General features: G+C 70.8%; 47 protein-coding genes and 7 pseudogenes. 28 read left to right on the plus strand and 26 right to left on the minus strand.

What is annotated here, in order from left to right; genetic code table 11:
* Positions 1 to 168: 168 nt before the first annotated feature.
* Positions 169 to 1,827: an FAD-binding dehydrogenase gene (locus AB0915_RS18190; protein WP_366692040.1), complete on the minus strand. Its 1,659-nt coding sequence runs from the start codon at positions 1,825 to 1,827 to the stop codon at positions 169 to 171.
* Positions 1,828 to 2,008: 181 nt separating this feature from the next.
* Between AB0915_RS18190 and AB0915_RS18195 the strand changes: the two genes are divergently transcribed.
* Genes AB0915_RS18195 through AB0915_RS18215 form a run of 5 tightly spaced genes read left to right on the plus strand, consistent with a single transcriptional unit; the run spans position 2,009 to position 4,572 of the window.
* Positions 2,009 to 2,902 (plus strand): DMT family transporter, encoded by an 894-nt coding sequence (locus AB0915_RS18195; RefSeq protein ID WP_366692041.1) that lies wholly within the window; start codon positions 2,009 to 2,011, stop codon positions 2,900 to 2,902.
* A gap of 36 nt (positions 2,903 to 2,938) precedes the next feature.
* Positions 2,939 to 3,268 carry an SDR family oxidoreductase gene (locus AB0915_RS18200; protein ID WP_366692042.1) on the plus strand — a complete coding sequence of 110 codons (330 nt, stop codon included), beginning with the start codon at positions 2,939 to 2,941 and terminating at the stop codon, positions 3,266 to 3,268.
* 45 nt (positions 3,269 to 3,313) lie between these two features.
* The gene (locus AB0915_RS18205; RefSeq protein ID WP_366692043.1) at positions 3,314 to 3,859 is read left to right on the plus strand and encodes an NUDIX domain-containing protein; all 546 of its coding nucleotides are present in this window, start codon (positions 3,314 to 3,316) and stop codon (positions 3,857 to 3,859) included.
* Between the two features lie 9 nt (positions 3,860 to 3,868).
* A complete protein-coding gene (locus AB0915_RS18210; RefSeq protein ID WP_366692044.1) occupies positions 3,869 to 4,264 on the plus strand; it encodes a DUF202 domain-containing protein in 396 nt (131 codons plus the stop codon).
* Positions 4,261 to 4,572, plus strand: a complete 312-nt coding sequence (locus tag AB0915_RS18215) for a DUF202 domain-containing protein (protein ID WP_366692045.1) — start codon at positions 4,261 to 4,263, stop codon at positions 4,570 to 4,572. Before AB0915_RS18210 ends, AB0915_RS18215 begins: the two co-directional genes overlap by 4 nt.
* 12 nt (positions 4,573 to 4,584) lie before the next feature.
* On the opposite strand, the gene AB0915_RS18220 is transcribed toward AB0915_RS18215, so the two are convergent.
* Positions 4,585 to 4,836, minus strand: coding sequence for a zinc-binding dehydrogenase (locus AB0915_RS18220; protein WP_366692046.1), 252 nt, complete (start codon positions 4,834 to 4,836; stop codon positions 4,585 to 4,587).
* Between the two features lie 200 nt (positions 4,837 to 5,036).
* Between AB0915_RS18220 and AB0915_RS18225 the strand changes: the two genes are divergently transcribed.
* A complete protein-coding gene (locus tag AB0915_RS18225; protein WP_366692047.1) occupies positions 5,037 to 6,059 on the plus strand; it encodes a phosphotransferase family protein in 1,023 nt (340 codons plus the stop codon).
* 8 nt (positions 6,060 to 6,067) lie between these two features.
* Entirely contained in the window at positions 6,068 to 7,294 is a 1,227-nt protein-coding gene (locus AB0915_RS18230; RefSeq protein WP_366692048.1) for an acyl-CoA dehydrogenase family protein, read from the plus strand.
* Positions 7,295 to 7,620: 326 nt separating this feature from the next.
* Here AB0915_RS18230 and AB0915_RS18235 read toward each other — a convergent pair whose 3' ends face one another.
* The 3 genes and pseudogenes from AB0915_RS18235 to AB0915_RS18245 all read right to left on the minus strand — a co-directional run bounded on the left by AB0915_RS18235 (position 7,621) and on the right by AB0915_RS18245 (position 9,300).
* Positions 7,621 to 8,214, minus strand: coding sequence for a TetR/AcrR family transcriptional regulator (locus tag AB0915_RS18235; protein WP_366692083.1), 594 nt, complete (start codon positions 8,212 to 8,214; stop codon positions 7,621 to 7,623).
* Between the two features lie 42 nt (positions 8,215 to 8,256).
* Positions 8,257 to 8,507 (minus strand): annotated as a pseudogene (locus AB0915_RS18240) (long-chain fatty acid--CoA ligase); the annotation flags it as partial.
* 28 nt (positions 8,508 to 8,535) lie between these two features.
* Positions 8,536 to 9,300 (minus strand): SDR family oxidoreductase, encoded by a 765-nt coding sequence (locus AB0915_RS18245; RefSeq protein WP_366692049.1) that lies wholly within the window; start codon positions 9,298 to 9,300, stop codon positions 8,536 to 8,538.
* Between the two features lie 187 nt (positions 9,301 to 9,487).
* On the opposite strand from AB0915_RS18245, the gene AB0915_RS18250 reads away from it, so the two are divergent.
* Positions 9,488 to 10,765: a DUF1343 domain-containing protein gene (locus tag AB0915_RS18250; RefSeq protein ID WP_366692050.1), complete on the plus strand. Its 1,278-nt coding sequence runs from the start codon at positions 9,488 to 9,490 to the stop codon at positions 10,763 to 10,765.
* Positions 10,766 to 10,998: 233 nt separating this feature from the next.
* Here the strand turns inward: AB0915_RS18250 and AB0915_RS18255 are convergent.
* Positions 10,999 to 11,400, minus strand: a pseudogene (locus AB0915_RS18255) (penicillin acylase family protein); the annotation flags it as partial.
* Positions 11,401 to 11,588: 188 nt separating this feature from the next.
* On the opposite strand from AB0915_RS18255, the gene AB0915_RS18260 reads away from it, so the two are divergent.
* Complete coding sequence (locus AB0915_RS18260) at positions 11,589 to 12,200, plus strand: hypothetical protein (RefSeq protein WP_366692051.1); 612 nt, start codon at positions 11,589 to 11,591, stop codon at positions 12,198 to 12,200.
* Positions 12,201 to 12,252: 52 nt separating this feature from the next.
* Here AB0915_RS18260 and soxR read toward each other — a convergent pair whose 3' ends face one another.
* Complete coding sequence (gene soxR, locus AB0915_RS18265; protein WP_366692052.1) at positions 12,253 to 12,726, minus strand: redox-sensitive transcriptional activator SoxR; 474 nt, start codon at positions 12,724 to 12,726, stop codon at positions 12,253 to 12,255.
* A gap of 137 nt (positions 12,727 to 12,863) precedes the next feature.
* Here soxR and AB0915_RS18270 point away from each other — a divergent pair, with 137 nt between their 5' ends.
* Positions 12,864 to 13,325, plus strand: coding sequence for a MaoC family dehydratase (locus tag AB0915_RS18270; RefSeq protein ID WP_366692053.1), 462 nt, complete (start codon positions 12,864 to 12,866; stop codon positions 13,323 to 13,325).
* Positions 13,326 to 13,487: 162 nt separating this feature from the next.
* Here the strand turns inward: AB0915_RS18270 and AB0915_RS18275 are convergent, their stop codons facing one another.
* Both AB0915_RS18275 and AB0915_RS18280 read right to left on the minus strand, forming a co-directional pair.
* Entirely contained in the window at positions 13,488 to 14,129 is a 642-nt protein-coding gene (locus AB0915_RS18275; protein ID WP_366692054.1) for a TetR/AcrR family transcriptional regulator, read from the minus strand.
* 82 nt (positions 14,130 to 14,211) lie between these two features.
* Positions 14,212 to 14,502 (minus strand): YiaA/YiaB family inner membrane protein, encoded by a 291-nt coding sequence (locus AB0915_RS18280; RefSeq protein WP_358858104.1) that lies wholly within the window; start codon positions 14,500 to 14,502, stop codon positions 14,212 to 14,214.
* 207 nt (positions 14,503 to 14,709) lie between these two features.
* Between AB0915_RS18280 and AB0915_RS18285 the strand changes: the two genes are divergently transcribed.
* The 4 genes and pseudogenes from AB0915_RS18285 to AB0915_RS18300 all read left to right on the plus strand — a co-directional run.
* Positions 14,710 to 15,384: a TetR/AcrR family transcriptional regulator C-terminal domain-containing protein gene (locus AB0915_RS18285; RefSeq protein WP_366692055.1), complete on the plus strand. Its 675-nt coding sequence runs from the start codon at positions 14,710 to 14,712 to the stop codon at positions 15,382 to 15,384.
* A gap of 14 nt (positions 15,385 to 15,398) precedes the next feature.
* Entirely contained in the window at positions 15,399 to 16,109 is a 711-nt protein-coding gene (locus AB0915_RS18290; protein ID WP_366692056.1) for a winged helix-turn-helix domain-containing protein, read from the plus strand.
* Between the two features lie 32 nt (positions 16,110 to 16,141).
* The gene (locus AB0915_RS18295) at positions 16,142 to 17,161 is read left to right on the plus strand and encodes a DMT family transporter (protein WP_366692057.1); all 1,020 of its coding nucleotides are present in this window, start codon (positions 16,142 to 16,144) and stop codon (positions 17,159 to 17,161) included.
* 36 nt (positions 17,162 to 17,197) lie between these two features.
* Positions 17,198 to 17,395, plus strand: a pseudogene (locus AB0915_RS18300) (polyphosphate kinase 2); the annotation flags it as partial.
* Between the two features lie 269 nt (positions 17,396 to 17,664).
* On the opposite strand, the gene AB0915_RS18305 reads toward AB0915_RS18300, so the two are convergent.
* Positions 17,665 to 19,059, minus strand: coding sequence for an aldehyde dehydrogenase family protein (locus tag AB0915_RS18305; protein ID WP_366692058.1), 1,395 nt, complete (start codon positions 19,057 to 19,059; stop codon positions 17,665 to 17,667).
* A gap of 479 nt (positions 19,060 to 19,538) precedes the next feature.
* Here AB0915_RS18305 and AB0915_RS18310 point away from each other — a divergent pair, with 479 nt between their 5' ends.
* A complete protein-coding gene (locus AB0915_RS18310) occupies positions 19,539 to 20,714 on the plus strand; it encodes a tetratricopeptide repeat protein (protein WP_366692059.1) in 1,176 nt (391 codons plus the stop codon).
* A 26-nt stretch (positions 20,715 to 20,740) separates the two neighbouring features.
* On the opposite strand, the gene AB0915_RS18315 is transcribed toward AB0915_RS18310, so the two are convergent.
* The 6 genes and pseudogenes from AB0915_RS18315 to AB0915_RS18340 all read right to left on the minus strand — a co-directional run bounded on the left by AB0915_RS18315 (position 20,741) and on the right by AB0915_RS18340 (position 28,113).
* Positions 20,741 to 22,627, minus strand: coding sequence for an ABC transporter ATP-binding protein (locus AB0915_RS18315; RefSeq protein ID WP_366692060.1), 1,887 nt, complete (start codon positions 22,625 to 22,627; stop codon positions 20,741 to 20,743).
* 180 nt (positions 22,628 to 22,807) lie between these two features.
* Positions 22,808 to 23,005 (minus strand): annotated as a pseudogene (locus AB0915_RS18320) (SLC13 family permease); the annotation flags it as partial.
* Between the two features lie 78 nt (positions 23,006 to 23,083).
* Positions 23,084 to 23,704 (minus strand): TetR/AcrR family transcriptional regulator, encoded by a 621-nt coding sequence (locus AB0915_RS18325; protein WP_366692061.1) that lies wholly within the window; start codon positions 23,702 to 23,704, stop codon positions 23,084 to 23,086.
* A gap of 46 nt (positions 23,705 to 23,750) precedes the next feature.
* Complete coding sequence (locus AB0915_RS18330) at positions 23,751 to 25,034, minus strand: hypothetical protein (protein ID WP_366692062.1); 1,284 nt, start codon at positions 25,032 to 25,034, stop codon at positions 23,751 to 23,753.
* Complete coding sequence (locus AB0915_RS18335; protein WP_366692063.1) at positions 25,031 to 25,888, minus strand: hypothetical protein; 858 nt, start codon at positions 25,886 to 25,888, stop codon at positions 25,031 to 25,033. Before AB0915_RS18335 ends, AB0915_RS18330 begins: the two co-directional genes overlap by 4 nt.
* A gap of 2 nt (positions 25,889 to 25,890) precedes the next feature.
* The gene (locus AB0915_RS18340) at positions 25,891 to 28,113 is read right to left on the minus strand and encodes a right-handed parallel beta-helix repeat-containing protein (protein ID WP_366692064.1); all 2,223 of its coding nucleotides are present in this window, start codon (positions 28,111 to 28,113) and stop codon (positions 25,891 to 25,893) included.
* A 177-nt stretch (positions 28,114 to 28,290) separates the two neighbouring features.
* Between AB0915_RS18340 and hmgA the strand changes: the two genes are divergently transcribed.
* The 3 genes from hmgA to AB0915_RS18355 all read left to right on the plus strand — a co-directional run bounded on the left by hmgA (position 28,291) and on the right by AB0915_RS18355 (position 31,756).
* Complete coding sequence (gene hmgA / locus AB0915_RS18345; RefSeq protein WP_366692065.1) at positions 28,291 to 29,628, plus strand: homogentisate 1,2-dioxygenase; 1,338 nt, start codon at positions 28,291 to 28,293, stop codon at positions 29,626 to 29,628.
* A 64-nt stretch (positions 29,629 to 29,692) separates the two neighbouring features.
* On the plus strand, positions 29,693 to 30,478 hold the full coding sequence (locus AB0915_RS18350) for a GntR family transcriptional regulator (protein ID WP_366692066.1): 786 nt from the start codon (positions 29,693 to 29,695) through the stop codon (positions 30,476 to 30,478).
* Between the two features lie 63 nt (positions 30,479 to 30,541).
* Positions 30,542 to 31,756, plus strand: coding sequence for a type ISP restriction/modification enzyme (locus AB0915_RS18355; RefSeq protein WP_366692067.1), 1,215 nt, complete (start codon positions 30,542 to 30,544; stop codon positions 31,754 to 31,756).
* Positions 31,757 to 31,843: 87 nt separating this feature from the next.
* Here the strand turns inward: AB0915_RS18355 and AB0915_RS18360 are convergent, their stop codons facing one another.
* The gene (locus AB0915_RS18360) at positions 31,844 to 32,551 is read right to left on the minus strand and encodes a TetR/AcrR family transcriptional regulator (protein ID WP_366692068.1); all 708 of its coding nucleotides are present in this window, start codon (positions 32,549 to 32,551) and stop codon (positions 31,844 to 31,846) included.
* Positions 32,552 to 32,614: 63 nt separating this feature from the next.
* Between AB0915_RS18360 and AB0915_RS18365 the strand changes: the two are divergent.
* Positions 32,615 to 33,025 (plus strand): annotated as a pseudogene (locus AB0915_RS18365) (ATP-binding cassette domain-containing protein); the annotation flags it as partial.
* Positions 33,026 to 33,051: 26 nt separating this feature from the next.
* Positions 33,052 to 33,879 (plus strand): ABC transporter permease, encoded by an 828-nt coding sequence (locus AB0915_RS18370; RefSeq protein WP_366692069.1) that lies wholly within the window; start codon positions 33,052 to 33,054, stop codon positions 33,877 to 33,879.
* Positions 33,880 to 34,045: 166 nt separating this feature from the next.
* On the opposite strand, the pseudogene AB0915_RS18375 reads toward AB0915_RS18370, so the two are convergent.
* Positions 34,046 to 34,621 (minus strand): annotated as a pseudogene (locus AB0915_RS18375) (amidohydrolase); the annotation flags it as partial.
* Positions 34,622 to 34,743: 122 nt separating this feature from the next.
* Between AB0915_RS18375 and AB0915_RS18380 the strand changes: the two are divergent.
* On the plus strand, positions 34,744 to 35,940 hold the full coding sequence (locus AB0915_RS18380) for a CaiB/BaiF CoA-transferase family protein (RefSeq protein WP_366692070.1): 1,197 nt from the start codon (positions 34,744 to 34,746) through the stop codon (positions 35,938 to 35,940).
* Between the two features lie 80 nt (positions 35,941 to 36,020).
* Here AB0915_RS18380 and AB0915_RS18385 read toward each other — a convergent pair whose 3' ends face one another.
* Positions 36,021 to 36,284: a hypothetical protein gene (locus AB0915_RS18385; RefSeq protein WP_078840391.1), complete on the minus strand. Its 264-nt coding sequence runs from the start codon at positions 36,282 to 36,284 to the stop codon at positions 36,021 to 36,023.
* A 480-nt stretch (positions 36,285 to 36,764) separates the two neighbouring features.
* On the opposite strand from AB0915_RS18385, the gene AB0915_RS18390 reads away from it, so the two are divergent.
* Positions 36,765 to 38,402 (plus strand): serine/threonine-protein kinase, encoded by a 1,638-nt coding sequence (locus tag AB0915_RS18390; RefSeq protein WP_366692071.1) that lies wholly within the window; start codon positions 36,765 to 36,767, stop codon positions 38,400 to 38,402.
* Positions 38,403 to 38,434: 32 nt separating this feature from the next.
* Here AB0915_RS18390 and AB0915_RS18395 read toward each other — a convergent pair whose 3' ends face one another.
* Positions 38,435 to 39,217, minus strand: coding sequence for an SGNH/GDSL hydrolase family protein (locus tag AB0915_RS18395; RefSeq protein ID WP_366692084.1), 783 nt, complete (start codon positions 39,215 to 39,217; stop codon positions 38,435 to 38,437).
* Positions 39,218 to 39,602: 385 nt separating this feature from the next.
* Here AB0915_RS18395 and AB0915_RS18400 point away from each other — a divergent pair, with 385 nt between their 5' ends.
* Positions 39,603 to 40,706 carry a DUF5925 domain-containing protein gene (locus AB0915_RS18400; protein ID WP_366692072.1) on the plus strand — a complete coding sequence of 368 codons (1,104 nt, stop codon included), beginning with the start codon at positions 39,603 to 39,605 and terminating at the stop codon, positions 40,704 to 40,706.
* Positions 40,707 to 40,852: 146 nt separating this feature from the next.
* Here AB0915_RS18400 and AB0915_RS18405 read toward each other — a convergent pair whose 3' ends face one another.
* Positions 40,853 to 41,227 carry a GntR family transcriptional regulator gene (locus AB0915_RS18405; RefSeq protein WP_366692073.1) on the minus strand — a complete coding sequence of 125 codons (375 nt, stop codon included), beginning with the start codon at positions 41,225 to 41,227 and terminating at the stop codon, positions 40,853 to 40,855.
* A gap of 69 nt (positions 41,228 to 41,296) precedes the next feature.
* On the opposite strand from AB0915_RS18405, the gene AB0915_RS18410 reads away from it, so the two are divergent.
* Positions 41,297 to 42,217, plus strand: a complete 921-nt coding sequence (locus AB0915_RS18410; RefSeq protein WP_366692074.1) for a GNAT family N-acetyltransferase — start codon at positions 41,297 to 41,299, stop codon at positions 42,215 to 42,217.
* A complete protein-coding gene (locus AB0915_RS18415) occupies positions 42,198 to 42,707 on the plus strand; it encodes a DUF402 domain-containing protein (protein WP_366692075.1) in 510 nt (169 codons plus the stop codon). The genes AB0915_RS18410 and AB0915_RS18415 overlap by 20 nt, the downstream gene beginning before the upstream one ends.
* Here the strand turns inward: AB0915_RS18415 and AB0915_RS18420 are convergent.
* The 4 genes from AB0915_RS18420 to dnaE form a co-directional block, all read right to left on the minus strand.
* A complete protein-coding gene (locus tag AB0915_RS18420; protein ID WP_366692076.1) occupies positions 42,704 to 44,182 on the minus strand; it encodes a methyltransferase domain-containing protein in 1,479 nt (492 codons plus the stop codon). The two genes, AB0915_RS18415 and AB0915_RS18420, sit on opposite strands and share 4 nt — an antisense overlap.
* A 75-nt stretch (positions 44,183 to 44,257) precedes the next feature.
* Entirely contained in the window at positions 44,258 to 44,722 is a 465-nt protein-coding gene (locus AB0915_RS18425) for a GNAT family N-acetyltransferase (protein WP_366692077.1), read from the minus strand.
* Between the two features lie 166 nt (positions 44,723 to 44,888).
* Positions 44,889 to 45,896 carry an ImpB/MucB/SamB family protein gene (locus AB0915_RS18430; protein ID WP_366692078.1) on the minus strand — a complete coding sequence of 336 codons (1,008 nt, stop codon included), beginning with the start codon at positions 45,894 to 45,896 and terminating at the stop codon, positions 44,889 to 44,891.
* Positions 45,893 to 49,348, minus strand: coding sequence for a DNA polymerase III subunit alpha (gene dnaE / locus AB0915_RS18435; protein ID WP_366692079.1), 3,456 nt, complete (start codon positions 49,346 to 49,348; stop codon positions 45,893 to 45,895). The genes AB0915_RS18430 and dnaE overlap by 4 nt, the downstream gene beginning before the upstream one ends.
* A gap of 333 nt (positions 49,349 to 49,681) precedes the next feature.
* Here dnaE and AB0915_RS18440 point away from each other — a divergent pair, with 333 nt between their 5' ends.
* Both AB0915_RS18440 and AB0915_RS18445 read left to right on the plus strand, forming a co-directional pair.
* Positions 49,682 to 50,728 (plus strand): DUF3533 domain-containing protein, encoded by a 1,047-nt coding sequence (locus tag AB0915_RS18440; protein WP_366692080.1) that lies wholly within the window; start codon positions 49,682 to 49,684, stop codon positions 50,726 to 50,728.
* Positions 50,729 to 51,499: 771 nt separating this feature from the next.
* Positions 51,500 to 52,378 (plus strand): septum formation family protein, encoded by an 879-nt coding sequence (locus tag AB0915_RS18445; RefSeq protein WP_366692081.1) that lies wholly within the window; start codon positions 51,500 to 51,502, stop codon positions 52,376 to 52,378.
* 145 nt (positions 52,379 to 52,523) lie between these two features.
* On the opposite strand, the pseudogene AB0915_RS18450 reads toward AB0915_RS18445, so the two are convergent.
* Positions 52,524 to 53,174, minus strand: a pseudogene (locus AB0915_RS18450) (alkaline phosphatase PhoX); the annotation flags it as partial.
* Positions 53,175 to 54,103: 929 nt separating this feature from the next.
* On the opposite strand from AB0915_RS18450, the gene AB0915_RS18455 reads away from it, so the two are divergent.
* Entirely contained in the window at positions 54,104 to 54,997 is an 894-nt protein-coding gene (locus AB0915_RS18455) for an alpha/beta fold hydrolase (protein WP_366692082.1), read from the plus strand.
* The last annotated feature ends 89 nt before the right edge of the window (positions 54,998 to 55,086 follow it).

Here is a 55,086-nt window from a genome sequence, read left to right on the forward strand (position 1 = left end):
GTCGTCCGCGCGAAGCGCGGGCGCAGCGGTGGTCGGTGCGTGCGATCGGCGTGCGGTGTCGCAGGTCATGTGGCGGAGCCACCTGTCCTGCGGCGTCGTGCGGCGAGCGTGCGTGCCGGGCGTCGGGGCGCAGGCGGGGAACTCAGAACAGGCCCTGAGGGACACCCCTCAGGCGCCGACCGCCTCTGCCGCGGCGCGACCCGCCACCCGCCCGGAGAAGATGCAGCCGCCGAGGAACGTCCCTTCGAGCGAGCGGTAGCCGTGCACCCCTCCGCCGCCGAATCCGGCCGCCTCCCCGGCCGCGTACACACCGGCGAGCGGCGTGCCGTCCTCGGTCAGCACCCGCGACGAGAGGTCCGTCTCGAGTCCGCCGAGCGACTTGCGGGTGAGGATGTTCAGCCGCACGGCAATCAGCGGGCCGGCCTTCGGGTCGAGGATGCGGTGCGGTGCCGCCGTACGGATCAGCCTGTCGCCCAGATAGGCGCGGGCCCCGCGGACCGCCGTGATCTGGAGATCCTTGGTGAACGGGTTGGCGATCTCGCGGTCCCGGGCGGTGATCTCGCGGCGCAGCGCGTCCGCGTCGATCAGCTGCTCGCCGGTGAGCGCGTTCATGCCGCGGACCAGTGCGTCGAGGTCCTTCTCGACGACGAAGTCCACGCCGTTGTCCATGAACGCCTTGACCGGGCCCGGCACGTCGGCGCGCGCCCGGCCGATCACGTCACGGACCGACTTCCCGGTCAGGTCGGGGTTCTGCTCGGAGCCGGAGAGCGCGAACTCCTTCCCGATGATCTTCTGGTCGAGAACGAACCAGGTGTATTCGTGACCGGACTTCATGATGTGTTCGAGGGTGCCGAGCGTGTCGAAGCCAGGGAAGAGCGGGACCGGCAGCCGCTTGCCGCGGGCGTCCAGCCAGAGCGAGGAGGGGCCCGGCAGGATCCGGATGCCGTGCTTGGCCCAGATCGGGTTCCAGTTCTCGATGCCCTCGGTGTAGTGCCACATCCGGTCGCGGTTGATGTGGTGGGCGCCCGCCTCCTCGGTGATCCCGAGCATCAGCCCGTCGACATGGGCGGGCACCCCGGAGAGCATCTTCGCGGGCGGGGTGCCGAGCCGCTCGGGCCACTGGGCGCGGACGAGGTCATGGTTGCCGCCGATGCCGCCGGAGGTGACGATCACCGCCTGTGCCTTCAGCTCGAAGGTGCCGGTCACCTCGCGGCTGCTCGCCGTGCCGCGCCCGACGCCGCTCGGTTCGAGGACTTCGCCGGTCACGGTGTCGACAGCGCCCGCGGTGCGGCCGAGACCGGTGACCCGGTGGCGGAACCTCAGCCGGACAAGCCCCTTGGTGACGCCCTCGCGGACCCGGCGTTCGAACGGAGCGACGACGCCGGGGCCGGTGCCCCAGGTGATGTGGAAACGGGGTACCGAGTTGCCGTGGCCGGTCGCGCCGTAACCGCCGCGTTCGGCCCAGCCGACGACGGGGAAGATCCGCAGCCCCTGGGCGTGCAGCCAGGACCGCTTCTCCCCGGCCGCGAAATCGACGTACGCCTCGGCCCACTTCTGCGGCCAGTGGTCCTCCTTGCGGTCGAACCCCGCCGCGCCGAGCCAGTCCTGAAGGGCCAACTCCTGGCTGTCCTTGATCCGCATGCGGCGCTGCTCGGGCGAGTCGACGAGGAAGAGACCGCCGAAAGACCAGTGCGCCTGACCGCCGAGCGACTGCTCGGGCTCCTGGTCGAGCAGGATCACCGTGCGGCCCGCGTCGGCGAGCTCGGCGGTGGCCACGAGACCCGCGAGCCCTGCCCCGATCACGATCACATCAGCGTCGTACGCCATGGGTTCCATCCTTGTCAGGGCGGGCCGGAGCAAGCCGGAAGTTACTCGTGCGTCAGATCTTGGGCACCGGCCGGTGCGGCGTCAACCGCCCGGTCGGCGGCGCTCCGGCCGCACCCCTGCCACCGAGGCGCTATCGTCGAAACAAATCACCCTCCCCTGGCCGGACTTGAGGAAGGGAAGTGTGTCGGTGCTGGTCCTCGTGCTCGCGGTGAGCGCTGCCTGCTGTCTGGGATTCGGCTTTGTCCTGCAGCAGGCCGCTGCCGAGCACGCCCCGAGGAGCGACTTCCTCTCCCCCCGGCTGCTGCTCGACCTGATGCGGGTGCCGAGCTGGCTGGCCGGGATCGGGCTGATGGTCTGCGGTATGGCGCTGGGGGCGCTGGCCCTGGGCAAGGGCGAGGTGTCCGTCGTCGAGCCGCTGCTGGCGACCAATCTGCTCTTCGCGATGGCTCTGTCGCGCCATCGCACCGGGCAGCGGCTGGGCCGGCAGGGCTGGGCGGGGCTCTGGCTGCTGGCCGGCGGGGTCACCGCTTTCCTGCTGGGAGGCCGGCCGCAGGGTGGCGAGGTGGTCACGAACGAGCTGCGGCACTGGCTGGTGATCGGTGTGGTCGTGGGCATAGCCATGGTGTTGACCACGTTCGCGAAGCGCTCGCAACACGGAGCTGCCCCCGCTCTGCTCGCGGTGGCGGCCGGGCTGCTGTACGGCCTCCAGGACGCGCTGACCCGGGTGAGCGGACAGCGACTGTCGGACGCGGGGTGGACGGCACTGGTGACGGGCTGGCAGCCGTACGCGGTGGTGGTGCTGGGCGTGACGGGTCTGATCCTGGTGCAGAGCGCCTTCGAGACGGGGCCGCTGCGGACGTCGCTGCCCGCGCTGACCGCCGCCCAGCCGCTGGCCGGGATCGCCTGCGGGGTCGGGTTCCTCGGCGACCAGCTGCGCACCGACGCGGCCGCGCTGGCCTGGCAGGCGACGGGTCTGACGGCGATCGTCGTCGGGATCATGCTGCTGGGGCTGCATCCGGCGATGCCGGAGGGGCGCGGCCACCATCAGCGCAGGCGCAGCCTCCAGCCGTACTGACGGGCGGCCGGGCGTCCGGCTGCCCGTCTTTCGGCGGTGGTCGCCGTGCCCGGTTACGGCGCGTCCAAGTGGAGCGGCCGCGGCCTCACGAAGGTCGGCGCGGTGGAGTCGGGCGCGGCGAAGGTACGGGTGAACTCCGTCCACCCGGGCACGGTCCACACGCCGATGACCGCGTCGGTCGGCATCCAGCAGGGCGAGGGCAACCACCCGAACACCCCGATGGGCCGGATCGGCGAGCCGTCCGAGATCGCCCAGCCCGTGACCTTCCTGCTGTCGGACGCCGCCTCCCGCATCACCGGCGCCGAGGTCGCCGTGGACGGCGGCTGGACCATCGGTCCGACCGTGAAGTACGTCATCGGTCAGTGATCCCCGGCCGGGTCCGGGACTCCGGCCTGAGGTTGGATGGACGGCATGACTGCTGCTGACGAGATCCTGGACATCGTCGACGAGAACGACGAGGTCGTGGGGCAGGCCCCGCGCGGTGAGGCGACCGCGCGGGGCCTGCGCCATCGCTGCGTCTTCATCGAGGCCCGGGACGCCGAGGGCCGTCTCTTCGTGCACCGCAGGACCGCGACCAAGCTGGTCTTTCCCTCGCACTACGACATGTTCGTCGGCGGGGTGGTCGGCGCGGGCGAGTCGTACGACGAGGCGGCGCTGCGGGAGGCCGAGGAGGAGCTCGGGGTCTCCGGACTCCCCCGCCCCGAACCGCTCTTCAAGTTCCTCTACACGGGCGGAAAGCACACCTGGTGGTCGTACGTCTACCAGGTGCGGTGCGAGCTTCCGGTGAACCCGCAGGTGGAGGAGGTCGCCTGGCACACCTTCCTCACCGATGGCGAACTGGCGGAGCGGCTCGGCGACGGGGAGTGGGTGCCGGACGGTCTGGAGACGTACCGCCGGCTGCGGGAGTACCGGGCAGGCCACGCTCCGACGGGCAGCAGGCGACAAAGTGATCGATAAGGTTCGGGCGTGAAAGAGTTCGTACAAGGGGTGAAGCTGTGGTTTGCGCCGCAGCGGATCCGTGAAGAGGGCGACACCCCCGACTACCGCTTCTCGCTCGCCAACGAACGCACCTTCCTCGCCTGGATCCGGACGGCTCTAGCGCTCATCGGCGGCGGTTTCGCCGTGGACCAGTTCCTGCCGGAACTGGCCTGGGGGCTCAGGGCGGGGCTGGCGCTCGCCCTGCTCGCCGCCGGTGTGTTCTCGTCCCTGCGGGCGGTCAACCACTGGGTGCTGTGCGAGCGGGCGATGCGGCGCGGCGAGGACCTGCCGGTCTCCCGGTTCCCGACGCTGCTCAGTGTCGCTGTCGCCGTCGTCGCCGTCGCGATGGTGGTGGTGGTCCTCTTCGGCTGGGAGGGCCGGTGACCGCCGGGGAGCGGGACCCCGGACTGCAGCCCGAGCGGACCCGGCTGGCGTGGCGGCGCACCACCCTGTCCTGCACGGTGGTGGCACTGCTGGCGGGCAGGGCGGCGCTGCACGGGGGTGCGACCCCGGCCAGGATCGTGGCCGTGTCGCTGAGCGCGCTGGCCTGGCTTGCGTTTCTGCGGGTGGCGCACCGGCGGGTGCTCGGGGTGGGGACCGCGCGGCCGCAGCCACTGGCACCGCGCGACGCCCTGACGGCGGCTGCGTGCACGATCGCGCTCGCGGTGTTCGCCGCGGCGGTGATCTTCTGAGGGGTGCGCCGGTCAGTCGTCCCAGTGGACGGTGACGACGATCTTTCCGCGGGTGCGTCCCTCCTCGGTGGGCCGCTGGGCGTCGGCGGCCTGCTCCAGCGAAAAGACGGCCTCCAGTCCGGACTGGAGGTGGCCCTCCCTTGCCTTCCGGTCGACCGGGTCGACGGCAGCGGCCCGCGCCTGATCGCCTTCATCATCCGACCATCCGGGCTGCTCGGGCGGCCCGCAACGCAGACGGTGGCCCCTTCGAGGAAGGGGTGGCAATGAGGATCGGGGTCAGCCGGACTTCGTCGATCACCAGCGCAGCATTCATACGTGAACCCCATTCACCGATACGACTGACACCAGGGTTCCGAGCCAATCGGCACGGAGTCCACGCACCGGATTCCGGGAGTTCACTGGACGACATACCGACTGGTCGGCATCATGAGCATCGACGTCTTTTCACCCCGGAGGTGCGCACGATGAGCCCAGTCCATCCGCCAGGTCTCGACCTGGACCGGCTCCGCGGACATCTCCACCGCGAGCGGCCGGGTCTGGTGAACGGACCGCTCGAGGCCCGGCTCGTCGAGGGCGGCCGCTCCAACCTGACGTACGTCGTCACGGACGGCACGGGCCACTGGGTCGTCCGCCGGCCTCCGCTCGGCCATGTCCTCGCCACCGCGCACGACATGAAGCGTGAACACCGGGTCATCAGCGCGCTGCACCCGACGGCCGTGCCTGTGCCCGAGCCGCTGCTGCTCTGCGAGGACGACTCCGTCATCGGATCACCCTTCTACGTCATGGAGTACGTCGAGGGGACCCCGTACCGCACCGCCGAGCAGCTCGCCCCGCTCGGTGCCGAGCGCACCCGCGAAGTCGTCCTGGGCCTGGTCGACACGCTGGTGGAACTGCACGCCGTGGACCCGGAGTCGGTGGGGCTCGGCGACTTCGGGCGCCCCGAGGGGTTCCTCGACCGGCAGCTGCGCCGCTGGGGCAAGCAGCTGGACGCCTCCCGCAACCGCGAACTGCTCGGTATCGACGAGCTGCATGCCGCGCTCGGGCGCGAACTGCCCGTCTCCCCCGCACCCACCGTCATCCACGGCGACTACCGCCTGGACAACGTACTGATCGGCTCCGACGACCGGATCAAGGCCGTCCTCGACTGGGAGATGTCGACGCTCGGCGACCCGCTGACCGACCTCGGTCTGCTGGTCATGTACAGCTGCAATCTGGGTCTGCCCACGTCCCCGGTCTCGACCACCAGCGGAGCGGCCGGCCACCCCACGCCCACCGAACTCATCGAACGCTACGCGGCCCGCTCCGGCCGGGACACCTCCGCCGTCTCCTGGTACACGGCGTTCGCGTGGTTCAAGCTCGCCGTGATCCTGGAGGGCATCCACTACCGCTACACCCTCGGTCAGACCGTCGGCGCCGGCTTCGACCGCATCGGCGATCTCGTCCCCGTCTTCATCGCGCACGGCCTCACGACCCTCCAGGAAGGCTGATCACCCCCATGGACTTCGCATTCGACGCCCGTACGGAAGAGCTGCGCACCAAGCTGCTCACCTTCATGGACGAGCACGTGCACCCGGCCGAGACGATCGCGCACGAGCAGCGGGCACTGCTCGCCTCCCCGTGGGACACCCCGCAGATCGTCGAGGACCTCAAGGCCGAGGCGCGCAGGCAGGGTCTGTGGAACCTCTTCCTGCCCGACACGGAGCACGGTGCCGGGCTGACCAACCTCCAGTACGCACCGCTCGCCGAAATCACCGGCCGTTCCCCGCAGTTGGCGCCGACCGCGCTCAACTGCGCGGCGCCGGACACGGGCAACATGGAGGTGCTCCTCCAGTTCGCCACGGACGAGCAGAAGAAGCAGTGGCTGGAGCCGCTGCTCGCCGGGGAGATCCGGTCGGCGTTCGCCATGACGGAGCCCGAGGTGGCCTCGTCGGACGCGACCAACATCGAGACCCGGATCGTGCGCGATGGCGACAACTACGTCATCAACGGCCGCAAGTGGTACATCTCCGGGGCGATGAACCCGAACTGCCGGATCTTCATCGTGATGGGCAAGACCGCGACTGCCGATGGCCCCGACGGCGCCGACATCCGCCGCCAGCAGTCGATGATCCTCGTCCCGCGCGACACGCCCGGGCTCGAAGTGCGGCGCGCCATGCAGGTGTACGGGTACGAGGACCATGACCACGGCGGTCACGCGGAGGTCGTGTTCACCGATGTGCGGGTGCCCGCGACGAACCTGATCGGCGAAGAGGGAGGCGGCTTCGGCATCGCGCAGGCGCGCCTGGGGCCCGGCCGGATCCACCACTGCATGCGGCTGATCGGAATGGCCGAGCGGGCCATCGAGCTGATGTGCAAGCGGGCGGTGTCCCGTACGGCCTTCGGCAAGCCGCTCGCGCAGCAGGGCGTCGTGCAGAACTGGATCGCGGACGCGCGGGTCACGGTGGAACAGCTGCGGCTGCTGGTGCTGAAGACGGCATGGCTGATGGACACGGTGGGCAACCGGGGGGCGCACACGGAGATCCAGGCCATCAAGATCGCCACTCCCCGCGCGGTGGTCGACATCCTCGACCACGCGGTGCAGTTGCACGGCGCGGGCGGCGTGAGCCAGGACTTCCCGCTGGCGGAACTGTGGGCAGGGGCGCGGACGCTGAGGCTGGCTGACGGGCCGGACGAGGTGCATCAGCGGTCGCTGGCGCGGCGCGAGATCAAGCGGTACGTGTAACGGCCTCCCCCGCGGCAGGGAGTGGGCTCCCGACGCCCTGCGACCCCGCCGGCCGCGTTGTCGTCAGTCACCGACGCTCCGCGTCGACTCCCTCCTCCGCCTTGCCATCGAAGCCGCACGATGCCGCTCGCTGATCCACTCCCTACCGCGGGGGAGGCCGTAAGACCGACCGGCACATGGGGGGCGGCACGGGCCGCAGCCGCGCCACGCCCTCAGAAGCCGGACGGGCTGAGCATCTGCCCGTCCGGCCCGTGGATGGTGTCGGACCGCACTCGGGAACGCGGAGCCGGCCGGGCGGATGCCGCTCCCCCGCCTCTGATCCGGCGTCAGGGGCGCAGCGCGCGCAGCAGCAGATCCGCCAAGTGGTCCGCGACCTCCTGCTGGCTCAGCGGACCGTCCGGGCGGTACCACGTCGACAGGTGGTGCACCGATCCGAAGTGGTAGTCCACCACCAGATCCGCCGGCGTCGCGGTGGAGAACACCCCGCTCCGCTGCCCCTCCTCCACCAGCGCCCGGAACCGCTCGTGGTAGCGGCGCCGCTCCATCCGTACCTGCTTGTTCTTCTCCGGGCTCAGATGGTGCATCGAGCGGAAGAAGATCGCCGCGTCGTCGAGGTTCTCGATCGTCGTGACGACCACGTCAGCCGCCGCGTCCCGCAGCCGCTGCTCGACCGGCGCCTCCGCGTCCGCGAACGCGTCGAGGCGTTCCTGCTGGAGTCGCAGCACCCGGGAGTAGACCTCCTGGAGGAGATCCTCCTTGGAGCCGAAATAGTGGTAGAGGGCGCCCTTCGTGACGCCTGCCGCCTCGACGATCTCCTGGACCGACGTCCGGTCGTAGCCCTGCTCGGCGAAGAGCCGGGTGGCGGCGGCCAGCAGCCGCTGAGGGACGGGGGCGTCGTTCCCGTCCGTCGTTCTGGTCATGGCCGTCACCTGCCTTTCCGTAGTGAAGTCGTACACGTTCTCCTGCTGGGAACGCAGTTCCCGCCTGAGGATCTTCCCACTTGCCGTCTTGGGAAGTCCGGCCAGGATCCAGTGCCGCTCCCGGCAAGCTCTGCCCCGCCGCGGCAAACATTGCCGGTCACGGCACCGGACGTCGCGCGGGTACGTGTACGCGTCGGGGCGCCGACGACGGCCGCCTCCCGGACCGCCGGGTGGGTGTGCAGGGCGTCTTCCGCCTCGCGCGGCCACACCTCGAGACCGGAGGCGTTGATCACCCGGTGAGTGCGTCGGTGCCGTTCTCGGTCATGTGCCGGTCTCCTCCCACTTCTGCTGGAGGTGGTTCATATTGCTGAGCCAGTGGTCGGTGTTCTTGGTGCGGGCCCGGTAGTACCCGGCGACCTCGGGATGCGGCAGGACGAGAAAGCGGTCCTCGGCCATGGCGTCGAAGAGGGCGTCGGCGACATCCTCCGGCTCGATGGCGCTGGGGGCGAGGACCAGCTCGCCGGCCGAACCGGCGGCGGTGAGCATGTCCGTACGTACACCCTGCGGGCAGATCGCATGAACCTTGATGCCCCGGTGGCGGTAGGTCAGCGAGAGCCATTCGGCGAAGGCGACGGCGCCGTGCTTGGTGACGCTGTACGGCGCGGCGCCGATCATCGTCAGCAGTCCGGCGGCGGACGCGGTGGTGACGAACCGGCCGCTGCCGCGCTCCAGCCAGTCCGGGAGCAGCGCCCTGGCCGCGCGGACATGGGCCATCACATTGACGTCCCAGGCCGCGGCCCAGACCTCCTCGTCGGCGAAGACGTCACCGGGCGAGGCGAGACCGGCGTTGGCGCAGTAGATGTCGACGGTGCCGTCCAGCGAGTCCCGGGCGGCGTCCACGATCTGCGAGGCGTCTCCGGCGACGGCGGCGCCGCCGATCTCCTCCGCGAGCGTCTTGATGCGGCTCTCGTCGAGGTCGTTGACGACGACCCTGGCGCCTTCCGCGGCGAATCTGCGGGCCAGAGCGGCACCGATGCCGCCCCCGGCCCCCGTGACCACTACGCCCGCGCCCTGCACCGTACTCATCGGGTTCCGCCTCTCTCAGCCGACTGCCCCAGCAGACTAACCAGTCGGTATGCCCTCGAGGAAGGGCCCGGCCGGCAACTTGTCGGCACTCCTGTCACACCGCTCTCGTCCGCCTCGTTCCATGCGGCCCCATGCGCGCGCTAGCGTGCGTGACCATGACAGTCGGAGCGATCATGGAGGTAGCCGAATGAGCCTGTCCAGACGTGGTTTGCTTGCCGCCGGTGGTGCAGTGGGAGCCCTCGCGGCGACGGCTTCCGGAACCGGGAACGCGGCCGCGGGCCCCCTCCCCGGCACGGGGCAGGGCTCCGGACGCAATCGGGTCCGTACCGGCTTCGACCGGCTGGCGGCGGACGGCTATGCGCTGTTGAAGGGACAGAAGGTCGGGATCGTCACCAACCCGACCGGAATCACGTCCGACGTGCGCCACATCGTCGATGTGATGCACCCGGACGAGCGTGTGAACCTGGTCGCGGTCTTCGGCCCCGAGCACGGCTTCCGCGGCACGGCGCAGGCGGGCGGCTCGGAGGGGCGGTACGACGACCCGGCGACCGGGCTCCCCGTCTACGACACGTACCTGAAGAGCGGAAAGCCGCTCGCCGACATCTTCACCGCGTCCGGCGTGGACACCGTCGTCTTCGACATCCAGGACGCGGGCGCCCGCTTCTACACGTACATCTGGACGCTCTACGACTGCATGGAGGCGGCGGCGCTCGCGGGCAAGCGGTTCGTCGTCCTGGACCGGCCGAACCCGGTGACGGGGCGGGCCGCGCTGGGGCCGGTCCTCGACCCGGCGTTCTCGACCTTCGTGGGGCGCCGGGAGATCGCGCAGGCCCACGGCATGACGGTCACCGAGCTGGCGCTGCTCTTCAACGCGGAGTTCCTGGCCGCGCGGCCGGTCGAACTGGACATCGTGAAGATGTCGGGATGGCGGCGCGCGGACTTCTTCGACGGCACCGGTCTGCCGTGGGTGCCGCCGAGCCCCAACATGCCGACGCCCGACACGGCGCTGGTGTACTCGGGCACCTGTCTGTTCGAGGGTACGAACCTGTCCGAGGGCCGGGGAACGACCCGGCCGTTCGAACTCCTCGGCGCGGAGGGGATCGACCACCGGTGGGCGGCGGCCGCGAACGCCCTCGACCTGCCCGGAGTCGCTTTCCGTGAGGCGTACTTCGCCCCGACGTTCTCCAAGTTCCAGGGGAAGACGGTCGGCGGGGTACAGCTGCATGTCCAGGACCGGGAGATGTTCGATCCGGTGCGCACGGGGATCGCGCTGCTGGTGACGGCGAAGCGGACGTGGAGCGGGTTCGCCTGGCGCCCGGACAACTGGATCGACAAGCTCACCGGCAATACGCGGGTCCGCACGATGATCGATGCGGGGGCGAACACGGATGAGGTGGTCGGGGCGTGGGAGGCGGATCTTGCCGCGTTCCGGGCGGTACGGAAGAAGTACCTGCAGTACCGGTGAGGTGAGCAGGGCGGGCCCGTTAAGGGCGTGTTTCGCCAGACGCCGCCTGGCAGGCGGGACTTTCGAAACACGCCCTATTTTCGGGCCCGCCCGGTGAACCAGTCCCGTCCTCGAACGCCGGACGGGCTGGAATGTGTGCCCTACCGGTGGGCCGGGAACTCCACCACCTGCTGGTACGTCGGGCGGTTCTACCAGTGGATCGCCTTCTGGCTGATCCCGCCCAGTGCACGGTGGTCGGGAAGGGCGGTGCCGCGCGCCCTGGCCGGCTTGCCGGCGTACGGGAACGAGGTGCCGTCGTGAATCGTCAGCACAGCCTCGGGGTCGTTGCGCTGCCGGAACGATTCCCAGACCTTGGTGCCTTCGGCGACCCCGTACTTCTGCTGGGCGGACAGCAGCGAGAGCGCCGCCTGCACCTCGCCGCCACCACCGCCACCGAACTGTCCGCCGACGACCGAGGCAATGGAGATCAGGTCGGTCAGCTTGAACGGCTGTATCTCGCCGATGTTGGTGATGGCGTCAATCTTTCCGGTGAGCACGTACTCACCGGGGAAGCAGCGGCCCTTCTTGGACTTCTCGCGGTAGGCGTTGATGCCGTCGACGTACGCCTGGGCATCGGCCATCGCCTGCTCGCCCCGTCGGCAAGATGAACAACGGTCACCTTTTCGGAATCGTCACATGACGCCGCGTCACCGTCGCGTCCGAGTACCGTCCGACGTGGGGCGCCTCAGCCGATGGACACGAATCGCCTTTCGATGGAGCCGAAACGGGCCGTCGTACGTCCATACCTTGACGCCGAAGTACGAGCGACGGAGGTGGCAGTGCGATGGCCGGTTTCCGGAGTCTTGCGAGAAAGGTCCACGATCCGCGGGGTGACCTGGCGCTGCGGCGGTACTCGCTGCGCAAGTGCCTGGAGAGGTTCGCCCCCTACGGTCACCGGGCGACCTGGGACCACTTGTGCACCCGGCACACGATGGAGCCGGAGGACCGGTCCCCCGACCCCGTGCGACTGGTGCACGCACTGGAGGAACTGGAGGCGGCGCGGGCCGTCTGGCTCCGGTACGAGGCCGGGTTCGCCGAGCGCCGCAAGCGGGAGAAGCGCGAGGGGCTGCGCCGGCCGGCCGCCTTCGACGACTGGCACCGGCACATCTGGGGCGGGAACGGGGTGGCGCGCTGCGCGGATCCGGCGGTCCACCCGTCCGCGCCGCTCCCCGAGGTGCTGGGCCGGCTGGTCTCGGCCCTGGAGGCGCAGCCCGGCGCGGCGTGCCCGGTGTGCGCGGAGACCGGGATCGCCTGGCGTCAGGACCTCGACTGCGAGCCGTGGTCGGGCCCGGTCTGCACGGGCTGCGGAATCGTGGTCCCGCGGCCCGTACTGACACCGGAGGCACTGGCGAGAGCGCGGCGGTTCCAACCGAGGGACCTGGCGTCGGCGGCATGAGGGACTGTGTGGCGACGGAACGGCGGCGCGCACCCGGCCCTGCCGACGCTTCCTATGAACAGCCCGCCGAGCGGCGCTCCGGCATCAGGCGCGAACCGCTGATCGTGTCGCCGGAGATGTCGTTCGGGTTGGAGAGCACACACGTCTCCAACGACAGACAGCCGCAGCCGATGCAGTCGGTCAGATGGTCGCGCAGCCGTCCCAGCTGCTTGATCCGTTCGTCCAGTTCGGAGCGCCACGCCTCGGACAGCCGCGCCCAGTCGTCGCGGTTCGGGGTGCGCTCCTCGGGAAGTTCGGCCAGCGCGTCCCGGATCGTGGCCAGCGGTATGCCGACCCGCTGCGCCGCACGGACGAAGGCGACCCTGCGCAGCGCGTCCCTGCTGTAGCGCCGCTGGTTGCCGCTGGTGCGGCGGCTGCTGATCAGGCCCTTCGCCTCATAGAAGTGCAGGGCCGAAACGGCGGCGCCGCTGCGCGCGGAGAGCTGGCCGACCGTGAGTTCATGGAGTGTCTGCGGGATCTGGGGCACCCCTCCAACCCTACGTGCCCGCCGCCGCGCCGGTCCGTCGTTGACAGGAACGCACCCGCCCAACCATGCTGAGCAAGCGCTTAGACAGGCGACGGTTGACGACGGACGGCCGAGAGCGGGAAGGCAGGACCAGGGACATGGCAGAGCCGAGGATCTTCACGTCCGCGCAGGAGCTGCGCGACGGGGTGGGCGAGCAGCTGGGTCACAGCGAGTGGCTGGAGATCGACCAGAAGAGGATCGACCTGTTCGCCGAGGCGACCGGGGACCACCAGTGGATCCATGTCGACCCGGAGCGGGCCGCGGCCGGCCCGTTCGGCACGACGATCGCGCACGGCTATCTGACGCTCTCACTGCTCCCGGCGCTGGTCCCGCAGGTCATGCGGGTCGAGGGCATGAAGATGGGCATCAACTACGGGACCAACAAGGTCCGTTTCCCGTCCACCGTGCCGGTGGGCTCCCGGCTGCGCGCGACGGCCGCCCTCAAGGATGTCGAGGAGGCGGGCGGCGGCGTCCAGGTCACCGCCGTCGTCACGGTCGAGCGCGAGGGCGGCGAAAAGCCGGTCTGCGTCGCCGAGTCGGTGTCGCGCTACTACTTCTGAGATGCCCTGCGGCGCCATCCCCGGCGGGCGCACGAGGACAGTCGCGGCACCTCGCCGCGCTGCCGGAACGCCCGAATACACCCGGCACGAGGACGCCCCTCCGCCTTGCGATGCACCGCATCCGACGCGTCGCGCGCCGATCCACCAGGGATGACGGCAGCCCTAACGGGGGGCAGGCCGTGAGCGCTGGGCCGCGACCATGCGCAGGACGAGGTCGGCGTAGAGATCGCCGACCTCGTCCGGCGTACGGCTCCCCTGCGCGCTGAACCAGCGCGCCACGTCGATGCAGAGCGAGAGCACGGCGAGCGTGGTCCCCGGGATGTCGGGGACATCGAACTCCCCCGCCTGCACGCCCTCGCTGATGATGCGGCGGATCACCGCATCGCTCTTCCTGCGCAGGGCGACGATCTCGGTGCGGTGTTCCTCACTCAGGGCGTCGAGTTCGTACTGGACCACGCGGGCGGTGGTGTGCCGCTCGGCATGCCAGCGGACGAAGGACCGTACGGCGTCCGCGAGCCGCTCGGACGCCGTGCCGTCACTGTCGGCGGCCGTCTCCAGGAGCAGCAGGGCGCGGTCGTGACCGATCCTGCTGATCCGGTGGAGGAGCTCTTCCTTCGTCTTGTAGTGGATGTAGAGCGCGGCTGGACTCATCCCGGCGCGGCCCGCGATGTCACGGGTGGTGGTCGCGTGGTACCCGCGCTCGGCGAAGGCGTCGACGGCCGCGACGAGGAGCCGCCTGGCCGCCTCGGGCGTCACCTCGCCCCACGGCGAGCTCTCGCCGCCGGTCTCCTCCGCCGTGCTCATCGTCACCGACCCCTTCCGTTCAGCAGGACGAACACCATACCCCGAACCTGAGCAAGCGCTTAGGGGGCGGTGGGTGAGATCGTCAGAGCTTCTGGAAGGGGTCGTGCTCCGCGAGGATCTTCTCCAGCCGGGCCTGGTCGACCCGGCTGATGATCTGCCCCGCCTCCTGGCGGTCGCGGATGACCTTGGCGAGGGTGAAGCAGGACGTGACGAGGTACAGGACGCCGATGGCGAGGAAGCCCCGCACCCAGACGTTCGCGTCGAGGAAGTAGATGCCCAGGGTCACCGCGCCCATCGCCACCCCGAAAGATGCGACGGCCTGACCGTAGAAGGCCGCGGTGCTCTGCTGCTTGACCGATGTCGTCTCATTCATGGGGACAGCTTCGGCCGCCGTAGCGCCCGCCACATCCGTCCGCGTACTCAGTCCGGTACCCAGTCGCCCGTTCGAGCGGGACGGCCCAGAAGGCGGAGACCACCGCCGGCGCACGGCTCCTCGCTGAGCCCCAGGCCCATCCTTCGGCACTCCCACTTTTAATTAGCATCGCTAGTTTTTTTGCTCGCAGGCCCTACTATGTGCGGCATGGCCCGACCGCGCAAGCCCCTCCTCAGCCGCGACCGCATCGTCGAGGCGGCGGGCGCCCTGGTGGACTCCGAGGGACTCGAAGCCGTTTCCACCCGTCGGCTCGCGGCCGAACTCGGAGTCAGCGGGCCCTCTCTCTACAACCACTTCCGCAACAAGGACGAGATCCTGGACGCGGTCGCGGACTCCGTCTCCGCGCAGGTCGACCTGTCGATGTTCGACGAGGACGACGGCCGCGACTGGCGCGCCGCCCTGCACGACTGGGCGGTCTCCTATCGTGCGGCGCTCGCCGCGCACCCGCACATCGTCCCGGTGCTGGCCCAGGGCCCCGGCCGACGTCCGGCCGGGCTGCGGGTCGCCGACGCGGCCTTCGGCGGCATGGTCCGCGCGGGCTGGCCGCCCGCCCAGGCCACGTACATCGGCGCACTGATGCGGTACTTCGTCACGGGCTCGGCACTGGGCTCGTTCGCACGCGGTTTCGTGGACGACGAGGCGGCGTACGACCCCGCCGACTACCCGCACCTCGGCCAGGCCCATCTGCTGGCCGACCGCCGCCAGAAGGTCGACGAGGGCGCGTTCGAGACCGGACTGCGGGCGATCCTCGACGGTCTCGCCCTGCAGTACGAGCAGCGGACGCCCGCGGCCACGGTTCGGCGCACGCCGAAGCGTTCCTGACCCATGCTGGGTACATGGCACCCCACGACCCGGCCGCGCCCCACCTCGCCGCCCTGGCCGCGCTCCTCGCCGACGAGACCCGCGCCTCGTTCTGTCTGGCCCTGCTCGACGGGCGCGCCTGGACCGCGGGTGAACTGGCGCGGTACGCCTCGGTCGCGCCGTCGACCGCCAGCGAACACCTGGGGAAGCTCGTCGTCGGCGGGCTCCTGACCGAGGAGCGGCAGGGCCGCCACCGCTATCTGCGGCTCGCCGACGAACGCACCGCCCACCTCGTCGAGGACCTCGCCGCCCAGGCCGCGCCCCGCGACGAGAAACGACCGCGAACCCTGCGGGCGGCGAGCACCAGCAGCGCGCTGGCCCGTGGACGCACCTGCTACGACCATCTCGCCGGCCGGATCGGCATCGCCATCGCGGACGCGATGACCGTACGGGGACTCCTGTGGCAGGACACCGGCTTCGCACTCACCGACGCGGGCCTGGGCTGGTTCGGGGAGCTGGGTATCGGGCTGGACACCGGGACCCGGCGTCCGCTCGTACGCGGCTGCCTGGACTGGACGGAGCGCCGGCCGCACCTGGCGGGGACCGCGGGCGCCGCACTGTGCAGGCACGCCCTGGACACCGGGTGGTGCGTACGGATCGGCTCCGGGCGGGCCGTGAAGGCGACCGCGGACGGGGAGCGGGCTCTGCGCGAACTCCTCGGGATCGAGCCGGAAACAATTCGGTGAGGACCGAACCGTTCCCCGCCTACAGTCGGCCCATGACGACGACACCCATACCGGCCTCCTCGGCGACGGCCACCCTGCCCGCAAGCCGTGACTGGCGGGCGATTACCGCGGCGTGCACGAGCGTGGTCCTGTGGGCCTCCGCCTTTGTCTCCATCCGCAGCGCGGGCGACGCGTACTCCCCCGGGGCACTCGCCCTCGGCAGGCTGCTCGCAGGCTCACTGATGCTCGGCGCGATCCTTCTCGTACGCCGCGAGGGGCTGCCGTCCAGGGGTGCCTGGCCGGGCATCCTCGCGTCCGGACTGCTCTGGTTCGGGCTCTACATGGTGGTGCTCAACTGGGGCGAGCAGCAGGTCGACGCGGGCACGGCCGCCATGATCGTGAACATCGGCCCGATCCTGATCGCGCTGCTCGGCGCCCGGCTGCTCGGCGAGGGGCTGCCTCGCACGCTGGTGATGGGCATGGCCGTGTCGTTCGCCGGTGCCGTCGTGGTCGGTCTCTCCATGTCGGGGCACGGGGGTTCATCGGTGCTCGGGGTGGCGCTCTGCCTGCTGGCGGCGGTGGCGTACGCAGCCGGGGTGGTCACCCAGAAGCCCGCGCTGCGGCACGGCTCGGCCCTGCAGATCACCACATACAGCTGTCTGATCGGTACGGTCGCCTGTCTGCCGTTCTCCGGTGTGCTGGTCTCCGAGGCGGCCGACGCACCGCTCTCCGCGACCCTGAACATGGTCTACCTGGGCATCTTCCCGACCGCCCTCGCCTTCACCACCTGGGCCTACGCCCTCGCGCGCACCACCGCCGGAAAGATGGGCGCCACCACCTACGCGGTGCCCGCACTGGTGGTGCTGATGTCATGGCTGCTGCTGGACGAGGTGCCCGCGCCGCTCACCGTCGGCGGCGGCCTGCTCTGTCTGGCCGGGGTGGCGGTCTCCCGCATGCGTCCGCAGACTGGACGGACGCGGAAGAGTCCGGCACAGCCGGTGGAGGGACGCCGAGATGACGCGGAGCGCCAGGAAACCGACCGGCCCCGGGAAGAAGCAGTCGGGCAGGGCTGACGTGAAGCAGGCCGCCCTCGCCCGGGCGGCCCGCCACGGCGGGCCCGGCTGGAGGCGATCCGGCATGTGCTGCACCGCTTCGACTACCGGGACAAGAACGCGGACCTGGTCGGTGAGCCGGACCCGCTGATCGTGGGCCCTGCCTCCCGGCTCCTCGAGGAGGGCGAGAGGGAAGCCCGCCTCCTCACGACGAGCCGGTCGCAGGCCGAGCCCACGCCGGAGGCGCCGGCCTGAGGGCTGTCCCGTAACCTCCTCCCGGCGACGGGCGGTCCGGTACCCCACACGACCGGAGTGATCGTGCGGGGTACCGGACCGCCCAGGCCGGACCAGGCACCCGAGGACGTGAGGGAACCCGCCCACCCGCAACGGACCGGCCCCCTGGACGCGTGCCGCCGAGTGGGACGCGAAAGCAGGAACCCAGTGCATCCAACACCGTTCGGGATGCGCCCAGTACACAGCAGTGGATCCAGGACTCACTCATGCGCACTGGTGAGGAACGGTGTTCAGAACTGGAGGGACTTGGTCTGGAGGTACTCGCCGAGGCCGTGCGAACCGAGCTCACGGCCGACGCCGGACTGCTTGTAGCCGCCGAACGGCGCGAGCGGGTTGAACCGGCCGCCGTTGATGTCGACCTGCCCGGTGTCCATCCGGCGGGCGAAGGCGACGGCCTCCGCGTCGTCGGCGGCCCAGACTGCGCCCGCGAGCCCGTACACCGTGCCGTTGGCGATCCGGAGTGCGTCGTCCTCGTCCTCGTACTTCAGGATCGAGATGACCGGGCCGAAGATCTCCTCCTGGGCGATGGTCATCTCCGGGGTGACATCGGCGAACACAGTGGGGCTGACGTAGTACCCCGTCGCAAGCGGTGCCTCCGGGCCGCCGGCGACGACGCGGGCGCCCTCCTCGATGCCCTTCTCGATGTAACCGCGCACCCGGGTCTGCTGCTTCGCGTTGACGAGGGGACCGACCCGCTCCCCCGGCACGTACTTGGCGACGGCCGCGGCGGCGAGGGCGACGGCCTCCTCGTACCGCTCGCCGTCGACGAGCATCCGGGTCCAGGCGCTGCATGTCTGGCCGGAGTTGGACATCACGTTGGCGACGCCGACGTTGACGGCCTTGGCAAGATCGGCGGACGGCAGGATGACGTTGGCGGACTTGCCGCCGAGCTCCAGCGCGACCCGCTTGACCGCTCCACCCGCGGTGGCGCCGATCTGCTTGCCCACGGCGGTGGAGCCGGTGAAGGAGACCAGGTCGACGTCCTCGTGCGCGGCGAGGGCCTGTCCGGCGACCGGACCGAGACCGGTCACCAGGTTGAAGACACCGGCGGGCAGGCCGGCCTCTTCGCTGGCCTCGGCGAAGAGCTGCGCGGTCAGCGGGGTGTCCTCGGCGGGCTTGAGGACGATGGTGCAGCCAGCGGCGAGTGCGGGAGCCACCTTGGCAACGATCTGGTGCAGCGGGTAGTTCCACGGGGTGATCGCCCCGACGACACCGACGGGCTCCAGCAGCACGGTGGAGTTGCCGTGCTGCTCCTCGAAGGCGTACGAGGCGGCCAGTTCGGCGTAGGACCCGGCGACCAGGATTGGCACGCCCGCGTGCACCATCTGCGACAGCTGGAGGGGCGCGCCCAGTTCCGCGGTGACCGTGGCCGCGATCTCGTCCTGCCGGGCCACCAGGACGTCGCGCAGGGCGGCGATCCGTGCGGCACGCTCGGCCGGCGGGGTGGCGGCCCAGCCGGGGAACGCGGCGCGGGCGGCCCGTACCGCGGCGTCGACGTCCTCGGCCGTGCCCGCCGGGACATGGGCGATGACCTGCTCGTCCGCCGGGTTCACGACCGCGATCGTGTCCGCGCCCGCTGCGGGGCGCCACTCCCCGCCGATGTACATACCGTCGTGGGCCTTCATGGCATTTCCTCCCGGGCAGGGGTACGGGCGATGTCGTCCGCACCACAAACTAGCGGCGTGCGACCGACCGGCACATGGGGGGGTGGGAGAAGGAGCGTGGCTGGGTGCGTGCAGCTGCAAGGCGGAGGAAGGAGTCGACGCGGAGCGTCGGTGGCCGACGACGACGCCGCAAGCGCAGTCGCATGACGCCGGGAGCCCATTCCCTGTGGCGGGGAAGGCCGTCAGTGGGTGTCCGGCGGATCAGGGCCGGACACCCACTCGTCACGCGGTTCAGTAATTCGCCAGTAACGGCCTCCTCCTAGCGTCCCGGATCAGCCCGCCCCTCCCGTACTTCCCCCTGGCAGCAGGAGCGCGGCGGGCTCCCCCGTACCAGCCATGGAGGAGCACTCCGATGCATCTGCCCCGATCCCCGCGGCGCAGAACCGCCGCGTGGGCTGCGGCCGCAGGCCAGGATCGACCGGGGCGCCGTGCTGCGCCGGATGGCCCGCTACCAGGAGGCGGCGACGGTGCTGCGCGAGGCGCTGGACGACATGGTCCGCCGCGGTGACGCGGACGGCCAGGTGCTGGCCGCGGCCCGGCTGACCGAGGTGCTGGTGAAGTGTCGCGGCACAGCAGAGGGCGAGGAGCTGCTGCGGACGTATCCGCCCGGTCCGCACACCCCGCCGCTGACCACGGCGACCCACCACCTGGCGGCGGCGGTCCTGCGGTTCGTGACCGGCCGGTACGAGTCCGCGCACGCAGCGGCCCGGACCGCGCAGGACGCCGCGGACGCGATACCGGGCAGCGAGCGGCGGGGCCTGCTGGCCCGCTCCCTCGGGATGCAGGCGACGTCGCTCAGCCTCGCGGGCCGCCTCGCGCAGGCCCGCCCGGCGGCCCACGAGGCGCTGCCGCACGCCGAGGCGTACGGCGACCACGGTCTGCTGGTCACGATTCTCTCCGTACTGCGTGAGCACGCCAGCAGGTCGGGCCGGCTCGCCGAGGCGATCGCCTTCGGGGAACGGGCGCTGCGGCTCGCCGAGCACACGGGCGATCCGACGGCTGTCGCCTTCGAGCGGTCGAACCTGTCCGAACACCATTTGCTGCTTCGGGAGTTCACCGAGTCCAGGGAACACGCGGAGGCCGCGGTACGGGAGACGGACGGCGATCCCACCCCGTATGCCCTGGCCGCGCTCGCCCGGGTCCTGATCAGGACGGGTGAGCCGGGCGCGGCGGAGCTGCTGGCCCGCGCCGGGGAGGTGGCCGACGCACAGGGCGACCGGCAGGCGGTGCACGACGTGCGGACCGTGCAGGCCGAATTCCTGGTGCGCGGGGACCGGCCGCAGGAGGCCCTGGCGCTGCCGACCGAGGGAAGCAGCCCCCGCTCGGCCGCCCTGCTGGCGTGGGCGGAGCTGCTGTCCGGGCAACCCGAGCGTGCGGTGCGGCGGGCGTCGGCGGAGACCGTGCGCGCCGAGCAGGACGGGGAACGGCTGTCGTTGACCGAGGCGCGTACGGTGCATGCGGCGGCGCTCGCGACGCCGGGCCGGGCACGGGAGGCGGACGAGGAGTTCGACCGGGCGGCGGAGCTTGCGGCCGAACTCCCTTATCCACCCGGCGCGTTCACAGTGGAGCAGGCCCGCAAGACGGACTGGACCACCCGTTCCGGAATCCCCGGCTGACCTGCCCACACCAGCGACCTGTACGGTCAGCCCAGACCAGCGGGCGCGGTGCCGGGGCGCTCGAACTGGGTGCGGTACAGCTCCTCGTACCGGCCGCCGGCCGCCAGCAGCTCCTGGTGGGTACCGCGTTCCACGATCCGGCCGTCCTCCACGACGAGGATGAGGTCCGCCGCCCGTACGGTCGAGAGCCGGTGGGCGATCACCACCGCGGTGCGTCCTTCGAGCGCCTCCACGAGGGCTTCCTGGACGGCCGCTTCGGAGGTGTTGTCCAGGTGGGCGGTGGCCTCGTCGAGGATGACGACGCGCTGGCGGGCCAGCAGCAGCCGGGCGATGGTCAGCCGCTGGCGTTCGCCGCCGGAGAGGCGGTAGCCGCGTTCACCGACGACGGTGTCGAGTCCGTCGGGCAGCGAGGCGACCAGTCCGTCCAGCCGTGAGCGTCGCAGGGCGTCCCAGAGGTCTTCCTCGGTGGCTTCGGGGCGGGCGAGGAGAAGGTTGGCGCGGACCGACTCGTGGAAGAGGTGGCCGTCCTGGGTGACCATGCCGAGGGTGTCACGGAGGGTGTCGGCCGACAGGTCGCGTACGTCGATGCCGCCGATGCGTACGGCGCCCTCGTCCGTGTCGTACAGCCGGGGCAGCAGCTGCGCGATGGTCGACTTGCCCGCGCCGGACGATCCGACGAGGGCCACCGTCTGGCCCGGTTCGGCGCGGAACGAGACCCCGCGCAGCACCTCGGCGCCGCCGCGGGTGTCCAGGGTCGCGACGTCTTCCAGCGAGGCGAGGGAGACCTTGTCGGCGGACGGGTAGCCGAAGCGCACGGCGTCGAACTCCACGGAGACCGGACCGTCCGGGACCGTCCGCGCATCGGGCTTCTCCTCGATCAGGGGCTTGAGGTCGAGGACCTCGAAGACCCGCTCGAAGCTGACGAGCGCGCTCATCACCTCGACGCGCGCCCCGGCGAGCGCGGTGAGCGGCGCGTACAGCCGGGTCAGCAGCAGGGCCAGGGCGACGACGGCACCCGCGTCCAGCTGCCCGCGCAGCGCGTAGAACCCGCCGAGCCCGTAGACCAGGGCAAGTGCCAGCGCCGATACGAGGGTGAGAGCCGTGATGAACGCGGACTGGGCCATGGCGGTACGGACACCGATGTCGCGCACTCTGCCCGCCCTGGCGGCGAATTCGGTGGACTCGTCGGCGGGCCGCCCGAAGAGCTTGATGAGCGTGGCGCCGGGTGCGGAGAAGCGCTCGGTCATCCGGGTGCCCATCGCCGCGTTGTGGGCGGCGGCCTCGCGCTGGAGCCTCGCCATCCGCGTACCCATCCGGCGGGCGGGCAGCACGAACACGGGCAGCAGCACCAGTGCGAGTGCGGTGATCTGCCAGGAGATGCTGAGCATGACGCCGAGGGTGAGCAGCAGCGTGACGACATTGCTCACGACGCCGGACAGGGTGTTGCTGAAGGCGCGCTGGGCGCCGATGACGTCGTTGTTGAGGCGGCTGACGAGCGCGCCGGTGCGGGTGCGGGTGAAGAACGCGATCGGCATGCGCTGGACGTGGTCGAAGACGGCGGTGCGCAGGTCGAGGATCAGTCCCTCGCCGAGGGTGGCCGAGAGCCAGCGGCTGACCAGCCCGAGTCCCGCCTCCGCGACGGCGATCACGGCGATGAGCACGGCCAGCCGCGTGACGGTCCCTGCCTCCTTGCCGGTCACGATCGCGTTCACGACGCGGCCGGCGAGGATCGGGGTGGCGACCGCGAGCAGTGCCGTGGCGACACTCAGCAGCAGGAACAGCACGACCCGCCGCCGGTGCGGTCGGGCGAACGCGGCGATGCGCCGCAGTGTGGCTCGGTCGAAGGGGCGTCGGTCCTGCTGCGCGTTCATGACGTTGTGCAGCTGCGTCCACGCGGTGGCTTCCATGCTCATAGAAGGAACGTACGACCTCGACCCGGCTTGAGGTCAACGTCCGCTTCAAGTCCCTGCCCGAAAGCAAGGACCTGGTCGAAGAGGTACAGGTGCGCGAGGTCGATCAGGACGACGCCGAGGGGCAGCAGGGGTGCACACCGGCCCTGGTCCGCTCGTCGCCCGAGCGGGAGGCGGGCGACGAGAGCCGTCGCCGTCCAGCGAGACGATCGCGGCGAGCACCGCCGTACCGACGACGATCCGCATCGGGTCGGCCTTGCAGAAGCGCAGAATGCCGCGGACGATCGGGCCGAAGAGTCCGACGTCGATCATCACACCGACGGGGACGATGGCGAACATCAGCATCGCGGCGGTCGGCGCGAGGTTGCCCACACCGTCGATCTGGGACGGCGGGGCGGCTGTCCGGTTCCCTGCGGCGCGGACCCGTGTCGTCCCGCGCGGTGAGGTGCGGTGCCGGGTTCAGTCCAGGATCCCGGCCAGATACGCCTGGATCAGGACGCGGGTCTCCGCGACGATCGCCGGATCGCCCGACGGGTCGGTGCGGAAGGCGAGTTGGAGGAGCGCGTCGGCGGCTTCGACGCAGACCAGGATCGTCCGGAGCAGATCCTCGTCGGCGGTGCGCCCCAGACGGCCGGAGAGCAGTTGGGCGAGGCGCTCCGCGACGCGGCGATTGGCGTCGGAGGCCGGGTCGTCCACAGGGGCCGGGGCACCGAAGTCGACGAGGGCGAAACCGGGGACGGAGCGCTTCATCGCCAGGTATTCGTCGAGCACGGCGTCGATGGCGCTGCGCCAGTCGGCGGCCGGGATGACTGCCAGGCGACCAGTGATGCGCTCCGCGTAACTGTCCAGGTTGCGCCGGGCCAGGGCGTCGGCGAGGGCGCGCTTGTTGGAGAAGAACCGGTAGACGGAGCCGATCGGGACTTCCGCGCGGGCGGCGACGGCCCGGGTGGACAGCTGCTCGTAACCGGTCTCGTCGAGGAGTTCGGCGCAGGCGTCGAGTATCCGGGCGAGACGCTCGGCGCTGCGCTGCTGCACGGGGGCGCGGCGGAGGTTCGTATTCGCATGGGGCACGGGCTCCATGATGCCGTGACTCTCCTCTGCGGGACGGGAGGGTGCGCACCTGTGGTCAGGCGAGAAGCAGGGTCAGCCCGCCGACGGTGTACGCGATCATCAGGGTCAGCAGGGGAAGCTGCCCCGCGACGGCGCGGGCGGGCGGGAAGAGGCGCACGGACCGGTCGTGGGCGGCGACGACGCCCAGGACGTGCCCGACGACGATCGCGGCGACCTGGAGCGTGGCGATGCCGCCTGGACCCAGGGGCGGTTCGGGCGGGACCGGATTGTCAGTGCCGAGTGCCACCATGACTGTGCGCGGACCTTCGGTGACGAAGAGTGTGAAGTAGTGGGCGATGAGATAGCCGAGGGCGATCGGGACGAGCGAGTGCGCGAAGACGGTGAGGGGGTGGCGGAGTTGGCCGGAGATCAGCCGGGTGGCACCGGCGCAGAGGGCATAGAGGGTGGCGACGAGGGCGACGGCGGCGAGCAGCCCGAGCGTGGCCGCTGTGGTGCGGCCCAGGGGTGAGGTCTGGACGGCGGTGATCCAGGAGGGGGCGTCGGAGAAGCCGTCGTAGGCGGTGGAGCCGAGCATGACGCAGACGGTGGCGACGAGACCGGAGGTCTGCGGGGTGGCGTCGAGTCCATTGAACGGGGAGCGCAGGACGAGACGGCGGTCGGCGGGCCGGCGGCCGAGGGGGGAGAGCCGGGCGAGCAGGCCGGAGTAGACCTCGAATGCGTCGGCGTGGTCGAACCAGCGGGCGCCGTGACGGGCGGCGCCCGCGAGGTGGACAGCGCCGTACAGCACGAGGAAGAGAAGGAGCGCGGTGGATGACGCGGGGTCAGGGGCGACGAGTTCGAGCCAGGTGAAGGCGAGAAGTCCGGCCGCGGCGGGCCACAGACCGAGTGGTGCGGGAAGGGGGCGGCCCGCGGCCGGGTCGCGGGCCAGCGCACGGCAGACGAGGAGGTGGAGCGTGCGCAGGGGGTTGAGGAGTCGCCAGACGGGACCGAGGAGCAGCGAGGCGGGAACGAGCCCGACCCAGAGGAGCACGTAGACGGCGCCCGCGGCCGGGTTGCGCTCCGGACCGTCCGGGCCGAGGAGGAGATGGAGGAGGACGAACAGGACGGCGGCCAGGCCGAGGGCGCGCGCGGCGATACGGGTGGGGCGGGCGTCGGCGAGGCGCTGCAGAGGGACCGGAAGCGGGCGGCCCGCCCGGTCGCCCCGGAATCGGGAGGCGGGCCAGAGCAGGCCGAGCGCGAGGAAGGAGACGAAGAGCGCGGCGAAGGCACCGGCGAACGCGTAGAAGGGGGACAGCGGCAGGTCGTGCCGGGAGCCGATGCCATGGGCGAGGACGCTCACCGTACGACGAGCTGGGTCAGGAGCAGACCGGACTCGTGGGTCTCGACCTCGAAGAGCCCGGTGCGGTCGGCGGTGAGAGTGAGGGTGGTGGTCCGTCCGGCGGGCAGGCGCGCTTCCTTGTCGTAGCCGTGGACATGGAGGGTGTCGGCGCGGTCGGCGTGGACGCGCAGTTCGATGCGCTGCCCCTTCCTGAGCTCGGTGCGGCCGGGGGCGGGGCTGACCTTGCCGTGAGAGATGACGATCTCCAGAGTCCGGTCGGGGCGGGGCTCGGCGGGGGTGTCGGCGGAAGGAGTGGTGGTGAGAGGCGTGGTGGCCTGAATCGGTGTGGAGTGCACGGCCCAGGCGGTGTGATCGTCGGCGTACAGCCGGGCCGTGAGGGTGCGGCCGCCGCCCGCTTCGCGGACGAGGGAGTCGGGGAGGTGGTACCAGAGGCCGTAGAGCCGGGCCAGGGGGTGGCCGTCGAGGAAGAGCCGGGCGTGGCCGCGCCCGAGGAGCGCCGCGCCGCCGACACTGTCCGGGCTGAATCTGAAGTTCCGTACGGAGAGATGGACGTTCCACCCGTCCTCGGAGTCCGGCCGTACGGCGACGGTCACCGCGGGGGCGCCCTCGGCCTCGACCTGGCGGAGCCGGTGCCCGGATCCGTCGTCCGCGGTGAGGAGCCGGCCGACGCTGCCGCCGGCCTGTTCATGGCTGGTGCCTGGCCGGTGGTGGGTGGTGGGCCGTCCACCGCAGGCACTCGCACCGCACACGAGGGCGCCTGCGGTGAGAAGGGCGACGGCGAGCCGGGGGAACGCCGTGCGCGACGTGAGCGCCGTGCGCCTGTCGAGTCGCAGCGTGCGGGGAGATCGCCTCATGATCAGTCCCCGTCCGGTCCGGAGCCCCGGTGGGACCCGGAATCCGTGTCCGGCCCGGAATCCACCGATCCTGACGCTGAATCCTCACCGTGTCCGGAACCCGCGCCGTGGCTCGAATTCCTTCCTACGCCCGCACCGGCAGGGGCCCCCGCCCGGTCGTCGCCCTGCGTGTCCGCCGCATCGGCGTTCGCGTCCGCGTCCGGCCCCGGGTCCGCCTTCTTCCGTACCGCCCGTTCCCCGTGCCGCGCGGAGGCCGCCATCGCCCACACCACCCAGATGACACCGAGGAGACCCCGTACCCAGGCCGGGCCGATCGGGATCCAGGGGATCATCAGGACGGCCTTGTCGAAGGCGTCGAGCAGGGTCAGGGCGCCCAGCACCATCGTGGTCCAGCCCAGTCCGGGCCGCTCGCCGCGCAGGACGAGTCCGATGCCGATCCACCACGCCCCGGTCAGCAGCAGCGCCACCGCGGGCAGATAGGAGGACGCGAGGCCCGTCGTCGCACCGGCCACATCCAGGCCGAGGCCGATCGCGCCGAGCAGGGTGGCCGCTGTGGCGAGCCGGCTGTGCCGCAGGCGGCGCCACCAGAGCACCCCGCCGACCAGCGCGAGCACCAGAGCGACACCCAGGGCGATCTGCACCTCGATGCGCTCGATGCCGCGTGCGCCGTACCAGTCGCAGCCGGCCGGCAACCGCCGCGCCTGCACGTTGTAGTCGGCACAGACCAGCAGTTGGGCAAGTTTGACCGGTTCGCCCACCAGCCGGTCGGTGTGGACGGAGACCGCGCCGCGCGCCGCCCCGCACGCGGGCAGCGAGCGCGGTGTGGACGGTCCGGTGTCCGACTGCCAGCAGTTGCTGTCGCCCTGGCCGTCCCACCACACATCGGTGCGGTTGGGCCGGGAGCGGCCCGCCTTGTCCGTGCCGAGGTGATTGCCCGCGTACCGGTTGTGGTGCGAGGTGTCGGCCTGCTTCCCGAGGGCGTTCTCGCCGCGGATGAAGGCGGGGACAGCGCTCAGGAAGAAGGCGGCGCGCCGCTGTCCGTAGATCCAGTTGTTCTCGTAGATGTTCCAGTTGCCGCCCGCGGTGATGATGCCGGTGCCCGGCGGCATGGAGATCTGCGGGCAGACGACGCCGTCCTCGTAGCCGCGTTCGACGGGCGGTTTGGCGCAGGTTCCGTCGGCGACGTACGGGTAGTAGTCGGCGTTGTTGTCGTGGATCAGGTTGCGTTCGAAGCGTGCGTGGTTCTGCGGGAGTCCGGGGTGGCCGGGGAAGGCGCTGTCCATCGAGGCGCCGCCCATGTTGTGGTCGAACTCGTTGTCGTGGACGTGGACCGAGTCGCCCGCGGTGCCGGAGTAGCCGACCATGTTGTGGTGGCTGCGGCAACCGGTGATCTCGATCGAGTAGCGCGGGACGTCGTAGCCGTACCCGTCGTTGATGTCCGACGCGCTGCCGGGATAGATGCCCGAATCGCCGTTGCCGTACGACTCGCAGTTCTTGTACAGCCCGTGGTCACTGGCGAAGGTGAGGAAGCCGTACTCGTCGTTCCACCGGGTGAGGACGTCATCGATGACGAAGCCGTCCTGGGCCAGCGCATACAGCGAGTTGAACGTCGTGCGCTGGGCGGTGAAGTTCTTGAAGTAGATGCCGTCGGAGCCGTCCGAGCGGATCGCGTTGAGTTTCCGGTACTTGGCGTCGATGACGACGTCGGTGCGCTCCGCCCCGGTCCCCTCGATCTGGAGCTGCTTCTTGCCGAGGATCGCCACCAGGTTCTGGTTGTGCGGACACTGCTTCTGCTGCGCGTACGAAAGGATCTGGTAGCCGAGCTGCGAGTTGGGCGCCTTGAGCCTCGCGCACTCCCCCGTCGGCCTGGGCAGCGAGGGCTCCTCCTCGTACAGGCCGGGCAGGATCGCGATGGTCATGCCGGGTCTGCCGACCTCGTCGACGGCCTGTTGCAGATGGCGGTACCCGGACTTCCGGCACCGGTCGAAGAGTTCGAGGTTGCGTGCCCGGAGCTTCGCCGGGAAGCCGGATATCCGGCGTTCGAAGTCGGCGCGGTCGCTCTTGCAGACCAGCAGATCCGGTTCGCCGGCGCGGTAGACCGGGACGCTGCCGGAACCGTCGGGCAGGGTGACCGGCCGTTCCTCGTGCGCCTGGGCGGCCGGGGCCGCGAGGAGTGCAGCGGCCAGTGCCACCAGGACCAGCAGAAGTCTTCGTGTCCACAACATGTGCCGGAGAGTAGAGCATTGTTCAACTTTTGGAACCCCCTTCTGCGCGACGGATCAAAAGATTTCCGTCACGGCCCCGCACCGGATCCGCGACGCGCCACCGCCCTGCCCCGTTGACGTGCCCCGATCTGATTCCTACGGTGTCCCATAGGATTTCTTCGGCACCGGGAGCGCGACATGGGCGGCACCAGCGGCATCGAGCAGGCGAGGAAGACGGCGGAAGCGCTTGCACACTCCGCCGGTTTCGGCAATGAGCACAGCTCCGAGGCGGTCGCGGGGGCACTGCCGCACGGCCGCAACTCGCCGCAGCGAGCACCACTCGGCCTCTACGCCGAGCAGCTGAGCGGCTCGGCGTTCACCGAACCGCGCGCCCACAACCGCCGCTCCTGGCTCTACCGGATCCGCCCCTCGGCCGCCCACCCGCCGTTCGTCCGGATCGACAACGGCGCGGTGCGCACCGCCCCCTTCACCGAGTCCGTCCCCGATCCGAACCGGCTGCGCTGGGACCCGCTCCCCGATCCCGCGCCCGGCACGGACTTCCTGGCAGGGCTGTGGACCCTCGGCGGCAACGGCGACGCCACCCAGCGCACCGGCATGGCCGTGCACCTCTACCACGCCAACACGGCCATGACCGACCGCGTGTTCAGCGACTCCGACGGCGAACTGCTGATCGTCCCCGAGCGGGGCGGCCTGCTGCTCCGTACCGAACTGGGCCTGCTGCGCGCCGAACCCGGTCACATCGCGCTGATCCCCCGGGGTGTCCGCTTCCGTGTGGAACTCCTCGACGACTCCGCCCGCGGCTATGTCTGCGAGAACTACGGGCAGCCGTTCACACTCCCCGACCTCGGCCCGATCGGCGCCAACGGCCTTGCCAACGCCCGGGACTTCCTCGCTCCCGTCGCCGCGTACGAGGACGCGGACCGCCCGGTCCAGGTGATCAACAAATTCTGCGGCAACCTCTGGTCCGCGACGTACGACCACTCGCCGCTCGACGTCGTCGCCTGGCACGGCAACTACACCCCGTACGTCTACGACCTGCACCGTTTCAATGTGATCGGCTCCATCAGCTACGACCACCCCGACCCGTCGATCTTCACGGTGCTGACCTCGCCGTCGGACACCCCCGGTCTCGCCGGTGTGGATTTCGTCGTCTTCGCGCCGCGCTGGCTGGTCGGCGAGGACACGTTCCGGCCGCCGTACTTCCACCGCAATGTGATGAGCGAGTACATGGGGCTGATCGAGGGGGCGTACGACGCAAAGACGGCCGGCAAGGGCGGCTTCGTGCCGGGCGGCGGCTCGCTCCACAACATGATGTCGGCGCACGGCCCGGACCGGGAGACCTTCGACCGGGCGAGCGCGGCGGAGCTGAAGCCGCAGAAGATCGACGACGGTCTTGCCTTCATGTTCGAGACCCGCTGGCCGGTCACGGCGACCGGGCAGGCGGCGACCGCCGACCACCTGCAGCGCGGGTACGACGACGTGTGGCAGGGTCTCGAACGCAACTTCCGGCCATAGGCGAAGCCGCCGCTTCCCGGCCCCCGCTCGTCGCGTCCGCAGTGTCGCAGTACGGAGAGTCCAGGTGACCCAGGTGCCTCAACTGCCCCAGACGCCCCAGGTGACGGCCTTCGCCCCCGACTCGCTGGTCCTGAACCGCAAACTGCCGCTGTGGTACCAGGTCTCACAGTCGCTGCGCGCGTCCATACTCGGCCGCGCCCAGGACGCCTCGCTGCGGCTGCCGACCGAGGAGCAGCTCGCCGCACACTACGGCGTCAGCGTCCTCACCATGCGGCAGGCGCTCAAGGAGCTGGAGACGGAGGGGCTGATCAGCAGGCACCGGCGGCGTGGCACCTTCATCGAGCCGCGGGCCCGCAGGGCCTCGCCGGTCCGGCTGCTCGGTTCGATCGATGCGATCGTCGCCCAGCAGTCGGGCGAGCGCACCACGGTCCTCGGCCATGGCCCGCTCGCCCTGCCCGGCGACCTCGCCGAGTACTTCCCGGGCTGTACGGACGTGGTCGGCTACCGGCGGCTGCGCTGCGACGGCGACACCGGCGAGCCCACCAACTGGGCGGAGAACACGGTGCATCCCGAGGTCGCGGCCCGGCTCGATGCCGCCGATCTCGAACGCTGGCCGATGACCAAGGTGTTGCGCGACCGCGTCGGCGTCCGGATCGCGCGGATCACGGACACGGTCGAGGCGCGGCTCGCCGACCCGGCCACCGCCGAGCTCCTCCAGGTCCCGCTGCTCAGCCCGATCCTCTTCTACACAGGGGTGACGTACGACGAGAGCGGCCGGGTGGTGGATGTGGCACAGATCCGGTACCGGGGGGACAGGTTCTCGTTCTCGGTGACGGTCGAAGCGCACTGACCCCCCACGACGCGCCGTTACGATGCCTGGGGCGGCGGACGTGGCGACGGGGAGGACGACACGGTGGCAGCACGGGCGGGCGCCGGAGCCGGCGGGGACGACGACATCCCGCTGCTCGACGACCTCATGCCATGGTCCGTACGGCCTCTGCGCACCGGGCGCCCCTGGGTGACGGCCCCGGACGCCGGTTCCCTCAAAGCCCGTTGGGGACGTCTGGTCAGCGCCGAGGGAGCCGAGCGCGAACGGCTTTTCCGGCCCACCCGTTCCCGTGATCCGCAGACTCCGGTCGCGGCGCTGCCCGGCCAGACCACCTCCACCGCCCGGTTCGCGCGGGAGTCCGGTCCGTGCCCCGAGCCGGTGCGGGTCCTGCACGGACCGTTCGACGAGCAGTGGCTGATCCCCGACCACCGGCTGATCGACGCAGCCCGCCCGGAGCTGTGGAGGGTCGCCGACGGGCACCAGCTCTTCGCCGTCGAGCACGGGTACGTACCGCAGGACACCGGTCCCGCCCTGTCCGTGACGGCACTGCTGCCCGACGGCCACTCCCCGGCGGGCCGCCCCGGCCGGATCCGACCGCTCTACCGAAGGCCCGGCGGACGGGAGCCCAATCTGGCGCCCGGTCTGCTCGGGCTGCTGCGCGCCCGGCACGGGGACGCGGTCACCGCGGAGTCCGTGCTGGCGTGGATCGTCACGGCGGCCCGTCATTCCCCGGCCGGGTCCGTCGTACCGCTGCCCGCCGACAGCGCACGCTGGTGGGCCGGGGTGGAGCTGGGCCGGGAACTGGTGCGGCTGCAGCTGCGCGGCGCGCGCGGCGGGGAGCGCCCGCGACTGCCGGGCGGGCGGCGCCCCTACGTGCGGGCCGCGGTACCGGCCGCGCCCGGCACACTGGAGTACGACCCCGGCGACGAGGCGCTCCTGCTGGGGACGGGACGCATCTCGCCCGTGCCGGCGGGCGCCTGGGAGTTCCGGGTGGGCGGGGTCCGGATGCTGGAGCTGTGGTTCGAGCGACGGGCGGCGGACGGGGCGGACGGTCTGGAGGCGATACGGCCCCGGGGCTGGCCCCAGGAGTGGACCTCGGAACTGCTGGAACTGATCACCGTGCTGGCACTGCTCGCCGAACTCCGGCCCCGGCAGGAGGAGCCGGCCGACGGCCCGCGGATCACGGCCGACGACCTCCGCGCGGCGGGCGTGCTGCCGGTCCCGGCCACGGCCCGGCGGCCCGCATCGGTGCTCGACCATCAGGAGGAGGGCCCGGACGGGCAGTTCGCGCTGCTGTGACGGCCGGGGCCCGGGTTCGGGTGCGGATCCAGCCGGGCTCGCGCGCCCGGCGGCGATCCGGCCCGATCCGGACAAGATCCCTGGTCGCTACCGGTCGAAGGAGTCCAGTACCCGGTGCAGCGCCCGGTCGAAGACCCCCTCCAGATCGATCGGCCCGGGGTCCTCGGCGAAACCCGCCGCCATCCGCGGATACTTCCCGGTCTCGATCTGGCTGATCAGATAGCCGGTGCGCGCGGCATGCTCCTGTTGCTCGGACCAGGGCAGCGACCGACTGCGCTCCGCCGTGGCGATCTCGTTGGCCACATAGGTGGTGATCACGCCGTTGACCATGGCGATGAGTTCCATCTTCTCGCCGAACCGCGCGTCGACCCCGTCCAGACAACTGAGCGTGTACTCCAGGTACCGCAGCGCGTTCGGGCTGAAGCCGTACACGGGTGACATGAGCCGGGGCACCCAGGTGTGGCGGTGCATCATCTCGCGGGCCTGATGGGCCAGCGAGATGAGATCGGCACGCCAGTCGCCGGACGGCTCCGGGAAGTCGTACCCGCCGCTGACCGCGTCGAACATCAGCTCGTACAGATCCTCCTTGCGTGGCACGTAGTTGTAGAGCGACATCGTGCCGCAGCCGAGCTCCGCCGCGACCTTCCGCATGGACACCGCGTCGAGGCCCTCCGCATCGGCGATACGGACGGCGGCTGCCGCGATGTCGGCACGGCTGAACGCGGGCCTGGGGCCTCGGCCCGCACGCTCGGGGCGCGCCCAGATCACTTCGGGTACAGCGGGTCGCCCCACCATCGATCATCACCTCTCCCACCATCCTAGTTACGTACACCGTACGTAGTGCGGTACGGTGGCGACATGACAACTACGTACGCTGTACTTAGTGAAGGTCTGGAGAAGCGTTACGGCGACGTCCACGCGTTGCGCGGACTCGATCTCGCAGTGGCCGAGGGCACTGTCTGCGGAGTGCTGGGGCCGAACGGCGCGGGCAAGACCACTGCCGTCCGGGTCCTCACCACACTGACGACGCCGGACGGCGGAAGCGCCCGGATCGCGGGCCACGACGTGGTGCGCCAGGCGGGCAAGGTGCGCGCGGCGATCGGCGTCACCGGGCAGAACACCTCCGTCGACGGCGAACTGTCCGGCCGGCAGAACCTGCGGCTCTTCGCCAAGCTGCTCCGGGTCCGCGGCGAGGCCATACGCACCCGCGCGGACGAACTGCTGGAACGCTTCGAGCTGACGGAGGCCGCCGACCGCCCGGCCCGCACCTCCCCGCCCCTGAAGGAGACAGCAGCATGAACGGCGCCGCCCTGGTCAACGAGCAGCCTGTCGCAACCAACACGAGCACCCCGGTCACCGATGCCCTGGCCGTACTGAGCCGCCATCTGCAGCGGATCAAAGCGGCCCCCGGGGTCGTGATCCTGACCCAGACCATGCCGATCACGATGCTGCTGTTCTTCGGGTACGTGTTCGGCAGCGCCCTGGCCATGCCCGGCGAGGAGTACCGCGCGTTCCTGGTGCCAGGCCTGCTGGCGTCGACGGCGGCCAACGGCATCATGGTCGGGATGTTCCAGGCCTCGCAGGACTGCCACCGCGGGGTGATGGACCGGTTCCGTACGCTGCCGATGAGCCGGCCCGCCGTACCGTTCGGCCAGACCGCCGCCGACCTGCTGACCACTGCCATCGGGATGATTCCACTGATCCTGGTCGGACTCGCGGTCGGCTGGCGGATCGAGGGCGGCCCGCTCGCCGCCCTGGGCGCCTTCGGGCTGTTGCTGCTCCTCCGGTTCGCCACTTCATGGCTGGGCTGCTGGCTGGGCCTGCTGATCCGCAACGAGGAGGTCGCCGGTCAGCTGGGCAGCGCCACCTTCATGCTGCCGCTGCTGTCCAGTGCGTACATCCCGACCGACAACCTGCCGGGCTGGCTGCGGACGGTCGCGGAGTGGAACCCGATCAGCGCCATGGCCGCCGCCACCCGCGACCTGTTCGGCAACGCATCACCGCCCGCCGACGCCGCCTGGCCGGTCGTCCACCCGGTGGCGGGCACACTCGCCTGGTCGGTGGTGCTGCTCGCGGTCTTCGTACCACTGGCCGTACGGCGCCATGCGCGCGGCGGCGAGTGACCCGGGCCGGCTCCGGCGGCCCTGAGCACCGTTCCCGCCGCCGGGCAGGCGTCACCCGGTGCCGTGGCACCGGGGCATGCCGCGCACATGCCCCGGCGCCCGCCCTCTACTTCTGCGGCGTCAGCTCCGGCCCCAGCGAGGAGAACTTCTCGTGCGACACGACCCGCCCGCAACCGTGTCCGGGGCCGTAACCGGGCGCGAACGGGTCGTGGATGTACTCGCGCGGATCATGGTGGCCGACGCCCTTGTTCTGCGAGAGGCCGGGCAGCGCGTCGTACTCCCCGCTGAAGCCGAGGACCGGGCCGCCGCTGCCGTAGCGGTACGTGGCGGTGAACGCGGTCGGGAAGCCCGCGGTGCCGAACTCGACGTCGAATCCCGCCTTCTCCAAGAACCCGGCCTCGGCGAGCGAGGAGTTCCACTCACGCAGGCTGAGTTCGGCGTGGTCCCAGATCTCCGCGTTGAGCCCGGTGATCCGGCCGCTGTTGGTGTCGATCCAGCCGATGGCCGCCTGCTTGGCCGGGCTGTCCTGCGCCAGTCCCTTCGGAGCCTCGTCACCGTCGCCCGTCGCGGCTTCAGCCGCCTCGGAGGCCGCGGCCATCGCGGGATCGGCCTCGGCCGTCATCACGGCGGTGGTCACCCCTGCCGCGCCGAGCAATTGCATGATCCGTCTGCGGCTGAGGACCGGACCGGCTGCCATGGCCGCTTCGTGCGGGTGCTCATGCTGGTCGTGCAGGTCACACATGTACGCCTCCGGGGGTGAGGTGCTGTGTACGTGCCAAACGATCAGCACCCTGGCCCCGGAAGTTTTCGACGTCAACATCGCGGGATGCCAAAGTTGTTACGTACACGATAGGTACGGTTCCCATGAGTGCTCACCCCCTCCCCCTGGACGGCATCACCGTCGTCGCCGTCGAACAGGCTGTCGCCGCCCCGTTCGCCACCAGGCAGCTCGCCGACCTCGGCGCCCGGGTCATCAAGATCGAGCGCCCGGACGGCGGTGACTTCGCCCGCGGCTACGACACCGCTGCGCGCGGCCTGGCCTCGCATTTCGTCTGGTGCAACCGCGGCAAGGAGTCCCTCGCGATCGACCTCAAGGACCCGCGCGGCCTCGCCGTGGTGCGCCGACTGGTCGCCGACGCCGATGTGTTCGTGCAGAACCTCGCCCAGGGCGCCGCCGCCCGGCTGGGTCTGGACGCCGCGACGCTCTGCGCCGCGCACCCGCGGCTGGTCGCCGTCGACATCTCGGGGTACGGCGCCGACGGGCCGTATGCACACAAACGGGCCTACGACATGCTCGTGCAGTGCGAGGCGGGACTGGTCTCCGTCACCGGCACACCCGGACAGCCGGTGAAGGCGGGGGTGCCCGCCGCCGACATCGCGGCGGCGATGTATGCCTTCTCGGGGGTGCTCGCGGCGCTGCTGCGGCGCGCGACCACCGGCCTGGGCGGGCCGGTGGAGATCTCGATGCTGGAGGCACTGACCGAGTGGATGGGGCATCCTCTGCACCTTCGGATGCATGGGGGCGAAACCCCGGCGCGCACGGGGCTCGCACATCCCGTCATCGCCCCCTACGACGCATTCGAGACGGCGGACGGGGAACAGCTGCTGCTCTCCGTGCAGAACGACCGGGAATGGCGCCGGCTCACGGAGCAGGTCCTGGGGCGGCCGGAACTGGCGGACGATCCGGACTTCGCGACGAACACCGCACGGACCGCTCACCGGGAGCGGACCGATGCGGTGGTGGCCGAGGCGCTCGCCACGCTGACCGCAAAGGAGGCGCTGGCCGGGCTGGACGCGGCGGGCATCGCCTGCGCCCGGCTGAACACCGTGGCGGACGTGGCCGCACACCCTCAACTGGCGGCGCGGGACCGCTGGCGGGAAGTGGAATCACCGGTCGGGGCGTTGCGGGCCATGCTGCCGCCGATCACACTGCCGGGCGGGGCGGAGCCGCGGATGGGGGCCGTACCGGCGCTCGGTGAGCACACCGAAGCACTGCTGCGGGCCGCGGGGATGACGGACGAGCAGACAGCGGAGCTGCGCCGGGACGGTGTGATCGCCTGAGCGCGGCCCGAGCGGTGGGCCGGTTCGGTCAGGGGCGGGCGATCGGTCGGGGGCCGGATCGATGGTGACAGGCCGTCGGGTCAGTGGCGGCTGCCGAAGAGCGAGCGTCGCAGTCGCCGCAGCGGTGCGAAGAGCGAGACACGCGCGCTCCTGCTCCGGCGGCTGTGCGCGGCGTCGCGCGAGGTGAGCTCCAGCATCAGCAACGTCGCCTCCGCGGTCTCGCGCTGCGGGACGGCGGGGCCGCCGAGCACTGCGAGATGGCGGTCGAGGCGCGAACTGGTCGCACTGCTCCCACATGTGATGGCAGGCACACGCGGCCTGCTGCGCATCGCTATCTGTTCCATGTCACTCCCCACCCGTACGAGGGCACCCGGCCCGGGCAGGTTAACCCTATCCCCCCGCGATGACACGCGTGTATCCCGGTCGGCGGATTGAGCACACACATACGGAGGTTGACGGCCGTACTCATAATTCGCTCGATTCCAGGGCGAGTTGGACAGAACGTGAGCAGTTCGCCAGCAGCGGCGGATTGCTACGCAAGGGGGGGCGGAACGGTCCGGTCCGAGCTGGTGCCGTGACCGGCAATGTTTGCCCCATGAGGAGCGTCGTCCGGTGCGTGCGATCGCAAGGTGGCCGTAAGTCCTTGGATGGGTCTCCCCTGCTCGAACGAAGCTGACAGCTTGGGGAAGGAGCTACCAGGGCCCCAGGCCAACGCGGCAAGCGGGCGTGCCGGACGACGCGACGGGGCAAAGATTTCCGGAAGGGGCACGAGCGTGGAGAGGTTTCCGCCGTGCTGCCGCCACTCCTGCGGATGGGGGATCACCGTGAGCGAAGTGCCGGGCGAGGGCCGACTGATCGCGGGCCGCTACCGCCTGCTGGGCCCCCTGGGTCAGGGCGGGATGGGGACAGTGTGGCGGGCGCGCGACGAGGTGCTGGGGCGCGAGGTCGCCGTCAAGGAGGTCCGCGCCCCGTCGGGGCTGCCCGCCTCCGACGTACAGCGGCTCTACACGCGCCTGGAGCGGGAGGCATGGGCGGCCGCGAGGGTCTCCCATCGCAACGTGGTCACCGTCTACGACGTGGCGACCGAGGACTCCCGCCCGTGGATCGTGATGGAGCTGATCCGCGGGCTCGCGCTCTCCGACGTACTGGACGCCGAGGGCCCCATGTCCCCGCAGCGGGCGGCGCACATCGGCGCGGAGGTGCTGGCCGCACTGCGCAGCGCCCATGGGTCCGGGGTGCTGCACCGCGATGTGAAACCCGGCAATGTGCTGCTCGCCAACGACGGGCGGGTGGTGCTGACGGACTTCGGTATCGCCATGGTCGAGGGGACGTCCGCACTCACCATGACGGGTGAACTGATCGGATCGCCGGAGTTCCTGGCACCGGAGCGCGCACTGGGGCGCACGCCGGGGCCCGAATCGGATCTGTGGTCGCTGGGTGTGCTTCTGTACGCCGCGACCGAGGGCAATTCGCCGTTCCGTCAGAACACCCCGCTGAACACGCTCCGGGCGGTGGTGGACGAGGAGCTGCCGCCGCCCCGGCGGGCCGGCCCGCTCGCCCCGGTCATCGAGGCGCTGCTGCGCAAGGACCCGGCCGAGCGGCTCTCGGCCGCGGAGGCCGAGCATCGGCTGCGGATCGTCGCCGCCGGGGGTACGCCGCGGACCGCGGGTGCCGGTGCGGCGGATCCGTACGGTGCCACGGTGACGGCCCGCACGACGGCGCCGGCAACGCCGATTCCCGCGCCCCCCTTCCCCTCCCCCGCTTCGTCTCCGACGTCCGCGTACGCCCCCGAGGAGCGGTCGCGTCGCGCGGTCGCCCTTCTCGCCGTAGGGCTGGCGGTCCTGTTGCTGGCCGTCGGCGGGATCGTCTGGGCACTGTCACACAAGGGCGACGACAAGAACGCGGGCACTACCACCGGCGCCCCCGGCCCGGGCCCGACCAGGAGCGCCCCGCGCTCGACGCCCGCCACCCGAGGAACGCCCGACGCGGACGGATCACCGGGCGGAGGCAGCGCCGGGAGCACCGGCAACACCGGCCACAGCAGTACGAGCAAGCCGCCGCCCCAGACCGTGACGGTGCATCTCACCCCCGTACGCGACAGCTACGAGGGCAGTTGCCCACCGCCGCACACCGGGGCACCGGCGGTCAAGGCGACGGTCACAGTGGGGCGTACGCCTGTGCAGGTCGAGTACCGATGGGCACTGAAGGACGGTACGAGCTCGGATCCCGGCTGGCAGTCGCTGTCCTTCGGCGCCGGCGACGGGCGGTCGAAGCAGGTGTCGCACACGGAGCTGACGTACCTGCAGGACACCACGTACCAGGGAACGATCACCCTGGAGGTGAGGAGTCCGGTCGCGGTCACCTCGAATGAAGTGGCGGTCTCGGTGACCTGCGGGGCGGAGACCCCGACGGACGGGGCCTCCGCCCCGACGGAAGCGGCTTCCGCCCCGGCGGGCGACTGACCGGGGCGGCCCGTGACCCTTCCGCCGCCCTGTCAGACCGCGGAGTTGAAGGCGGGCAGGTAGCCGCCCGACTGTCCGGCAGCGGTGGGGTGGTAGGACTCGCCGATGTTGAGCCAGTTGACACTGTGCAGCCAGGCACTGCCGGAGCAGATCTCGTGCCCGGTGAACCTGGATGCGACATCGCTGAAGGTGAAGCCGTGGTTGGCCGCACGCTTGGCGGTTGCCGCGTTGAGGTAGTCGGAGGCGCTGTTGATGGCGGAGCGTTCGGTGTCGCTCAGGCCGGCGAGGCAGCTGCCGCCGATCTTGTAGAAGCGGGGGTAACCGAGGACGACGACGCGGGCGGACGGCGCCTTGGACCTGATCGCCGTGTACACCGAGTCGAGCTTGCCGGGCAGGGTGGAGTCGACATAGCTGCGGGCGGTGGCGATCCGGCTGAGACAGGTGGATTCCGACTGGAGGACACAGGTGGTCATGACATCGGCGAAGCCCGCGTCATTGCCGCCGATGGAGATCGAGACGAGGTCGGTCGAGGCGGAGAGCGGGCCGAGCTGTCCGGCCGTCACATCGCCGGTAACAGCGCCCGAACAGGCCGTGAAGGCGAACGACGCGGGCGAGTTGGCGGCGGCCCAGAGCGCGGGATAGGCCTTGGTGCTGCGCTTGCAGTCGCCGCTGGCGCTGTCGTAGCTGCCGGAGCCGACCCCCGAGGAGTACGAGTCGCCGAGTGCGACGTAATCGACGGACGTCGCGGCGTTCGCGGTGGTCGCCCCGGTCAGGGCGAGTACGACACCGAGCAGAAGCGAGGACGACAACGCCACAAGTCTGGATATTTTCACGTAATCTCCCTTGGACCAGCCGGCAGGATCTCTGCCCTACTCAGTGGTAGCAGCACGGGCGCCGCGTTGGAAGTGTTCATGCCAAGTCCATCCCGTGAGGTCTTCCTGACCACCTCCCGAACGCGCGTCACATGAAATCCGGCATCCGACGCACCCGGGGGCGAAATCGCGCCTACAGAACGTCAACAGCGCTACAAGGACGGTGACTTCACCGCCGACCGGATCCTCAAGGGGTACGCGGTCGTGCGGCAGACCCGGCAGGTCCGACGCGGATTCACCAGCTCGGGGAGGTGAGCGATGCGGACCGATCGAACGGGTGGCAGAAGGTGGCAAAACCTGGGTGCGCCGGGTGCCCCGGTGCCGGATCATGGGCGCCATGCCTGCCAACCCCGAGTCCGCTCTGCCGATCCGGCTCACCGTCGACGACAGCGATTCCCCGGCCGATGTCGTCGACGCGCTGTTCCTCGGCCGCTTCGCGACGGGCGAGCAGCCGTACTCCCACAGTTCCTCCCTCGACCGGGTGAAGTCCGGGGCGACGCTGCTGCCGCCTGCCGCCAAGGTGCTGCGCGCCGCCCGCGACGAAGACCGCAGCGCAACCCTCGCCGAGGGAGAGGGCTGGACGCTGCTCATCTCGCGGTGGAACCGCGGCGCCGACGTCACCGTCACCGCGACCACCGCCGAGTTGGCGCAGAAGATCCTCGACCAGGCGACGGACGGTGCCCAGGACGAACCGGAGCCACAGCCCGAGAACGTGACGATGGGCTTCTGGTACGTCTCGCCGCGCCGCGGCCCGCACCGCACCACCCGGCAGATCGCCGCCGGTACCTGGGACGAGGTGCGCAGCAACTACACGGCGCCGGTGGCCGAGGCCATGGACCGGCTGATGAAGGTGACACCGGACGACATCGCGGGCCGACTGCTCCTGCTGCACGGCCCGCCCGGCACCGGCAAGACGTCCGCGCTGCGCACGCTGGCCCGGTCCTGGCGGGACTGGTGCCAGGTCGACTGCGTACTCGACCCGGAGCGGCTCTTCAACGATGTCGGCTATCTGATGGACATCGCGATCGGCGAGGACGACGGCACGGCGAAGGGCAGGTGGCGGTTGCTGCTCCTGGAGGACTGCGACGAACTGATCCGCGGCGAGGCCAAGCACACCGCGGGCCAGGCGCTGTCCCGGCTGCTGAACCTCACCGACGGTCTGCTGGGCCAGGGTCGCAATGTGCTGGTGGGCGTGACGACCAATGAGGACCTGGAGCGGCTCCACCCGGCGGTCGTCAGGCCCGGCCGCTGCCTGGCCCGCATCGAGGTGGGCTCACTGACACGCCAGGAGGCGGTGGCCTGGCTGGGCACGGAGGAAGGGCTCCGCCGGGAGGGCGCGACACTGGCCGAGCTGTACGCGCTGCGCCGCGGCACCGGTCCTGCCTCGGTGCCGAAGCAGGACGCGGGGGCGGACGCGGGGCTGTATCTCTGAGGGTTCCGCCCGTAACGGCCGCCCGGGACAGGGAGTGGGCTCTCTGTCGCGGTGGAGGCCGTAAGCCTGTCTGCCCTCGATCGCCGGACGGGCTTGGTTCTCGCACCCTTGAGGACACGAACGGCCACCGGACCGGACGGCCGCGGTCATTCCTCGTACGCCGCCCGCACCGCATCCTGCGCCAGCGACGCCGCCGTCGCGCGCGACAACCCGAGCCGCCTCACCTGGTCCGCGTACTCCCGCGCCGCTTCCGCGGCCTTCCGTTCCGCCGCATCCCCCGCGGCAGCGACGAACGTACCGTTCCGTCCGCGGGTCTCGATCACCCCGTCCGCCTCCAGGGCCCGGTACGCCTTGGCCACCGTGTTCGCGGCGAGGCCGAGTTCCTCGGCGAAGCCGCGTACGGTCGGGAGTCTGTAGCCGACGGGCAGCGTCCCGGACCGCGCCAGTTCGGAGATCTGCGTGCGCAGTTGCTCGTACGGGGCGGTGCCGGAGTCGGGATCGAGAGCGATCTTCAAAGTCACGGCCCGATTCTCCCCCACCGCCGGAAATTCGGAGGCGGCCTGGCCGGTCCTCCCCGTAACGTCCACCGCATGACTGTGATCGTTCGCGACTTCGTGCCCACCGACGCCGAGGCGTGGGTACAGGTGCGGCGCGCCGCACTTCCGTACATGGTGACGACCCCTGAGCAGGTTGCCTTCGAACAGGCCAACGCCCATCCCGACAAGCGGTACAGGCTGCTGGTCGCCGAGGAGGACGGGGAGATCATCGGCACCGCTCAGGTCGGCTTCGCCCATGACAGCCCGGAGCCCGGCCAGGGCTTCTGCAATCCGTACACGCACCCCCACCGGGTGGGTCGCGGGGCAGGCTCGCTGCTGGTGCGCACCGCCGAGGAGTATCTGGCCGGGGCGGGGGCTGTCGCCATCTACACCTGGGTGCTCGACGAGCCGGCGAACCGGGTCTTCGCCGAGAAGCGCGGGTACACGCCGAGCCGTCCGGCGCACTTCCTCCATCTCGACCTCGCACACGGCACGCTGCCGCCCCGTCAGAATCCTCCGTCCGGTGTGGAGCTGCGGACCGCCGCGGACTTCGCGGACGACCCGCGGCCCCTGTTCGAGGCGGACGCGGAGGCCACGGCGGACGAACCGAGCGACACCCCGGCCGAACTCTCGGACTACGAGGACTGGCTGCGGAACACCTGGAACAACCCCGGTCTGGACCGGGAGCTCACCTCGGTCGCTGTGGTGGACGGCGAGGTGGCAGCCTTCAGCGCGGCGAACACCGACGGTCTGACCCGCTACTGGTCGGGGATGACCGGCACCCGTAGGGCGTATCGCAACCGGGGTCTGGCGAAGCTCGTCAAGACCGACTCGCTGCACCGCGCACGCGCGGCCGGCTACACGGACGCGTACACCGGCAATGACGCGGACAACGGCCCGATGCTGGCCATCAACGCATGGTTCGGCTACCGGATCTGCGCCACGGAGGTGCGGCATGTCCACAACATCGGTTGAGGTCGTCCTGGTCAAGGCGGGGCGGACGAAGATCCGTTACCCGGCGGAGCTCGTGGGCGACGACGGCACCCGGGTGACGGTGACCGCACCGTGGGCCGCGCCGGGCGTGCGCGACTTCGGCTTCGTACGGTTCGAGCCGGGTGATGTCTTCACCGAGCACTACTGGCGCGACCGGTGGTTCGCGGTGAAGGAGGTCCGCACCGGCGAGGGGACGCTGAAGGGCTGGTACTGCGACATCACCCGGCCCGCGGTGCTGGGCGACGGGGAGCTGCGGGTCGAGGACCTGGATCTCGATCTGTGGGTGCCCGCGGACGGCTCCTCCGTACTGCGGCTGGACGAGGACGAGTTCGAGGAGAGCGGGCTGGCCGCACACGATCCCGACGCGGCGGATGCCGCCCGCCGGGCGCTGGACGAGCTGGAGGGCCTCGCCCTCGCGGGCGGGCTCACGGGTCTGCTGGCACCGTCGCGCCCGTCCGGCGACGGGCGCTAACGCACCACGAGCTCCACCTCGTACCCCGCTGCGTCCTCCAAGTAGGCGGCGCAGTGCCCGTCGCCGCCCGCGTACGGATGGCGGTCCGCGAACAGCAGCCGCCAGCCGTGCTCCGGGGCCCGCGCCACGAGCGCGTCCAGCGTGGCCCGGTCCCGGACGTGGAACGCCAGGTGGTTGAGGCCGGGGAGGAGCCGGTCGTGCGGTCCCGGGGCCAGGGCGGGTGACTGCTCGATCACCAGATAGGTGTCACCGCGCCGCCAGCTGCGGCCGTGCTCCCAACTCTGGTACGGGACATGGCCCAGCTCACCGAGGAGCCAGCCCCACCCCGCCTCGGCCACCGCCAGGTCGGGCACCCACAGCTCGATGTGGTGCACCCCGCCGGTGCCGGACCCGCCGGACTGCAGCGGCACCGCGCGGCGGATGCCGTGCGGCTGGTACGCCACGGTGTCGCCGTCCTCGTGCCAGTGGATCAGGAAGTGCTCCCCCGCCCGGTAACCGTCCAGCCCCGCACGGCAGTACGCGACCATGTCGTCGGGCAGGGCGTCCAGCGGGAACCAGGCGAGCTCCGAGCACTTCTCCGGTTCGCGGTTGTACGGCGGACGGGCGGGGTCGTACTCCGCCTCGAAGAACCAGCCGGTCCGGGGACTGCCGCCGGGACCGCAGTGCTGCATGACCAGGGCGACCCGCAGCTCGTCCGGATCCAGTACGAGACCGATCTCCTCGGCGGCCTCGCGGATCATCGCCTCGCGGACGTCCTCGCCGTCCTCCACGTGTCCGGACGGACCGTTGAACAGCCCGTCCGCGTATCCCGTGCCGGAGCGGCGGGCGAGCAGGACGTCGGGGCCGCGGCGCAGGATCAGATGCACATCGACGATCTCGGTGTGCCGGTGCGGCGGCTCGGCGCGCACCACCAGCGCGTACCGGTCGTCGTCGACCTGTTTGCCCCACAGGTTCGGGTCGCCGGAGAGCCGCTCGTGGTGGATGCGCTCGGTGAACGGGGTGAGCAGCGCCGTCAATCGCTCGGCGGAGAGGCCCACCCCACCCCACACCCCCTCGATCAGCAGCAGCCGTCCGCCGGGCCGTAGCAGACCGAACCAGTGGCGCAGAGCGGCCTCGGGATCGGGCAGCAGCCACACCACATGGCGGGCCATGATCACGTCGAACTGCTGCTTTCCGACCGGTGGTCGGGCCGCGTCCCCGACGAGCACCTCGGTGCCTGTCCCGGCGAGCTTGGCCCGCGCCTGCTCGACCATGCGCGGCGACCGGTCGACCGCGGTGACCCGGTGGCCCTGCCCGGCGACGACCAGCGCCAGACTTCCGGTGCCGCACCCCAGGTCGAGCACCTCGGAGCGGCCCCCGGGCAGCCAGTTCTCCAGGCGCTGCGCCCAAGCGTGCCGGACCACCGGATCGAGCAGCCCGTGGTCGGGCTCCTCGTCGAAGGAGTCGGCGGCTGAGTCCCAGTCGATCGTCGTCATGCGTCGATCGTCTCAGCCAGCACTGACACAGTCGATCAGTCGGTCGTCCGGTCAGCGGGTCAGCGGGTCAGCGGGTCAGCGGGTCAGCCGCTTGCGGTAGTGGAACCTGTCGTAGACGCCGTCCACGCGCCGCTCCACCAGTTCGTACCCGTAGCGCGGGTAGATCTTCTGGTTCTCCCACATCAGCGCGTTGGTGTAGAGGCGGATCTCGGGAAGGCCGAGGCCGCGGGCGTGCGCGTCCACGAACGCGAGCAGCCGTCGGCCGACTCCCCGGCCGGCCGCGTCCGGGTGGACGGCGACGGACTCCAGGAAAAGGTGGTCCTCGTGCGGGACGAGGACCAGGACGCCGATGATGTCCGGGTCTCCCGTCACGTACACCCGGCCGGCCGCCACATCTGCCGCATGATCCGCACGCATGGGTGCGGGGACGACGCCGATGCGCGCGATGTAGTGCTGGTACGCGGCGTCGGTGACGGCCCGTACGGCGGGGACGTCGGCCGGAGCGGCGAGGCGGATCTCGTCGGATGTGTCGGCGGTCATGGAAGCACGGTACGAGGGCCCCACCCATGCCATACGGGTGGGGTCCCTCGTGCACGTACGGAGAGGGCCGCATCGCCGCCCTTGGACCGTGTCGCGAGCGCCGCGGCGGCCAGCCTGATCGAAACCGCTGCTGTCCGTTCCACGGCATCCGGGTCCGGGGATCGGCTCATCGCCGAGGTTCAAGTCGCTCGCCGGCCAGAGCGGCTGGACGTACGGCCTCGGACCCGAAGCGGCGGCGGGCCCGGTCCGCGGCGGCTTCGGCGGCACGGGCGCGGTCATCGCCGGGGTCCAGGGAGAGTTGGCGGTGAGCCCCGTCGGCCGGCCGCAGGTCGTCGGCGCGGATCACGAAGGCACGAACTCTTGCGCGCTGCAGCCCGAGAGCGGTCAGCAGGCCCAGAGCAGCCGTGACGAGGGCGGGCGAGTGGTCGGTGGGTTCCGCCAGCGTGCACGTACGCGTGGTGGAGCTGCGGTCGGCGTACCGCACCGTGAGCGTGAGGCGGCCGGTGACCTGGCTTTCACCGCGCAGGCGTTGGCCGATCCGGTCGGCGAGTCCCAGGACGGCACGGTGATGCCGCACCGGGTCGAGACAGTCCTGGTCGAGCACGAGATCGGCCATCAGATGTGCCGCCGGTTCCAGCGGGACGACCGGGCGGGGATCATGGCCGCGGGCCCGCTCGGTCAGCAGCCGGGCCTGGCCGACGCCGAGAATGCGTTGCAGGGTCGCCGGGGGCACGTCGGCGACCTGGCCGATGGTGTGCAGGCCGTATCGGCCGAGCGTGGCCGCGGTGGCGCGGCCGATTCCGGGCAGCGCGGTGACCGGTCGGGGGCGCAGCCAGGCAGCGGCCTGTTCGGCGGGAACCCAGGTGGTGTGTCCCGGCGCGGACGCGTCGGCCGCCATGGTGGCCAGCATGCGGTTGCCGGCGAGCCCCGCACTGCTCTCGATGCCGTACAAGGCCAGCAGTCTGAGTTTCGCCAGCTGAACCACGTCGTACGGGGTGAGGTCGAAGTACCTGAGCGCGGACGTCAGGTCGAGCTGGACGGCATCGGGCGACACCGCCTGCACATGAGGGGTGATACCGGTCAGCAGGTCGATCGCGTCCGCGTACCGTCCTTCGCACGGCAGGGCGTGCAGGTGCAGGTGCAGGTGGGCGATGTGCCGTCGGCGTGTGGTCATCCTGCGCTCCCTGGGCTGGTGTAGCCGAGCTTTCTCAGATCGGCTGAACCGCTGCCGGCGGGCTGCAGGTCGGCATAGGGATGCAGTCGGGCGCCTGTCGTGCCGTTGGCCAGGGTGCGCCGCGGCTGCGCGGGGGTCGGTTGCGGATGGCTGACTCCAAGCAGGGAGAGAGCCGCTTCGGGGCCGTGATCGCGACGGGCCACGGCGATCCGGTCCAGGTCCCAGGCCATGGTGCCGACGACGGTGCGGCGGGTGCCGCGCACCTGGACCGTGCCGCGGACCAGCAGCAGCCCGCTGTGGAAGACGGTGTACGCGCAGGCAGGGTGGGAGTCCTCGAAGAAGGCCAGGTCGACCAGGCCGGAGCCGTCCTCCAGGGTGACGAAGATGACGCGCTTGCCGCTGGCGATCGGCGGGGTCTGCGTCGATGCCCGTACCCCGGCGACGAGAACCTGCCCGCCTGGACGGGCTCCGGCCAGATGCGCCGCGTCGGTGGCACCGATCTCCCGCAGCAGCCGGTGATGGTGCTCCATCAGATGCCTGGAGACGTCGATGCCGAGCGCGTTCAGCTCCGCGCTGAGGGCTTCGCGTCCGGTCATCTCCGGCAGACCGCTCGGCTCCGCTCCGCCGACCGCCTCCACGTCGATGGGCAACTGGCCCTTGCTCGCGGACCGGGCGCGGGACTGCCGGTGGAGTTCGACGATCTGCAGCAACAGATCCCGCCGGGTGAGGTGCCCGTCGTGCAGGGAGTCCAGGGCGCCGATCTCCGCGAGGCGTTCGGCGACCGGTCGGCTGGGCCGGGCCCGCTGCCAGAAGTCCGACAGCGATCCGTACGGCTGGGCCTCCTCGATCCGCGCGCATTCCTCCTCGCTGATGCCGCGCACCGCGGACAGCGCGAGCCGCACGCCCCACTGCTCCCCGTCGGCCCGCTCCACGGTGTGCTTCGTCCTGGAGTGGTTGACGTCGACGGACAGGACCGGGACGCCGCGTCGGCGGGCGTCGGCGACGATGACGCGCTTGGGCCACATACCGGGGTCGTGTTCGAGGAGGCCGGCCAGCAGGAAAGCCGGGTAGTGCGCCTTGAGCCAGGCGCTCTGCAGAGCCGGTACGGCGAAGGCGACCGCGTGCGCCCGGCAGAAGCCGTAGGCGCCGAAGGCCTCGACGGTCTTCCACACCTGGTCCCGGACCGCAGGGCTGTAACCGCGGGCGGCCGCCCGGCGGTGGAACCAGTCCTTGATTCCGGGCAGTCGCGCCTTGTCACCGAGAGCCCGCCGGGCGACCTCGGCCAGAGCGCGATCGCAGCCGGTCAGCACCGACAGCGTCTCAATGATCTGCTCGTGCCAGATGGTCACGCCGTAGGTGTCGGCGAGCACGGGTTCGAGGTCCGGGTGGGCGTAGGCCGGTGTACCGCCATGACGTGCGGCGATGTAGCGCTCGGGCATCCCCCCGGCAACCGGTCCGGGGCGGAAGAGGCTGATGTCGGCGATGACGTCCTGCGGGTCACGGGGCTGCAGACGCGAGAGAAGATCCTGCTGGCCGGGCGATTCGAGCTGGAACAGCCCAATGGTCTGGCTCTCCTGAATGAGTTTGAACGCGAAGACGTCGTCGAGCGGCACCTGCCGTGGATCGTCCAGATCGATACGGTTGCCGGTCACCCGTTCGATATCGGCGACGGCGTGGGCCATCGCGGACTGCATCCGCACGCCCAGAACGTCCAGTTTGATGTTGCCCAGCGCCTCGATCTCCTCCTTGGCCGCCATCGCCATCGGATAGTTGCCCTGGGGGGTGGGCTGCACGGGCAGCCGGTCCAGGAGCGTCGCGTCGCTGATGATCACTCCGCAGGGGTGCATGGCCATGCCGTGAACCAGGGAGTCGAGGCCCTCGGCGAGCTCCCACAACGGCCCGTACCGTTTCGCTTCGGCCGCCAGTTGACGCAGTTCGGGCAGTTCGGCGAGTGCGCTGGTGATGTCCGACGCCCGCAGGTGCGGGAAGCTCTTGGCGATCCGGTCGACGTCCGCCGGTGCGATCCCCAGCGCGAGGCCGGTGTCCCTCAGCGCCCGGCGGGCCCGGTAGGTCTCGGGCATCGCGGTGACCGCCACCCGCTCGGTGCCGAACCGGGCGAAGATCGCGTCGTAGCATTCCAGCCTTCTGGCGGACTCCACGTCGATGTCGATGTCGGGCAGCGACGCCCGTCGCACGCTCAGGAAGCGTTCGAACAGCAGGTGGTGATCGAGCGGGTTGGCCGTGGCGATGCCCAGCGCGTGGCAGACCATCGAACCGGCGCCCGAGCCGCGGGCCGCGACCCTGATGCCCAGCTCCCGGATGTCGGCCACGACCTGGCCGACGGCGAGGAAGTACGAGTCGTAGTTCAACTCGGAGATCACGCCGAGCTCTTCGTCCAGCCGATCGAGCGCCGCCTGGTCACGGTCCAGGCCTCGCCGGACCATGCCGGCCTCGCACTGGCGACGCAGAAACTGTGCCACGCCGCCCGTTCCCGGCTCGACTCCGAGCGCTGCCGGTTCCGGGAAGTGCGGTGTGCCCAGCCCCAGGTCCGCCTTGGGATCGACGGAGCACTCGGCCGCCGTGGCAGCGGTGTCCGCCAGCAAACGGTCTGCCCGCCGGGCGTCCGCTCCGGCACACTCGGCGATCAACTGCGCAATACGCGCCATCGCTCCTTCGTCCTTGAGCCAACGCTGCCCGCTGTCCAGACAACGCCGGTCGATGGGGCGCAGCAGCCGCGCGGCATCAAGGACGTCGGCGAGCCGGTGCTGCTCCGGGTCGGCATAGCGGACGGCATTGGAGAGCACGACGGTGGTGTCGGTACGGTCCCCCAGCGCCAGGGTGCGGGCGGCCAGCCGCAGCGATCCCGGGCCCGTACCGGCCCGCCTGTGCAGGACAGCCTCCAGCCGCACGCCGCTGCCGAAGATCTCCCGCCACGGCGCCAGCAGCTTCGCCGCGACGTCCTCCCGGCCTGCCCTCAGCGCCCGTACCGGCTCCGAGAGCGGTCCGAGCAGCACGATCAGACCGGGACCGCCGTACTCACGCAGCGCCTCCCACGGCACCATCACCGGGGCCGCGCCGCCTGCCGTGCCCGCGTGCGCGGCCGACGTGATGCGGCACAGCCGTGCCCATCCCGTCCGGTTCCGCGCGAGCAGCACCACTCGCAGGGGCGACTCCACGACGTGGGCGCCACCGCGCGCCGGGGTGCGGCGGCGCTGCACCGGAGGAGGGGGTGCGACGGCCTCCACAGCAAGATCGATGCCGAAGATCGGCCGGATCCCGGCTCCGGCGCAGGCCTTCGCGAACCGTACGGCACCGGTGACCGTGTCCCGGTCGGTGAGCGCGAGCGCCGTCGTGCCGCGCTCAGCCGCTCGCCGGACGAGGTGCTCGGGATGGGCGGCACCGTAGCGGGCGGAGTATCCGGACGCGACGTGCAGATGCGCGTAACCCGCCATGCCGCACCTCCATCACTTCACCCCATTTGAGCCTTTCGCCCGATACATTCACCGTACGCTCGTTCGATTACTCTAACCCCCATCGACCTCGGACGATGATGTGATTCGAACGTGTGAGCCATTCCGTGGCATTCCACACAGCGGCTCACCACAACTCCGCCGGGACTCACCGTCACCCCGAGGGAACTCTTCGCACACAAGGGGCCGGCAGGAAAACCAGCAGCGTGCTGCGCAGCGATGCGCGCCGGGCACGGGTCATCCGCCGGGCGGGCCGGGCAGCCATTCGGCCCAGCCCCACCTGCGCAGACAGGGGACACCCCGGACCGTGGGGGCATGACTTTCGCCGACGAGGTGAAGAAGGCCGTCACTCCACGGGCCGCACTGCTCGTCATCGGCGTGCTCGCGCTGCAGCTGCTGTTCATCGGGTCCTACATCGGGGCACTGCACGCCCCGAAGCCGACGGACGTCCCCTTCGGGGTGGTCGCACCCCAGCAGATGTCCGCGCAACTCGTCACCGAGCTGAAGAACCTCCCCGGCGGCCCACTGGACCCGCGCACGATCAGCGACGCGGCCACGGCCCGCGAGCAGGTCCTGAACCGCGACATCGACGGGGCCCTGATCGTCAGCCCGGCCGGCTCGACCGACACCGTCCTGGTCGCCTCCGGCGGCGGAGCGGCGCTGGCAAGCTCACTGACCGCGATCATGGAGAAGGTCGGTCTGACCCAGCGGCGCACGGTCAGATCCATCGACGTGGCACCGGCTTCCGACCAGGACTTCGACGGGCTCTCGTCCTTCTATCTGGTCGTCGGCTGGTGCGTCGGCGGCTATCTCTGTGCCTCGATCCTCGCGATCAGCGCGGGCTCCCGGCCGGCCAACCTCGAACGGGCACTGATCCGGACCGGCGTCATGGCGCTGTACTCGATCGCAGGCGGGATCGGCGGCGCGATCATCATCGGACCGATCCTCGGCGCCCTGCCCGGAAGCATATGGGCCCTGTCCGGGCTGGGCGCCCTGGTCGTCTTCGCGGTCGGCATGATCACACTCGCCCTGCAGGCGCTCACCGGCATCGTCGGCATCGGCCTGGCCGTCCTGATCATCGTGATCGCGGGCAACCCGAGCGCGGGCGGCGCCTTCCCGCTGCCGATGCTTCCGGACTTCTGGCGGGCGATCGGCCCCGCGCTGCCACCGGGTGCGGGGACCTGGGTGGCACGCTCGATCGCGTACTTCAAGGGCAACGCGGTGACCGGACCGCTGCTGGTGCTGTCCGCGTGGGCGGTCGTCGGCACGGCGCTCACCCTGCTGCTCGCCATGCGCCGCAGGCAGGACGATGCGGAGGCGACGCGCACGGAGACGGTCCCCGGCAACTCGGCACCCACCTGAGGCGTGTTCCGGCAGCCGCGCCGCACGTCGCGAAAGCGCCGGCCGGTTCGCGGCCAGAGAGGAGACCGCGCGCGCGGCCAGTGTCTCGACCACCACATGCGTATGCACGCCTCTGGCTGTGGCCCCGGTCAGGGCCTGCGTCAGCGCCGGACAGGGGCGGACTGCATAGGCCATGGCGAGCAGGTCGTCACGGGCGTCGTTGATGACCTCGACCAGTACCTGAGCGGTCGCCCGGACCGGTACCGCGGGGGTGGAGAGTCCGCTCCACACCGTTCTGACCTGGACCGCGTCCCTTCCGCGCAGTTGCGCCGCGACATAGCCCCGCAGGCAACCCCAACACCCTGGGCGGCCCACCCTTCGGGTCCCCGTCGCCACCCTCCAGCCAGGGAGCGGCCCGCAACTGTTCGATCTGCCCACGCTGCACGCGGCGATTCGCAGCAAGCCCTTCTATTGGAGCGGTCGCCCACCGCAGCGCAGCTACATCCTGCGTCGCTTCGAGGAAAGCTACCGGCGGGCGCGATCGTGCGTACCGCCTCCCCACCGGCCTCGCGCACGGCCCGCGGGTAGGGCAGCGACGAGTTCCCGAAGGAACCGGTCGACAAGCAGGCTACGAAAGCGGCCGCGGCGCTCGCGGTAGGCACCGTCACCGTCCGGATATCTCCTGCACCACCACCGCCGGTGCACCAAAGTGCCTGCGCACAGCACTGTCACTGACATGCCATACGATGCGCACACCTGTTCACCACCCTTCCGTTTGAGGATGCCCACGTCATGTCTCTCGGTGCCACATCCCGTTCCCTGCGCGGTATATCCGCTGTCGTAGCCCTGATCTCGGTCGGAGCGGTGGGATGCTCCGAAGCCCTCGACAGCGCAAAGACCGGCGCCAAGAAAGTGGTCCGCCAACGATCGGTCTTCTCGCTCGCGATCGGCGACTGCTACAACCCGAACAACGGGGCGTCCAAGGGTGAGGAGTTCAGCGTCGAGGTCGTGCCGTGCAAGGAGCCGCACAAGGGCCAGGTCGTCGGGGACTTCAAGATCGACGGGCAGTCGGCGTACCCCGGCGAGGACAAAACAGCACAGATCGCCGACGAGCGATGCCCGGCCGAGGCGCAGAAGTTCACCCCCGACGCCTGGGCCCTGCCCAAGGGCGTCGACGTCTACTACTACTCCCCCACCAAGGAGAGCTGGGCGACGGGCGATCGGGCCGTGAGCTGCACGTACACCAAGGAAGAGGGCACGTTCTCCGGTTCACTGAAGAGCGAGCCCCTGAACGCCGACCAGCTCGCGTACCTGAAGGGTTCGAACGCCGTCTACGAGGCCCTGTGGGCGAACCAGCCCGAAGCAGAGCATGTCGAGGACGACTTCGCCGGCTACAAGAAGCAGGCCAAAGCCGTTACCGCCGCGCTCGGCACCCACGTCACGGCCTTGAAGAGCATCCAGCAGCCGGAGACCGTCAAGCTCCGTGCACGGTTGGAGGAGACCGCCGGTGCGTGGGAAAAGGCCGCCTCGGCCGGTGACACGGACGCCTTCTACCTCGCCTACGACAAGGCCTTCGCCGGTATCGACCCGGGCAAGACGGTCGCCGCCCGCAAGGAGCTGAAGCTCGCCACCACCGTCCCGGCCGACGAGGCCGAGGTCTGGGCCGGCTGACCCCGTCGGATGCCGCCGGCTCAAAGAGCACGATCACACTGCGAGAGGCGGGCCTGGTAATCACCCTGCGGCACGGCAACGCCGTGCCGCAGGGTGACGCCGCTGGGCGCCGCCGTGTTGAGAGGCACCGCCCAGCCGGAGGAGCCTACGCCCGGAAGGGACCGGTCACCTCGTACGTGATGCCGGCGGACGAGCTGCCGGTCGTACCGCGCTGGCTGGAGAAGTACAGCCGCTTGCCGTCGGGCGAGAAGGCCGGTCCGGTGATCTCGGAGGCGGACTGGCCGGTGATCCGCAGGAAGGGAGCCACCACGTCGTCGGGCGTGATGATGCAGATCTCCATGTTGCCGCCGTCCTCGGCGACGAACAGGTCACCGGAGGAGGAGCCGGTGACATTGTCGACACCGGTCAGCGGGGCACCGCCGCCCACCACCAGCGAGTCGTCGTAGGCGAGTTCATAGGTGTTCGTGGCCAGGTTGACCTGCCAGACGCGGTTGTCGCCCTTAGTGGTGAACCAGACGGTGTCGTTCGAATAGTGGCAGCCCTCACCGCCGTTGAACCGCTTGGCGCCGGAGACCTGGTCACGGGTCACGGTCGGGGCGCCGTCCGGGTCCGGCACGGTCGCCCAGGTGAACGAGCCGGAGGTGGCGGTGCCGGCCTTCAGTACCTGGAGCGTGCCGGAGGACAGGTTGCCCCAGGTCGTCGGGATGAAGCGGTAGAAGCAGCCGTTGGTCTCGTCCTCGGTCAGGTAGATCACCTTGCGGACCGGGTCGGCCGCGGCCGCCTCGTGCTTGAACTCGTCGCCCATGCCGAGCAGTTCCCCGGCATTCTGCCCCTGGTCGCTGAGACGCGGCGATAGGCCGCGCGCGCCCACCGCCCAGTTCGTCGAGGATGTCGGCGATCTTGTCGGTCATCCTGCGGACAGTTTCGACCTCGCCTTCGCCGATCCGTCCGGCGGGCTTGGTGATCCGCTCCCGGTCGTCCGCCCTGCCGGTCACGCGGCCGTGTACGTACGGGACTCGAACGTGGCCGGTGGCGGACCGGTCCTGCGAGGTGGAAAGGGGGCTTCTCGAAAGGGGCAAAGCGCCCAGAAAGTCCCGGCGGCCGAGGGCGAAGAGCAGGCGGCGCGCATCAACAAATCCGCCGGTGGGCAGGATGGTGTCTTCGTACTTGTCAGATCCCGTTTCCCAGAGCGCGCCTCAGCGCGATACGGGTCAGCCAGGCCATCCCGAAGGTGAAGGGCGCGGCGGTGCTGTCGGCAGGACCGGGAATCCGCGAACGCCACCGCCCGCCTGCGGCTGCCAACTGCCCGCGGCGGGTCGTCTGCGCCGTCACGGGCGCACAACCGACGGACCCGCCGGACGGGCCGACGTACCAAGCCCGCCCGGCACACTCAAGCCCGTCCGGCGATCGAGGACACAGTGGCCGCCGGACGCTCCCGGCTTCATCGCACCGGTCAGATAGCACGCAAGGTCGATTTCAGGACGCACACACGATCACACCGTTTCGCCCTCACCTCGTTCACCTGCCTGAAGTCGCACCACGTCGGTTCCATCTGCGAACACACCGTGCGACCGGGCGGCGACAATCGGCGAGGGCTGGACCTGTCCGGTATTCGCTATTGATTTACCTCAATTTCCGTTCCGCCCAAGGACTTTGATGGGCCATCATCGAATTGGTGAAGAAAGTCGGGTACTCGGTGCCCGCACGGAGTGGAGGAGGCGCGGAGTGCGCAATCGGGTGCGCGCAAGGGACGGGCGGCATCTGATGGTGGAGCGTCTGGGCGACCCGCGGGGGAGACCGGTCTTCCTGCTCCACGGAATGCCCGGCAGCCGGCTCGGTCCGGCGCCGCGCGGCATGGTGCTGTACCAGCGCAAGACACAGCTCATCACCTACGACCGGCCGGGCTACGGCGGCTCCGACCGGCTGGCAGGCCGCTGCGTGGCGGACGTTGTGGAGGATGTGCGGGCCATCGCGGACTCGCTCGGGCTGGAACGGTTCGCCGTGGTGGGCCGTTCCGGCGGCGCACCACATGCCCTGGCGTGCGCCGCACTGATGCCGGACCGGGTCACCCGTACCGCCGCTCTGGTCGGGCTCGCCCCCCGGGGCGCGGACGGACTGGACTGGTTCGACGGGATGGCCGCCTCCAATGTGCTGGCGTACTCCACGGCGGTGGCCGACCCGGACGGGCTCGCGGAGTCCTTCATATCCCGGTCGGCAGTGATCAGACAGGATCCGGTCAAGCTCCTCGACGATCTCCGCCGGGAGCTGACCGACTCCGACCGGGTCATCGTCAACGACGCCGGAATCCGTTCCATGCTGCTGCGCAACTACAGTGAGGGGCTGCGCACTTCGGCGTACGGATGGATCGACGACGCGATCGCGCTCTGCAACCCATGGGGCTTCGACCCGGCGGACATCACCGGCCCCGTGATGCTGTGGCACGGCGAGAAGGACGTCTTCTCACCGGTCGGGCACTCCCGCTGGCTGGCCGGGCAGATCCCGGGCGCCACCGCGGTGCTGGAGCCCGCGGCGGCGCACTTCGATGCGCTGTCCGTGCTCCCTGTCGTCCTCAACTGGCTGTTGGAGGAGCAGGCCACCGCCGCCCCCTCGGAGGGCTGACTCAGGCCGGGCCCGCCGATGGCGTAGTCGCGCAGCTGATCGGCAGTGGTCCGTGCACCGTCCCGGAGTGTTACCACGGCGGCTACCTC

It is taken from the genome of Streptomyces sp. NPDC048411 (assembly GCF_040704695.1).
In the GTDB taxonomy this organism is placed as follows: Bacteria; Actinomycetota; Actinomycetes; order Streptomycetales; family Streptomycetaceae; genus Streptomyces.

Bases quoted from the DNA above. Each gene is read 5' to 3' on its own strand.
- AB0915_RS18190 (WP_366692040.1), bottom strand. From the start codon at position 1,827: ATGGCGTACGACGCTGATGTGATCGTGATCGGGGCAGGGCTCGCGGGT.
- AB0915_RS18205 (WP_366692043.1), top strand. From the start codon at position 3,314: ATGACTGCTGCTGACGAGATCCTGGACATCGTCGACGAGAACGACGAG.
- AB0915_RS18225 (WP_366692047.1), top strand. From the start codon at position 5,037: ATGAGCCCAGTCCATCCGCCAGGTCTCGACCTGGACCGGCTCCGCGGA.
- AB0915_RS18230 (WP_366692048.1), top strand. From the start codon at position 6,068: ATGGACTTCGCATTCGACGCCCGTACGGAAGAGCTGCGCACCAAGCTG.
- AB0915_RS18235 (WP_366692083.1), bottom strand. From the start codon at position 8,214: ATGACCAGAACGACGGACGGGAACGACGCCCCCGTCCCTCAGCGGCTG.
- AB0915_RS18245 (WP_366692049.1), bottom strand. From the start codon at position 9,300: ATGAGTACGGTGCAGGGCGCGGGCGTAGTGGTCACGGGGGCCGGGGGC.
- AB0915_RS18250 (WP_366692050.1), top strand. From the start codon at position 9,488: ATGAGCCTGTCCAGACGTGGTTTGCTTGCCGCCGGTGGTGCAGTGGGA.
- AB0915_RS18260 (WP_366692051.1), top strand. From the start codon at position 11,589: ATGGCCGGTTTCCGGAGTCTTGCGAGAAAGGTCCACGATCCGCGGGGT.
- AB0915_RS18270 (WP_366692053.1), top strand. From the start codon at position 12,864: ATGGCAGAGCCGAGGATCTTCACGTCCGCGCAGGAGCTGCGCGACGGG.
- AB0915_RS18275 (WP_366692054.1), bottom strand. From the start codon at position 14,129: ATGAGCACGGCGGAGGAGACCGGCGGCGAGAGCTCGCCGTGGGGCGAG.
- AB0915_RS18280 (WP_358858104.1), bottom strand. From the start codon at position 14,502: ATGAATGAGACGACATCGGTCAAGCAGCAGAGCACCGCGGCCTTCTAC.
- AB0915_RS18285 (WP_366692055.1), top strand. From the start codon at position 14,710: ATGGCCCGACCGCGCAAGCCCCTCCTCAGCCGCGACCGCATCGTCGAG.
- AB0915_RS18290 (WP_366692056.1), top strand. From the start codon at position 15,399: ATGGCACCCCACGACCCGGCCGCGCCCCACCTCGCCGCCCTGGCCGCG.
- AB0915_RS18295 (WP_366692057.1), top strand. From the start codon at position 16,142: ATGACGACGACACCCATACCGGCCTCCTCGGCGACGGCCACCCTGCCC.
- AB0915_RS18305 (WP_366692058.1), bottom strand. From the start codon at position 19,059: ATGAAGGCCCACGACGGTATGTACATCGGCGGGGAGTGGCGCCCCGCA.
- AB0915_RS18310 (WP_366692059.1), top strand. From the start codon at position 19,539: ATGGCCCGCTACCAGGAGGCGGCGACGGTGCTGCGCGAGGCGCTGGAC.
- AB0915_RS18315 (WP_366692060.1), bottom strand. From the start codon at position 22,627: ATGAGCATGGAAGCCACCGCGTGGACGCAGCTGCACAACGTCATGAAC.
- AB0915_RS18325 (WP_366692061.1), bottom strand. From the start codon at position 23,704: ATGGAGCCCGTGCCCCATGCGAATACGAACCTCCGCCGCGCCCCCGTG.
- AB0915_RS18335 (WP_366692063.1), bottom strand. From the start codon at position 25,888: ATGAGGCGATCTCCCCGCACGCTGCGACTCGACAGGCGCACGGCGCTC.
- AB0915_RS18340 (WP_366692064.1), bottom strand. From the start codon at position 28,113: ATGTTGTGGACACGAAGACTTCTGCTGGTCCTGGTGGCACTGGCCGCT.
- hmgA (WP_366692065.1), top strand. From the start codon at position 28,291: ATGGGCGGCACCAGCGGCATCGAGCAGGCGAGGAAGACGGCGGAAGCG.
- AB0915_RS18360 (WP_366692068.1), bottom strand. From the start codon at position 32,551: ATGGTGGGGCGACCCGCTGTACCCGAAGTGATCTGGGCGCGCCCCGAG.
- AB0915_RS18370 (WP_366692069.1), top strand. From the start codon at position 33,052: ATGAACGGCGCCGCCCTGGTCAACGAGCAGCCTGTCGCAACCAACACG.
- AB0915_RS18380 (WP_366692070.1), top strand. From the start codon at position 34,744: ATGAGTGCTCACCCCCTCCCCCTGGACGGCATCACCGTCGTCGCCGTC.
- AB0915_RS18385 (WP_078840391.1), bottom strand. From the start codon at position 36,284: ATGGAACAGATAGCGATGCGCAGCAGGCCGCGTGTGCCTGCCATCACA.
- AB0915_RS18400 (WP_366692072.1), top strand. From the start codon at position 39,603: ATGGGCGCCATGCCTGCCAACCCCGAGTCCGCTCTGCCGATCCGGCTC.
- AB0915_RS18410 (WP_366692074.1), top strand. From the start codon at position 41,297: ATGACTGTGATCGTTCGCGACTTCGTGCCCACCGACGCCGAGGCGTGG.
- AB0915_RS18415 (WP_366692075.1), top strand. From the start codon at position 42,198: ATGTCCACAACATCGGTTGAGGTCGTCCTGGTCAAGGCGGGGCGGACG.
- AB0915_RS18420 (WP_366692076.1), bottom strand. From the start codon at position 44,182: ATGACGACGATCGACTGGGACTCAGCCGCCGACTCCTTCGACGAGGAG.
- AB0915_RS18425 (WP_366692077.1), bottom strand. From the start codon at position 44,722: ATGACCGCCGACACATCCGACGAGATCCGCCTCGCCGCTCCGGCCGAC.
- AB0915_RS18430 (WP_366692078.1), bottom strand. From the start codon at position 45,896: ATGACCACACGCCGACGGCACATCGCCCACCTGCACCTGCACCTGCAC.
- dnaE (WP_366692079.1), bottom strand. From the start codon at position 49,348: ATGGCGGGTTACGCGCATCTGCACGTCGCGTCCGGATACTCCGCCCGC.
- AB0915_RS18440 (WP_366692080.1), top strand. From the start codon at position 49,682: ATGACTTTCGCCGACGAGGTGAAGAAGGCCGTCACTCCACGGGCCGCA.
- AB0915_RS18445 (WP_366692081.1), top strand. From the start codon at position 51,500: ATGTCTCTCGGTGCCACATCCCGTTCCCTGCGCGGTATATCCGCTGTC.